The organism is Clavibacter sp. VKM Ac-2872 (assembly GCF_015351105.1).
Classification (GTDB): domain Bacteria; phylum Actinomycetota; class Actinomycetes; order Actinomycetales; family Microbacteriaceae; genus Clavibacter.
In genome coordinates this window covers 449,019-504,756 of the sequence record NZ_JADKRR010000001.1, presented here as the reverse complement: position 1 = coordinate 504,756, position 55,738 = coordinate 449,019, and the positions used below count along the sequence as shown (strand labels likewise).

Sequence of the window (55,738 nt, the reverse complement as noted above, 5' to 3'; positions counted from 1 at the left end):
ACCTCCGCGCGGTGCGGCAGCCGCCGGTCGCGCAGCACGTCGTAGAGGGATCCGGCCGCGCCCGCCTTCTCGTCCCACGCGCCGAAGACGACGCGGGGCACGCGCGCCGCGAGGATCGCGCCCGCGCACATGACGCACGGCTCGAGCGTGACCACGAGCGTCGTCCCCACGAGGTGGCGGTCGCCGGTCGTCGCAGCGGCCGCGCGGAGCGCCTCGACCTCGGCGTGGGCGGTGGGGTCCTGTCGCGCCTCCCGGAGGTTCCGCCCGCGCCCGATGACGACCCCGTCCGCGTCCACCACGACCGCGCCCACGGGGACGTCGCCGGTGGCCGCGCAGGCCCGGGCCTCGTCGAGCGCCACGGCCATCCAGCGATCGACGTCGCCGGGCACGTGGAGGTCCAATCGCGTTCCCCCTTGCTGATTGAATGGAGCCTATGCGAGTCCACGTAGCCGACCACCCGCTCATCACGCACAAGCTGACGGCGCTGCGGGACCGCACCACCCCCTCCCCCGTCTTCCGCAGCCTGGCCGACGAGCTGGTCACCCTGCTCGCCTACGAGGCCACGCGCGACGTCCGCGTCGAGACCATCACGGTGCAGACCCCGGTCGCGCCGGCCGAGGGCCTCACGCTCAGCGACCCGAAGCCGCTCGTGGTCCCCATCCTCCGCGCGGGCCTCGGCATGCTCGACGGCCTCATGCGCCTCATGCCCAGCGCCGAGGTCGGCTTCCTCGGCATGGTGCGCAACGAGGAGACGCTGCAGCCCGACATCTACGCCGAGCGCCTCCCCACCGACCTCTCGAACCGCCAGTGCTTCGTCGTCGACCCGATGCTCGCGACGGGCGGATCCCTCATCGCCGCCATCGAGTACCTCTTCGACCGCGGGGCCGTCGACGTCACGTGCATCTGCCTCATCGCCGCGCCCGAGGGCCTGAAGGCCGTCGAGGAGGCGACCGCCGGTCGCGAGGTCACCATCGTGCTGGGCGCGCTCGACGAGAAGCTCGACGAGGTCGGCTACATCATCCCGGGCCTCGGCGACGCGGGCGACCGCCTGTACGGCACCGCCGCGCACTGACCCGCATCCCGCACGCTCCGGCGTCCGCTCCCCTCGGGGACGGGCGCCGCTGCTGTCCGCGCACGCACGATTCCTGCGCGTCCCGCACGATTCCCGCCGCCGCTGTTGACAGGGGCGCACGGATCCGTGCATGCTCTCCCCATGACTCTGAACGCGCACGTCCTGACCTCCTTCGAGGCCTCGGGAGTCGCCGGCATGATGATGCCCGGCCGTGTCGCGATGTGCTGTCGAATGTCGGCCTGACCCGCCGCCTTCGCCCGAGCGGTCCAGCGACGCGTCCGTCGTCGACCCTCCCCGCCGTATTCGGCGCATCCGCCCCCTGAGGCGTCTCGCACTCCCCTGAGGTCCCGCGCACTCCAGCTGCGCCGCACCCGCATCATCACAAGGACTCCCGCCATGTCTCTCGCGACCATCGACTCCGCCCGCACCTCGCTCCGATCCGCTCCCGCCGCCCCCGTGCTCCGCGCGGCGGCGCCGCTCGCCCCGCCGCTCCGCCGCCCGCAGGCCGTCCCCGCGCGCACCACGACATCCGCTCCGGCTGCTCCGGCCGCCGCGCCCACCCGCCCGGCCCGCCTCCGCGCCGTCCCCGAGGGGACCGAGGCGCGCGGCTTCGCCATCTACGTCGGGCTCGACGAGCTCAAGGCGGCCACGGCCGGCACCGACCTCGGCACCGTCGTCGCGGCGCTCAAGCGCTTGGCGGCCGAGCTGGCCCCCGGCGTCGAGACCCATGCCGCCGTGGCCCTCGCCCCGGAGGGCGCCGGAGGCCGCGACATCGACGTGGTCCGCCTCGCCCTGCAGGATCCCGCCGCCGTCGCCCAGCACCGCGAGCAGCCCGAGGACGAGGGCCGCGTCGCCGGGGGAGTGACGGTCGACCTGTCCCGCAAGCGCGTCGTGCTCGACGGCGAGACCGCCCCGCTCACCTACAAGGAGTTCGAGCTCCTGCAGTACCTGGTGCTCCGCGAGGGACGCACCATCGAGCGATCCGAGCTCATCGCCTCGCTGTGGTCCGCCGCCGACGGGGACGACGTGCCGAACGAGCGGACCATCGACGTGCACGTCCGCCGCCTGCGCGCCAAGCTCGGCCGCTACGAGGAGATCGTCCGCACGGTGCGCGGCGCGGGCTACCGGTTCGACCGCCACGCGGACGTCGCCGTCCACCACGCGAGCACGCAATCGCCCGACCTGTTCTGAGCCGTCCGCGGGCGCTCAGCCCGCCCTTGCGGAGCTGTAGGCGATCTCCCAGCACATGAGGCCCGTTCCGGGTAGCGGGGCGTTACGGGATCGTTATACAGTCTTCTCGTCCCCACCGTTTGCTGTGGCGGTGGAGACGGAATGTGATTGCAGGACACTCCTGGTGCAAGGGAGAGGGCCGGCCCCATGCCTCTGGGGTCGGCCCTCAGTCATGTCCGGCGCCGATCCGCTGCGGGCTCTCCCCGGGGCACCGCTCAGTAGACTCGCCCTCGACAGCGTGCGCCCGATCCTCATCGCGATGCGCACCGGACGAGGAGGCCTGGTGGGCGAGACAGCGGACGCCGTGCGGGCCTGGGAGTCGCTGTTCCGCGCGCAGGTCAGCGTCATGCGCCGCCTCACCGCCGAGTTCCCCAGCCGCGAGCTCTCGTTCAACGAGTACGACGTGCTGTTCAACATCTCGCGGCAGCCCGAGGGGCGTCTGCGCCTGCGGGACCTCAACCAGCACGTGCTGCTCACCCAGCCCAGCGTGAGCCGTCTCATCGATCGCCTCGTGTCGCGGGGCCTGGTCGTGAAGTGCGGCGACGAAAGCGACGGGAGGGCCACCATCGTGCGGCTGACCGACGACGGCGACGCGGCCTTCCGCGCGGTGGCGCGCGTCCACATGGAGTCCATCGCCTCGACCGTGGGCGGGGCCCTCACGCAGGACGAGCTGAACACGCTGCGCGAGCTCACCGACAAGCTGCGCGGGAGCGTCGCCGAGGCCTAGGCCGCGGATCCACCCGATGCGCCCGGGCGGGCGAACGGCCCGCCGTGGGCGACCAGCAGGCGCAGGAACGCCATGACGAGGTCGGCGGCGGTGACGATGCACGCCGCCCAGCCGACCGCCGTGGTGAGGGCGACCGATGCGGGACCACCGGCCTCGGCCGCGGCGAGGACGACGCCGACGGCCAGGGCCACGACCACGACCGCGACCGAATCGACCCGGGAGAAGGGCGGCACCGTCTCGGCCGCGGCGGGCCCGCGACGCCCGCGGTGCGCCAGGCGGTGCAGGGCGTCCCGGATCCGGGAGACTCCGTACGCCGCCTCGGCCGCCTCGAGGGGGAGGAACGTCGCCCCGAAGATCACGTCGGCGGCGCTGCGCTCGCGGATCCGGCGGAGGGTGCGGATGTGCAGCGGCAGCCGCGCCACGACGGGGACGGCCCACCACCACGCGGGCTCCAGCATCCCCTGGATCCAGGCGGCGGCGAGGTAGAGCGCCACCAGCGCATAGGCCGCGAACCGGAGGACGGGGCCGACGCCGATCCGCAGGGACGCCAGGCGGGCGCGACGCCGGTCGCCGACGTCGGCGGCCGATCCGCCGCGCGCCAGCCGGGCCACGTGGGCACCCCACCGGTCGCGCCGCTCGCGCATCATCCCCCAGGTGACGGAGGTGTCGACGCGGGCGCGGGCGCCGGGGACGAGGGCGGAGCGGTCGTCCCCGGCGAGGAGGTCGGTGAGGATCCCCTCCGAGGTCGCGGCCGACGGCGAGAGGGGGTCGCGCTCGGGGAGCCGGAGGAGGGACGCCGGGGCGAGCGGCACCGGTCCGGTGAGGCCGAGGTCGGCGCCGGTCTCGACGGCGCCCATCGCCCAGTGGCGCTGGAGGAGCCGGAGCGCGCCCGCGAGGGGGCCGTGCGATCCGGTCGGCCGCGGGTCGAGGGAGGCGGAGACCGAGACGGCGCCCGGATCCCGGTCGAGGGCCGCGGCGAGGAGCTCGAGCACGTCGGGCTCCAGCTCGGCGTCCGGCGAGACGAGCAGCACGCGCTCCGCGTCGCCGACCAGGCGGAGGGCGAAGCCGTAGGCCGAGCGGAGCGAGCCCTCGCGCGGGCCGCGGTCGATGACCGTGACCGTCGTCGACGCGCGCACCCCACCGGGCAGGGTGCGCTCGTGGCGGCCGTTGAAGGTCCGCGCCACGGCGAAGGTGTCGTCGCGGCTGCCGGCGACGACGACGACCACGCGCTGCAGCGGGAGGGTCTGCCCGAGGACGGACGTCAGCGTGGCCGCGATCGTGGATCCGGCGTCGCCGGCCACCACGACCGCCGAGACGGCGTCGCGTGCGGGCTGCCCGGGGCGCTCGGGCGGGGGCAGGGGCGTGCTTCGGTTGTCCATGGGCCTCTCGACGACGGCGGGTCTCGGGTGGGCGGTCGGCCCCGGACGGACGCGCACTGCCATGTGCGATATTACGTGCCGCCGGGCTCCCCGCGCGAAGCGGACCCGGGCCGGTCGCCTGCAGGGCCCCGTCCTAGGCTCGATGCATGAGCGACGACGACGCCCCCGACCGCGGATCCGCCGACCGGGACGGCGCCGATCCGGCGCACGGCCCGAGCGTCGTCTGGCTCCGCGACGACCTCCGCGTGGCCGACAACCCGGCGCTGCACGCGGCCGTCGAGCGCGGCGAGCCTGTCGTGGTGCTGTACGTGCTCGACGAGGAGAGCGACGGGATCCGTCCGCTCGGCGGCGCCGCCCGCTGGTGGCTGCACATGAGCCTGTCGCGCCTCGCGGAGTCGCTGCGGGAGCTCGGCTCGCCGCTCGTGCTGCGGCGCGGGGCGGCCGCCGAGGTCCTCGACGACGTCGTCGAGGAGGTCGGCGCCGGCGCGGTGCTCTGGAACCGGCGCTACGGCGGCGCGGAGATCGCGGTCGACACCGCCATCAAGAAGGACCTCGGCGACCGGGGGCTCGACGTCCGCAGCTTCCAGGGATCGCTGCTCGTCGAGCCGTGGACGGTCACGAACAAGCAGGGCGAGCCGTTCCGCGTGTACACGCCGTTCTGGAAGGCCGCGCAGGAGCGGGAGGAGCCGCGGAAGCCGCTCCCCGCGCCGCACGAGCTCGACCGACCCCGGAATGCGCCCCGCTCGGACGACCTCGACGACTGGGAGCTGCTGCCCACGAAGCCGGACTGGGCGGCAGGCCTCCGCGAGGCCTGCGATCCCGGCGAGGCCGCCGGCCTGCAGCGCCTCGAGGACTTCGTCCACCACGAGCTCGAGGACTACGCGGCCCAGCGCGACGAGCCCGCGGCGATGACGACCTCGCGGCTGTCGGCGTACCTGCGCTGGGGCGAGGTCAGCCCGTTCCAGGTGTGGCACCGGATCCAGCGCACGCGCGGGAAGAAGGTGGGCGGCGACGAGGTCAACGCCACCAAGTTCCTCTCCGAGCTCGGCTGGCGCGAGTTCAGCTACCACCTGCTCTACCACCAGCCGGATCTCGCGACCCGCAACTTCGTGCCGCGCTTCGACGCGTTCCCGTGGGCGGAGCCGAGCGACGCGACCCTCGGCGCCTGGCAGCGCGGGCGCACCGGCGTGCCGCTCGTCGACGCCGGGATGCGGGCGCTGTGGAAGGACGGCCACCTGCACAACCGCGTGCGGATGGTCGTGGCGTCGTTCCTCATCAAGAACCTGCTGATCGACTGGCGCCTCGGCGAGCAGTGGTTCTGGGACACGCTCGTCGACGCGGATGCGGCCAACAACGCGGCGAGCTGGCAGTGGGTCGCGGGATCCGGCGCCGACGCGGCGCCGTACTTCCGCGTGTTCAACCCCGTGCTGCAGGGGCAGAAGTTCGACCCGTCGGGCGAGTACATCCGCTCGTACGTGCCCGAGCTGGCGCACGCGCCCCGGGATGTCGTGCACGAGCCCTGGAAGGCGATGGGCGACCTCGTCGCGAGCGCCGAGGACGGCGCGGACGACCAGGCCGAGGGCGGGCTCGCGGCCTACCCGACGCCCATCGTCGACCTGAAGGAGTCCCGGCAGCGGGCCCTGGCGGCGTACGACGAGATCAAGGACCGGTGACGCGGCCGGCTCGCGCGCTCCCCGGGCGGGCTCGCCGGACGGATCATGCGCCGTCGCCCGCGTCGCCCCCGCCGAGGCGCTCGGCGCGGTCGTGGCGTTCGCGGATCGCCCGGCCGCGCTTCACGTCCTCGCGCTCGGCGGCGGCCTTCTTGTCGCTGACGACGGTGGCACGGGGCGGCAGCTGCAGCGTCTCCTCGGCGGCGATCCCGGCCTGCAGCTGGCGCCCGCGCTCGAGCTCCGCGTCGAACTCGGCGCCGAACAGCAGCGCGAGGTTCGCGATCCAGAGCCAGAGGAGGAAGACGACGACGCCGGCGAGCGCGCCGTAGCTCTTCGCGTAGCTGGCGAAGTTCGTGACGTAGAACGCGAAGCCGACGCTCGCGAGCACCAGGACGACGAGCGCGATCGCCGCGCCCATGCTCATCCAGCGGAACCTCGGCTGCTTCGCGTTCGGGGTGGCGTAGTAGAGGATCGCGATGAGCAGCACGATCGCGAACGCGAGCACCGGCCACTTGGCGATGGACCACACGATCTGCACGGTCGTGCCGAGGCCGAGCGCGTCGCCGATGGCCTCGGTGACGGGCCCGGAGATCGCGATGATGAGCGCGCAGACCAGCAGGATCACGATGCCGATGACCGTCACGGCGAGCTGCGTGGGCTTGAGCTTCAGGAACGGCCGGCCCTCGGGGATCTCGTAGATGCGGTTCATGGCCCGGCTGAAGGCGCCGACGTAGCCGGACGCCGACCAGATGGCGAGCACGATGCCGGAGACGAGGGCGAAGCCGGCGGCCGGGGACTCGACGAAGCCCTCCAGAACCGGCGTGATGAGCCCGATGGCGTCCTTCGGAGCAAAGCCCTCCAGCAGGTCCACGACGGCGTCGACCGTCGAACGCCCCTGCCCGAACACCCCGAGCAGCGAGATGATCGCGATGAGCGCCGGGAACAGCGACAGCACCGCGTAGTAGGTCAGCGACGCCGCGATGTCGGTGCACTGGTCGGATCCGAACTCGCGCATGGTCTTGCGGAGCACGTACTTCCAGGACGGCTTCTCGATGTCCGTCGGGGAGTCGGGCTTGCGCGCGTCATCCTCGCCGGGACGATCCTCCATGGTGTCGGCCGTGTCTCGTCGTGCCACTGGTGCCTCCATGCGCTCTGCGGGTCGGGTCCCCTCCCCAGAGTGGCCCGCCCGGGCGGGCGCGCATAGCCCGGCGCCGTCTCGTACACTCGCCGGGGGCCGCGCGCGGACCGGATCCGGCACCCGCCGGAACATCCGCGTGCTCGCGCGCGTTGCCCACGTGATCGCCCGTGCGATCACCGTGCTCCGCCTCCGCGCGCACGGACACCGCCCGCCGAGGAGCACGCATGCTGCGCACCATGATGACCGCGAAGATCCACCGCGCCACGGTGACGCACGCCGACCTGCACTACGTGGGCTCCGTCACGGTCGACCGCGACCTGCTCGACGCCGCCGACATCCTCGTGGGCGAGCGCGTCAGCATCGTCGACGTCACCAACGGCGCCCGGCTCGACACCTACACGATCGCGGGCGAGCGCGGCAGCGGCGTGCTCGGCATCAACGGCGCGGCCGCGCACCTCGTGGGCGTCGGCGACGTGGTGATCCTCATCGCGTACGGCCAGATGAGCACCGAGGAGGCGCGCGCGCTCGAGCCCCGCGTGGTGCACGTGGACGCGGGCAACCGGATCCGCGCCGTGGACGCCGACCCCACCGCCCCGCCGGCGCCCGGCCTCGAGCGATCCCCGCTGGCCGAGCCGGTCTGAGCCGGTCTGAGCCGCGGCGTCGAGGGACGCGCGACTGTACTGGGTCCCCCAAAAGACGGACACACCCGCTTCCCCCCAATACGGGGTACATTCCCGCGCAGTCCGGGGGATCGTCAGCATGCGCGGCTACCGTGGAGGCATCCGGTACAGCTCTTCGGGTGAGCGGTACCGCACCAGCCGGTTCGTCTGCGGGTAACAGACGTTCACGTGCGCAGATCGGCCCGGGCCTCGAAGGCCCGGGCCGATCTCATCTCCCCCTCTGCGCGGGTCAGCGCTCCTCGGCGCGACGCCTCCTGCGCTCGTCGCGCTCCGCGTCGGCGGCCGCCGCCTCCGCCGGTGTCGGCGCCGTGCCGCCCCGGTGCCGCGGCTGCCACCATGCATCGTGGCCGTCCACCGGGTAGGAGGACTGCAGGTCGTCGACCAGCCGCTGCAGCTCGTCGCGGAGGGCGTCGGTCACCTCGCGCGGATCCGCGTCCGGCGCCACGGGGATCCGCTCCCCCACGCGCAGGTGCACGGGAACGCCGATGCGATCGCGCATGCGGATGCGGCGGTTCTTGGTGAGCAGACGGTGCCCGCCCCACACGGCGACGGGCACGATCGGCACGCCGGCCTCGGCGGCCAGCCGCGCGGCACCGGTCTTGAGCTCCCGCACCCGGAAGGAGGCGCTCACGCCCGCCTCCGGGAAGACGCCGATGAGCTCGCCCGCCCGCAGGGCCGCGACGGCGTCCGCGTAGGCGGCGGCACCCGCGGTCATGTCGACCTCGATGTGGCGCATCCGGCGCAGGACCCAGCCCACGCCGGGCGTGTCGAACGCGCCCTTCTTCGCCATGAAGCGGATCCGGCGGCGATTGTGCAACCAGGTCGCCCACTCCACGAGGGCGAACTCGAGGTAGCCGAAGTGGGTCATCGCGATGACCGCGCCGCCGGTGTCCGGGATGCGGTCCCGGCCGTCGGCGACGAGCCGGAGACGGAGCGATCCGAAGAGCGCGCGGCCCAGGACGACGGCGGTCCCGTACACGGGCTCCCGGGTGCGGCGGCTCATGCACCGACCCTACGGGGAGCGGATCGGCGCCGACCGGGAGCGGGCGCTCCGCGGATCGGCGACCGCCCGCATCCCGCGCCCCGGCCGGGTCAGCGGCGGCGGCGGGCGGGATCCAGCCAGTAGTTCGCGAACCCCGTGTCGGCCGGGTTCACGTTGAGGCCGGGCGGCACGATCTCGTCGATGCGGTCGAGCGTGGCGGCGTCGAGCTCCAGGGTGGCCGCGTCGAGCTGGGACTCGAGCTGCTCCATGGTGCGCGGGCCGATGATCGCGCTGGACACCGCCGGGTGGCGCAGCACGAAGGCGAGCGCGAGGTGCACGAGCGGCACGCCGAGCTCGTCGGCGAGGGCGCCCAGCTGGTCGGCGGCCGCGAACTTCGGGTCGGACGGGTCGTAGCGCGACGGGTCGCGGTCGTTGCGGTGCGTCTTCGGGATCTCCTGGCCCTTCCGGTACTTGCCGGAGAGCCAGCCTCCCGCGAGCGGGCTCCAGACGAGCGCGCCCATGCCGTGGCGCTGGGTCGTGGGGAGGAGGTCGGCCTCGATGCCGCGGGTGAGGAGCGAGTACGGCGGCTGCTCGGTGACGAAGCGCGCGGTGCCGCGCTCGCGGGCGGCCCACTGCGCCTCGACGACCTGGCTCGGTTGGAACGTGGACGAGCCGATGTAGCGCACCTTGCCCTGCGTGACCAGGTCGGTGAGCGCGCCGAGGGTCTCCTCGATGTCCGTGTGCTCGTCGGGCCGGTGCATCTGGTACAGGTCGATGTGGTCGGTGCCGAGGCGGCGCAGCGAGTCCTCGACGGCCCGCATGATCCAGCGGCGCGAGCCTCCGCGGAAGTTCGCCTCGGGCTTCATCCCGTTGAAGAACTTGGTGGCGAGGACGAGGTCGTCGCGTCGGCCGGACTGCGCGATGGCTTTGCCGACGATCTCCTCCGACTCGCCGTACGCGTAGATGTCGGCGGTGTCGATGAAGGTGATGCCCGCATCGATGGCGCGGTGGATCACGCGGATGGACTTCTCGTGGTCGGTCTCGCCCCAGGCGCCGAACATCATGGTGCCGAGGCAGAGGCGCGAGACCTCCACGCCGGTGCGGCCGAGGTACGTGGTGGGCTGATCGGTGGACTGCTCTGTCATGAGCGCCACGCTACGCGCTAGGCGGAGGGGCGGCCGTCCGCGGCGTCGGCGGTCGCGACGTCGGACGCGGCGGTGTCGGCCGGCGCCTCGTCGTCCATGCTCTCCAGCGTGATCTCGGCCTCCGGGGCCTCCTGGCCGTCGGCATCGAGCGGCACGATGTAGTCGCCGAGGCGACGGCGGGCCGCCTCCTCGCGCTGCACGCGGATCCGCTCGAGCTTCTCCTCGCGCAGGCGCAGACGCTCGGTGTCGACCTCGACGCGACGCACGGTGACGCCGCGCGTGGGGCCGGCCGCCTTGGCCGGGGTGGTCTTGCGGCTGGGCTCGCGCTTCGCGGCCTCGCTCGCGGGCTTCCGCGACGGGGCGGTGCCCGACTTCGCGGCCGCCGAGGCGGGCTTGGTCGAGACGGCCGGCGGCTTGCCGGATCCCGGGCAGCGCTCGTGGTTGCGGCCGTGGTCGAGGATGTTGCCCGTGGCCATGCCGACGGGGTTCGCCTTGCCGCAGACCGAGCACTTCGTCGCGGGGGTTGCTGCCACGTTCGATACCACTTTCCATCGCCGCGCCGTCGCCGGACCGAGGATGCCGGTCGGCCGGACGGCGCCTGACCACGCTACCCGACGCGGGAGGTGCGGGGATACCGGAGTCCCCCGACCAGGGGTGTCATGCCGGGACGCAGGTGGTGCGCATCCGCACCACGACGGCGCCGTCGGCCTCCTCGACCTCGAGGTCGACCGTGATGGACGCGAGCTCGTCGAGGCCCGCCAGGTGCGTGCCGCCGCAGGGGATCCGCGCGGTGCCGCCCGGCAGCTCGCACACCCAGGAGCGGCGCGAGGTGAGCAGGTCGCCCTCGCGCTCGATCCGCGCGGCGGCACCCGAGGCGACCCACCCGGCGAGCGTGGCGTCGACCGCGTCGCGCACCTCGTCGAGGTGCTCGAGGAGCGTCGCGGGGACGAAGCCCTTCTTCCGCAGCGACTTCCCGAGGCGGTAGGCGTCGACGGACGACCACGGGCCGATGCGGGACGTGTCGATGGCGAGCGCGTCGAAGCCGGGGGCGCCCAGCGCGTCCGTCGCCACGTCCTTGGTCCATGCGTCGGCGAGCGCGCGGTCGAGGGCGAGGGAGGCGAGGTGGCAGCCCGTGTGGCCGGCGCTCAGGGCGCGGCGGTGCTCGGGATCCACCGCGACCTCGGCGACGTCGCCCACGCGGACGTCGGCGTCGCCCGGCACGACGTGCACGGCGACGAACGACCAGCCCTCGGCGCCCTTCTTGACCGGGACTTCGGCGCCCACGTGGAGCGCCGCGTCCTCCGCGGGATCCGTGGCCGCCGCGCCGACGACGCAGTCGAGGACCTCGAACCCGGCGCCGCGCACCCGGAGGACCGCGCGGTCGGCGGGCTGGTCGGGCCAGGCCGCGTCGACGGGGTGGCACGCGGTGGCGTCGAGCACGACGGCACGCGTGCCGTCGGCGAGGTCGTCGACGCGGAGGACCGTGCCCTCGGAGGCGACGGATCCCGCCGGGTAGGTCACGCGCGTGGGCGGCAGGGCGACGGCGCCCGCGGGGGTGGAGGTCATGGCGGCTCCCGGCTCGGTGTGCCTCGATCCTCGCAGACGGGATGCGCCGCCCCGGGCCGGTGGATCACGCGGGCGCCGTCCCACGGGAGGGCGGACGGCCGAGCAGCCGCCGCAGCGCGACGCGCTCGAGGAGCGTCCACGCGGCGCTCGACAGCAGGTAGAGGGCCGCGGCGAGCGGGGCGATCCCGGCGAAGACGACCGTGACGAACGGCAGCACCCGCATCGTCGCGGTCATGCCGGCCGTGCCGGGCAGCGCCGGATCGAGGGGCACGGGCGGCCCCGGGAACCGCAGGTCGGCGCGGCGGCGGACCTCGATCACGATCGCGAGCAGCCCGAGCACGACGACCGCGACGACGAGCGGCTCGACGCCCAGCCCTGCCGAGGCGAGCGCGCTCGTGCCGAGCGGGATCCCCGCGAACGGCGTCGCGAGCAGCGCGTTCGCCTCGCCGCCGATCCGCGCGTGCGCGAACAGGGCGTAGACGGCGGCGAGCACGGGCGCCTGCGCGAGCGTCGGCAGGCAGCCGGCGAGCGGCGACGCGCCCTCGCGCGTACAGCTCCTGCGTCGCGCGGGACAGCTGCTCGGGCTTGCCGGCGTGACGGCGCCGGAGCTCGGCGAGCGCGGGGGCGATCCGGCGGCGCTGGATCTCGGCACGCACCTGCGCGACGCCCACGGGCACGAGCAGGGCCCGCACGCCGAGGGTCAGGAGGATGACGGCCACCCCGGTCGCCGAGGCGCCGGCGAGCGGCTGGATCAGGTCGGCGAGGCCGACGACGAGCTGGGACAGTCCGTCGAGCACGGCTCGGACGGGGGCGATCGATGTGGGGTCCACGGGGTTCCTTGCGACGAGAGCGGAGGGGGTCCGTCTGGTCGTCGCATGCGGGCGCGCGCCGGGTCCGCGCCGCGCGGCGGCGGCGGACCCCTGCTGGCCGCGGTCAGGCGGCCGGGAGCGGCGCAGGCACGACGACCTGCATCCGGCGGCCCGGTGCCCGGGAGCGCTCGTGCCCGTCCGCGTCCGGGTCGCTCGAGGAGACGAGCACCGGGAGGTCGACGTCCTCGTCCGGGCCGAGCGGCGGCGCGGCGGATCCGATGAGCCCGCGCGCGGCGGCGATGCGCACGAGCGCTGTCGCGGCGGCCACGGAGGCGGCGCCGAGGAGGGCCGCGAGGAGGATCGCGGGCGTGACGCCCGCGCCGCTCAGCATGACGTCGCCCACGAGGGCGAGCACGCGGCCGAGGGCCTCCAGGACGATGGGCATGCCCGACGGTAGCACCGGGTCCGGCGCGAGCACGAGGGTCGGCGCGCCCGCTCAACGCCTTCATCGCGGCGCACCGCCCTGCGCGGCACTCCGCGGTACCGCGCACTGCGTGATACTGTGCGACGCATGAGAGAGATCGCCTGATGGACACCACGCAGCTGCTCAAGGGCGCGCTCGACACCGCGGTGCTCGCCGTGGTGCAGCACGACGACGGGTACGGCTACGACATCGTCCGGCGCCTGCGGGACGCGGGACTCGGCGACGTGGGCGACGCCTCCGTCTACGGGACGCTCCGCCGCCTCTACGCGGCCGGCGCGCTCTCGAGCTACGTGGTGCCGTCCGAGGGCGGACCGCATCGCAAGTACTACGCGATCAACCCCGAGGGCCGCGAGCTGCTCGCCGGGCAGCGCGCGACCTGGGCCGCGTTCGCCACGGCCATGAGCGGGCTCCTCGGCGAGCCGGCCCCCGCGCCGACCCACCGCACCCGGAAGGCCGGCGGCACCGGCGAGGGCCCCGTGCCCGCATCCGCGAACGTCCGCACGATCGGAGAGAAGCCGTGAACACCGCAGATCCCAACCTCGACACCCGCATCCGGGCCTTCGCCGCCGCCGTGCGCGCCCGGCTCGCGGACCTCGACCCGGAGGACGTCGACGACCTCACGGGCGGCCTCGAGGCCGACCTGCAGGAGGAGGCCGCGGATCACGACGGCGCCCTCGAGCTCGGCGACCCCGCGCGCTACGCCGACGAGCTGCGGAGCTCGGCGGGGCTGCCGGAGCGGGCGGTCGAGACGGCCGCCACCTCGCCGCTGCACCAGCTGCGGGACGGCATCCGCTCGCGGGCCGGCGAGCTGCACGCGCGGATCCGCGCCAACCGCGAGCTCTCCGCGATCCTCGACCTGCTGATCGTCTTCCGCCCGGTGTGGTGGCTGCTGCGGGCGTGGGCGGGGTACCAGGTGGTGCTGGTGGTGCTCGCAGCCTTCCTCGGCATCTACAGCCGTTTCCTGGTGCTCCCGTACGGATCCATGCGCTGGCTGCTCCTACTCCTGCTCCTCGTGGTCAGCGTCCAATGGGGTCGTGATCGGTGGGTCCCGACGCGGCCTCTCCGGAGCCTCCGCACGGCCGTGAGCGTTGTCACCGCCCTCGCGCTCGTCGTGCTCATCCCGGTCTCGATCGACCGCTCCGGCGAGAGCGCGCGCGTCGAGTACGCGCCCTCGTCGAGCAGCTCCTCCGTCCCACCGGAGCTCACGCTCGACGGCAAGCGCATCAGCAACGTCTTCGCCTACGACGCCGAGGGCAACCTCCTCGACCGGGTGCAGCTCTTCGACCAGGACGGCGAACCGCTGAGCGTCGTGCCGCCCGCGCTCGCGGAGGTGGACCCCACCACGGGCGAGCCCCTCGAGCCGAGCACCGGGGCGTGGAACGCCTTCCCGCTCTCGCTCCGCGACGCCGGGCGGATGGGGCACCTCAGCGTCGAGGACATGGGCTCCGGCAGGCCTCCGTTCGCGAAGGCCCTTCCGCTGCCCGCGACGAAGGGCTCGACCTCCACGCCGACCCCCACCCCGTCCACGACCGCCAACCCCGGATCCACACAGGAGGAGGGGACGCCGACGCCGTCACCCGCCCCGGAGCCCACCCCGTGAGCGCCCTCGTCGACCACGGCCGCGCGGCCCGCCGCATCGGCACGGACGCGGGGCTCGCGCGCCTGACCGCCCGCGAGCGGGAGATCCTCGTGCTCGTCGCCCGCGGCCTGTCGAACGCGGAGATCGCCGGCCGGCTGTTCCTCGCGCCGACCACCGTGAAGACCCACGTGAGCCGCACGCTCGACAAGCTCGGCGTGCGCGACCGGCTGCACGCCACGATCTGGGCGTACGAGAACCGCGTGGTGGAGCCGCTCGCGACGACGCGCTGACCGGGGATACGCGAACGGCCCGCCAGGGGCGGGCCGTTCGGCATTCTGTCTCAACCAGAGAGATGCACCCGGAGGTGCTGTGCGCCCGGAGGGATTCGAACCCCCAACCTTCTGATCCGTAGTCAGAGCCGGAGCCTCCACGGTCGTCCATCGAGGCCGCTGGAGCCCGCGCCTTGCATCCCGCGAGGCCGCCGAGACGGCCACGCATGTGGACACGTTGCTGTCAGCGTTGCTGTCCGTGGTGGGGTGGTGATCCGATGACGACCGCCGACTGGCACGACCTGTTCGTCCCGACGCTCATGCCCGATGCGCCGGCCGGTCACGTGCGCGTGCGCGCCGACGTGCTCCCCTCCAAGGTCTTCGGCTCGAACGTGCGCAGCATCGCGCGGTGGTCGAAGTGGGAACGCATTCGACTCAGCGTCGCGGCTCGCGCGGGGAACCTCTGCCAGATCTGCGGCGGCGAATCGCACGGCCCCTACGGCAAGGTCCAGCGCCCCGACTGCCACGAGATCTGGCGCTTCGAGGAGCGCGAGCACGGTCTGACCCAAGTCCTCGCCGGCCTCATCGCCCTGTGCAAGGCGTGCCACAACACCCAGCACGTGGGCAGAGCCCCCGACCTCGACGAGGTGATAAAGGTCCTGATGAGCATCAACGGTTGGACGAGGGAAGACGCCCGAGACGATCTCCGACGTGCGTTCGCTCGACTCAAGCTGATCGACGACGCCGAGATCGGCCTCGACCTGTCATTGCTCGTTGGGCAGATCGACGTGCCGAGCGCCCCCACCCTCCTTTTCACCGCAGCGGATCGTGCAGCCTTGGGCCCCTCGTGGAAGCCTTCGGGCCCAACCACACGGAGCCCAACCCCGATCTAGCGCTTCTGAACCAGCGACGTGCCTCCCCACAGCGGCGGCACGCGGACCCGCCCTACACACGTGGACAGGCGGGTCTTGCTGGTTAAAGAGGAACCGGCCTCATCGCGGCGGCCCGCCGAGGAGCGCCCGGACCGCAGCGGAGCGAGGACTGGACGCACCGCAGGTGGGGCACGCCGGGCGAAGCCCGGCGCTTGAACGAGTAGAGAAAGTTCTCACCACATGCGGTGGCCTGTCAGCCGTGTGAAGTACGGTGTGAAGCATGACTCCCACTGGCGCTGCGGCCGACCACTCGACCAAACGAGGCTTCAGGCTGTCCAAGGCCCCGCTCGTCCGGGTCCTCGCACAGATTCGGTGGCACCAGCTCGCTGGCTACGACGTAGACACAGTTGCCAAAGCGCTGTCAGCCCGCCTCGCGAAGGAGTACCCGCTCGTCACGCGTAATCACGAGGCAGAGCTTACTATTACGCCTGAGGGCATTCAGCAACAGGCGGGGACGCCCGTACATAGACTGTCGTCACTCAATGAGGAGTGGATTGTAAATCTTGGTGAGACATTTCTTTCACTCGAAACAACTGCATACAAATCGCATGAAGACTTTGTTGCCCGACTGTCAGTCATAACAACAGCCCTCAACGAAGTATATTACATTCCCTTTTGGACGCGATTTGGATACCGGTACACAAATCGGATAGACCAAGAGTTCGATCTCGATCGAATCAACGAATATTTCAACGCGTCGGTATTGGGTGGCCTCGCACTAGACCAAGGAGGCGAACTCGTGCACAGCATCAGCGAGTCCGTATACAAGCAGGGAGACGTATTCCTCCTCGTGCGCTCGGCTCGTCTGCCTAAAAATGCAAGCATTGACCCGTCGCTGCCCGCAGTTAACACCCCTAGTTGGTCTTTAGACTTAGACGCTTATGAGGAAAACAAGTCTCCAGAATTCACAACGGAGTCCATAGCCGCCAAGGCGACCGAATTGGCCCGCGTCGGCTACTATCATTTCCGAGCGGTCATTACCGATGAGTTCGTGGCGCGGTTCCAGTGACTCTCACCATGACCCGCAGTGAGCAGACGCAAATGACGCCTGCTGCTACTGGCCAAGCCGGAGTGGCAACAACAGGACTTTTTCTTCTTGCAGTCTTGGGAACGTCAAGTGGGATCACCGCTCCGACACCTGATCAGTATGTTGCCATCAGCACAGGCTGGCAGGGTGTAACGCCATCCCTTCCAGCGAACCATCTCATTGCCCTGTCGGTTAGCGTGCATTCCGCAGTGACCGAGACCCTTAGTACCGAAGAAAACGGGAGGCCAGAGACTACAAGCCCCGCGACTGAAGTACGCCGACTGCATGAGCAATCAGGGCTTACTTGGGACCAGATCTCTAAGATGTTTGGCGTCTCTAGGCGCTCTGTTCACTTTTGGGTAGCCGGTGGCCGCATGAGCGCTTCAAACGAGGAGACGCTGACCCGCCTTACCTCGATCATCGACGGCCTCGAAAGCACCACGCCCAGTGGTCGACGCCACGAACTTCTCAAGGCTGGTAACGACGGCTATAGCGTCGTGGATTCGGCGCGCCGCGTACACGCATCAAGCGAGAACGACATCAATGGCGCTTTAGAGCCGACCGTGGAAGGCCGGTCTGCATCCTGATGACAAGCGAGGCGCCAACCGAAAATGTCAGCTTCGAGGACATGGGGCGATACTTTGCCGACATACGACAAGGTGACATCTTCGAGCTGAACGCCTCTCTCAGGGACGATTTCGGCGCCGAAGCCGTTGCTATTTCCCAAACGTGTGACATCGTTCTCAACAACCGCCCTACTGTTCTCTTAGCCGGACTTTGCACTCTTACAGGGTCGCAGGCCGCCCAAGCTCGCCGTCGAGATTCGCCTCGGTATATTCACCTTGAAGATGAGACTTTCGTCGACCTGTGCCACGTCAGGTCCGTGGAGAAGGCGCAGCTCTTTGGAGCGACTACACGCCATGGTGTGGATCAAGATGTCGATAAAAACGTCCGGGTATTTTCGCAAGCGGTGGGAAGGTGGTTTAGTCGATTTGCAGTGCCGGACCCGATTGTGCCATGGCTGAAACCGCTACAAGAGAACATTCGCAGCAAGTACGATAAGCCAAATTCGCCTTTGGGCCAAGTACTGCACAATGTCATCGAGATTCGACTGGAGTCTCCCGACTGGAGCCTTAAGCCTACATCCATAATTATGCACGTTATAGTTAAGGCAGGCGAAATACCCACACCGGACGAATCAGAAGAAGTCGATGAAGCGTTCGTTGGCACGATCTTCGATTCGGCCGGTTACCCCAAAAGTCCGGCGGAGATAGCGCAGACCATTCAAGGGGAACTGACAGCGGGGCAAAAGGCGTTCGCCTGGGAAGCATTCGCCTCTGCACTTGCACGGTCGTGCTCGCCGAAGGCGGGCGAATTACTTATCCCGGAAATAAGCGGCGCAATCTCGAGCATTACAGGTCAGCTCTGGTCGGATGACGAGTTCCCACTGTCGCGAGTAAGACAGAGCGAACTTCTCGATCTTGACCACCTCTCGAGCCCCACCCCCCTAACCGAGTGATCCACAGCAGGCAGATCTGGAAGGCGACCAAGATGCCCGAGACACACAACTTGTAATCTGACACGCGGAGTCGATGATCTCGCGCTTCCTAGGTCAGCCGCCCTCCGCGGCTCGTAGCTGCCACTCCCCCGCCGTCAGAACCCAGTCCTTGCGAGCGGCCTCGCCCACCGGCCCACTGAAGTGCCTCAGATCATCCAGGCTCAGCGACGGGAAGCCCTTCAGGATCTTCGTGACGTCCGGGTCGCTGCTGAGCATCTGTTCGAGCGCGATGACGCTCGCCTCGCTGTACCGCCGCGTGATGCCTTGCGGAGACGCCTGCTGCGCTCGGGCGAGGTCCGCCATCACAGGCCGCGGCTGATGGAACTGATGCGCGTACGCCGTGACCAGCGCGCGCAGGTCGGTGGCCGCCTTCGTGACCTTGTGCGCGTCCGACACGGACATGCGGAGGAGGTCCTGGACGTCACGCGGCTTCTTGGGCCACACCATGCGGTCGAGGTGCTGGCCGTTCTGCAAGATCTTGCCGTTGAGAGCACGCACCGCCTCGACGACTGGGACAGGTACTAGCCCCCACCCCTCTAGCTCGTGGGACTCCTCCGGCTCCGTCATGCCCCCAGTCTCCCGCATGGCCAGTCGCCCCGCGTAGACGAAGTTCACTCTTGCGCGGTATGTAAACAAATGTGTATGGTCGAGGCATCGGAGATCCCGGTGGACGACGCGGGACTCCCTCGCGTGACCGCGTCGTCGGGAGCTCCGGCCACGACCTCCTTAAGCAAGGGGTCAATCAAGGGTGCTGAGCATCTCCGAAACCGGATCGGGCGAGATTTTCGTCCACCCGTCGTCAATCAAGAGATCAATCAAGGGTCCCTGAGGATCGTCGATCCGGAACCCGGAGCGTGCGCACCCCGTGCACCGAGACCAGGAGGAACAAACATGCCCGTCAAGAAGTCCGGACTGCCCGTCAACAGCGAGAACTACTTCGGAGGCCCCGCCTACGCCGTCGGCGAGGTCGAGCCCCTCATGGAGTTCGAGAATGGCAAGCCCGTCAGCCAGCAGCATGACCGCGACACCAACAGGCCGATGTGGACCGTGCGCGTCTTCGACGCCGATCCCGACGCGCCGAAGGGCCAGGGCGAGGTGACCGTGAAGATCGTGTCACCCACCCATCCGACGCTCCCGCCCGAGCTGCCGGGGCTCCCCTTCCGCCCCGTCATCTTCGATGACCTCGTGGTCGTCCCGTACGTGAAGGAGGGAACCGGCCGCCCTCGCGTCGCCTACTCGCTCCGAGCGGGCGGGATCCGGCCCGCCATCGTGAAGAAGGCCGGCGACTCGTGATCGTCGCCGAGCTGCGCAACTACGCCGCGGCTCTCTGGGCACTGGTGCGGCGGCACAAGCGCATCACGCTGCTGCTCTCGGTCCTCGGGCTTCTGCTCGGACAGTGGCGACCGGTCCAGGGCCTCTACGCGATCGTGGCCATCGCCCTCGTGAGTGCGGGACTCGTGTGGCGCTACCGAGACGGGAGGTCGCTCGAAGCCCACGAGTTCGGCAAGTGGCAGCGGAGGAACCGTGCTTTCATCCGCTCCGCCTGGCCCGAACTCATGATCCGCCTCGGACTCTCGGTCCGGTCGGCAGCAGCGACCTCGGAGATCCCCGCCATCAGCGCGACCAAGTGGAACGGATACTCCGTATCACTGCTGGTGCGTTTCCCGCTTGGCATGACGAGGGAGAACATCACCGCTGCGGCACCCGCCATCGCAGAGTCCTTCGGCGCCGTGTCCGTCACCGTCGATGCTGCGCCTGGTGGAGCACTCGTCGTCGTGAACTACGCGGACCCCCTTCGGGAGCCGATCCCGCTCGGAGATCCTGGGGACCACGTCGACCTCCGCGCCGTGCCTATGGGCGTGCAAGCGTCCGGCGCTCCGTGGGCCTTCCGTGTTGGCCCTCACACACTCGTGGCGGGATCCTCGGGCTCGGGCAAGGGCTCGATGCTGTGGAGCCTCCTCATCGGACTGGGGCCGGCGATCCGTGAGGGGCTCGTGGAGGTCCGTGGCATCGACCTCAAGGGCGGCATGGAGCTGGCGATGGGCGAGGGCCTCCTCACCCAGTACGCGACCGAGCCGGAGGCCGCGGTGATCCTGCTCGAGCGCGCCTGCTCGGACATGCGGGAGCGCGCCGCCCTCCTGGCGGGCAACGTTCGCGAACACACCGTGAGCATCGAGAGCCCGCACGTCCTCGTCGTCATCGACGAGCTGGCAGCGCTGACGGCGTACCAAACGGACCGCGATCTCCAACGTCGAGCGAATGCGGCACTCGCGCTTCTGTGCTCGCAGGGTCGCGCTCCCGGCTTCACGGTCTTCGCCTGCCTGCAGGACCCCCGCAAGGAGACGTTGCCCGTCCGCGGGCTCTTCACCCAGACCATCGGCCTCCGTCTCCGCGACGCGTTGGAGACCTCGATGGTCCTCGGCGAGGGCATTCGAGAGAAGGGCGCGCTCTGCCATCAGATACCGGCGACGCTGCCCGGCGTGGCCTTCGTCGCGCCCGAGGACGGCGGGGACCCCATTCGCGTCCGCGCTGCGTACGCCTCCGACGACGTCATCCGATACGCCGCCGCCACGTACGAGGCACCGTGGCATGAACTCATTCGGACCGCCGCCCCGGCGACCGCCGAGACGGACAACATGCCGCCGCGCTCGACCCGAGCGCGACGCAACCGCAAGACAGGAGAGGAATCATGAAGATCTCGACCCGAACTCGTCTCACCGTTGGCATCGTCGGCGGAGTAGTCGCAGTCGCCGCCGCAGGAGCGGTCGGCTTCGAGGTAGCAAGCACGACAGGTGAACCGTTCTCGCGTGGATACGAGGCGGGCATCACCACGACCCGGTTGGACTTCTGCAACCTCCAGTTCAGAGGAAAAGCCGGGAAGCCAAGCGCAGACGATCCGCGCACCTATAGCGGCCTGCCCGCGAACCTCATCGTCGCGGATCGCGCATGCTCCCCGGAAGTCGTGAGCGCCTGGAACCAAGGGCAGGAGGACGCCGGGTCAGACAAGCGCGCATGCACGCTCGATGACCAGCTCACCGCACTAGTCGGTGCCTACGTGTGCACCGTGACGACGACCACGAGCTACTGATGCCGACCCTCGCCGACACCGTCACCGACCGCGTGCGGCGCCCCGACTTCGAGGAATGGATGAAGGGTGCAGCCGCCACGGGCTACTGCGCCAACCCCGTCCGCCTCGTCGGGTCGTCTCACGTCGTCGATGCGGTGTCCGGCGAGGTCGTCTCGTCGTACGAATCCGCGCGGCAGCCGGATGGCATCACCTACGTCCGTTGCGGCAACCGCCGCGCCGTCCGGTGCCCCTCGTGCAGCCACGAGTACAAGGGCGACATGTGGCATCTCGTGGTCGCCGGGGCTGCGGGCGGATCCAAGGACGTTCCCGAGTCGGTGGGCACCCACCCGCTCGTGTTCTTGACCCTCACGGCTCCGTCCTTCGGAGCGGTCCATGCGGCGAAGAAGGCACGGGGATCCGGCTCGACGCGTTGCCGCCCCCGGTCGAAGAAGGAGCTGTGCCCGCACGGCCGACAGGTCGGATGCATGAGCGTGCACGATGCGGACTCGCCTCTCGTCGGAGAGCCGATCTGCCGTGAGTGCTACGACTACGTCGGGCACATCGTCTGGCAGTGGCATGCGCCCGAGCTGTGGCGGCGATTCACCATCGCGCTCCGCCGTCGAATTGCCCAGTCGCTCGGTCTCAGCGAGTCGGCGACGCGGAAGCTCGTGCGGGTGCAGTTCGCGAAGGTGGCGGAGTTCCAGAAGCGCGGTCTCGTGCACTTCCACGCGCTGATCCGTCTCGACGGTGATGCTCGCCCGGATGATCTGTATCCGGCTCCGTCGGTGCCCATCTCCTCGTCCGAGCTGTCCCGCATGTCCATCGAGAGCGCGGCGGCGGTCCAGGTGACGGCCGCACCTGTGGTCCCGGGCGAATCCCCTCGCTCCCTCCGGTTCGGTCGCCAAGTCGATGCGCGCGCCGTCGTTCGCCACCACGCGGAGAACGATGGTGAGCTCACGGATCGAGCGGTCGCGGCCTACATCGCGAAGTACGCGACGAAGGCGACCGAGGAGGTGGATCCCTCGGCAGTCGCAAACGGCCCTCGCCCGCATGTCGCGCAGCTCAAGCAGACCATCGAGGACCTCGCGCGGATCGCACGTCTCGGCCCCGAGGACGACTACGCGCTCCTCGGCAAGTGGGTCGGGATGCTCGGCTTCCGCGGCCACTTCGCGACCAAGTCCCGCCGCTACTCGACGACGCTCGGGAAGCTCCGCTCCGCCCGCCGTCTCTGGCAAAAGCGCATCTCCGCCAAGAGAGATGCGTCTCACGGTGTGGAAAACGACGAGGAAGACGACGAACTCGACGACGAGACGACCCTCGTCGTGGCCCAGTGGAGCTTCGCCGGGATGGGCTGGCTCACCAACGGCGACGCCGCTCTCGCAGCAGAGGCAGCCGCTCACGCGCGCGAATGGAACGACCAGCGCCGCGAACAGATGAAGACCAACCAGAACAAGGAGAGGTGAATGTCATGGAGAAGCTCATGCTCACTCCGGAGGAAGTCGCGGACGCGCTCGGTGTGGGCCGTTCGACCGTCTACGACCTGATGCGACTCAAGATCCTGCCGAGCGTCCGCATCGGCCGTTCGCGTCGAGTCCGAGTCGAGGATCTACGCGCCTATGTGGGCACGCTCACGGAAGCCCCGGTGCCGCAGTGAGCAAGCGCGCCAACGGCGAGGGCTCGGTCTACCAGCGGAAGGACGGTCGGTGGAGTGGGGCGACGTACGTCCTGCAACCCGATGGAGGCCGCCGCCGGCGACAGGTCTACGGCGCCACTCGCACCGAGGTCTCCAAGCAGCTCGCGGAGTTGAAGGCCAAGACCGACCGGGGCATCCCGGCCTCGATCAGCACGTGGACGGTCGAGAGCTACTCCGCGCACTGGCTCGCGAACACCGCGCACGGCTCGTTGAAGCCCGCGACAGTGGCGAACTACTCGTGGATGATGCGGAAGCACATCGTGCCCGCGCTCGGTCGTGTGCGCCTCGACAGCCTCACCCCGGCTCACGTCCGCGAGTTGCACACGAAGGTCGGCGCAGCCGGCGTCTCCTCCCGCACCGTCCAGCTCGCCCATGCGGTGCTCCGCACGATGCTCTCCGAGGCCATGCGTGAACAGGTCGTGGCTCGGAACGTGGCGTCGCTGGTCCGGACCCCACGTGTTGAGAGGGCCGACGTGACACCGTGGACGCCCGATGAGGCCGGGGCCTTCCTCGATGCGAATCGCGGGGATCAGTATGTTCATCTGTACTCGACCGCCCTGGCGCTCGGGATGCGGAAGGGCGAGCTGCTGGCGCTCCGCTGGGCCGACGTGGATCTCGGCGCTCGGGAACTTCGTGTGCGCCAGACCGTGCAGCGTCTCGGAGCCGGTCAGGGCATGGTCATCGGCACCCCCAAGACCGCCCGCTCACGCCGGACGATCCCGCTCCCCCAGCTCGCGATCGACTCGCTCATGGCTCGTCGACGAGCGCAGCTCGTCGATCAACAGCTCGCCGGTGACCGATGGACCGACAACGGCCTCGTGTTCACGACCAGCATCGGCACCATCATCGAGCCGACCAACCTCCGACGGAGTTTCGATGCGGCCATCGCACGAGCCGGCGTCCGCCGCATCCGCTTCCACGATCTGCGGCATACCTGCGCGTCGCTCCTGCTCGCCGAGGGTGTGCCCATGCGCGTCGTGATGGAGATCCTCGGGCACTCGGCGATGGCGATCACCTCCGACATCTACTCGCACGTGATGCCCTCCGCGCTGACGAACGCCGCGGCCGCCATCGACAAGGCGTTCACGCGGGCCGACTCATGACGGGGCCCGGTCCCTACGAAGCAGCGGAGAGCTACCGATGCGGCGAGATCAGCCGCGACGAACTCGTGCAGATCCTGACCACCTGGCGCTACGTCCCGGGCGAGCAGCGCACCGCCGGGCTCCACGACGACCTGCTCAACTTCGTCCCGGGCTCCTTCGACGAGGTCGCGGCGGCCTTCGACGGCGAACTCATCGACGGAGAGCTCTACGACATCGCGCTCGAAGCGCTGCGCACGCAAATCGCGCCACCGTGAACCGAGAGCCGGTCGCGTTGCTGTCGCGGTTGCTGTCAGTGCCCTCGCCGCGACCGTGATCGGCAAGCCGACGCCATCAGGTCAGCACTCCCAGATCCACCCACCAAGAGAAGAAAACCCCAGATGAAGCACCAGAAAAACGAAAACGGCCCGCTTTCGCGGACCGTTTCATTCTGTCTCAACCAGAGTGCGCCCGGAGGGATTCGAACCCCCAACCTTCTGATCCGTAGTCAGATGCTCTATCCGTTGAGCTACGGGCGCAGTCGTGCGGCGATGATCCCCGCGAGCGGCGATCAGGCCGGGAGACAGACTACATGCTCGAGGGTCCCCCCGCGAATCCGCGCCGCCAACCGCCCGCCGCGCCCCTCCCGCTGTCCGACGGAGCCCGTCCGCCGGTCGCGCCGACCCCCGCTGATTAGGCTGGATCGACCCGAACCGCGAGGAGCGACCCTTGGCATCCTGGACCGACCACGTCGTCTGGTGGCACGTCTACCCGCTCGGCTTCACGGGCGCGCCGCAGACCCGCGACGACCTCGCCGGGCCCGACGGCTCCTCCCCCGCGCACCGCGACGCGCCGCCGGCGCACCGCATCGACCGCATCCGCGCGTGGCTCCCGTACCTCGTCGACCTCGGCGCCAACGGCCTGCTGCTCGGCCCGGTCTTCGACTCCGAGACGCACGGCTACGACACCCGCGACCACCTGGCCGTGGACCCGCGGCTCGGCGACGACGCCGACCTCGACGCCCTCCTCGCCGACGCCTCCGCGCGCGGCGTGCGCGTGCTCCTCGACGGCGTCTTCAACCACGTCGGCCGCAGCCACCCGCGCTTCGTGCAGGCGCTGGCCGACGGGTCCGGATCCGAGGCGGCGTCCTGGTTCCGCTGGGACGACGGCGGCGAGCCCGTCGGCTTCGAGGGCCACGGCGCGCTCGTCACGCTCGACCACGACTCCGAGGCCGTGCGCGCGCACGTCGCCGAGGTGATGATCCACTGGCTCGACCGCGGCATCTCCGGCTGGCGGCTCGACGCCGCCTACGCCGTGCCCGCGTCGTTCTGGGCGGCGGTGCTGCCGCGTGTCCGCGAGCGCCACCCGGACGCGTGGTTCGTCGGCGAGATGATCCACGGCGACTACGCGGGCTACGCCGCCGAGTCGACCATCGACTCCATCACCGCCTACGAGCTGTGGAAGTCGATCCGCAACTCCATCGCCGAGGCCAACCTGTTCGAGCTCGACTGGACCCTCACCCGCCACGGCGAGCTGCTGCCGTCCTTCACGCCGCAGACCTTCGTCGGCAACCACGACGTGACCAGCATCGCCTCGGCGGTGGATCCCCGCCACCTCGGCCACGCGATCGCCCTCCTGCTGCTCCTCCCCGGCATCCCCTCGATCTACGCGGGAGACGAGCGCGGACTCACCGGCGTGAAGGAGGACCGCGCGGGCGGCGACGACGCCGTGCGCCCCGCGTACCCGGCCGCGCCCGAGGACCTCCACGACGACGAGCGCGCCGCCGGGATCCGCAGCATGCACCAGGAGCTCGTCGGCCTCCGTCGGCGGCACGCCTGGCTGGTCGACGCGCGGATGGAGACGTCCGGCCTGACGAATACCGCGCTCACCGTCACCCTGCGGCCGTCGGGCACGGGCGCGGCCGGAGGTGTGGCGCCCGGCTCGCCGGACGCGCTGCGCCTCGTGCTCAACCTGGCGGACGAGCCCGTGCAGGTCGCCGGCGCGCCCGGCAGCCGCGAGGCGGGCGACGTCACCGACGACGGACGCGTTCCCGGGCACTCCTGGGCGGTGCTGGCCGGCGCGTAGGCACCGCGACCGGACGCGCCGAGGCGACCCGCGCGAGGCGTCGTCCGCGTCAGATGGCGCGGTGCGGCCAGCCGTAGACCTCGGCGAGGAGCGCGGCACGGGCGGCGTGGGCCGCGGCCTCCTCCTGCGCCTCCCCGTCCGGATCCTCGTCCGCGGGCGCGAAGTGCCCGTCCGCTATCTCCGGCTCGTCGTCATCGTCGAACGGCCGGTGCGTGAGCGGCCATTCGACGACGGTGAGCGGGGGCCACACCGAGGGGTCGGTGACGTCCGCCACCCGTTCCCGGGGCTCGTCGTCCGCATCCGCCTCGCACGCCTCGGCACCGAGGAGCTGCTCGTCGCACGCGTCCGCCTCCACCGCGCGCAGCCCATGCCCGTCGCCGTACGGCGCGAAGAGGAACTGCGAGAAGTGGCGGGTCACGGCGTCAGGCTAGTCCGCCGGGGCTCCCAGGAACGGGCGTCGAGCGGGGCTGTGGAAGGCTGCCCACTACCTGTTCGCGGACGACATCCGATCAGTCCCCCGAGCGCCCCGGCTGCCCCAGCGGCACGGCCTCCGGACGCCCCACCGTGCTGCGGATCCCGCCCGTCGAGGCGGGGTCGAGGATCGCGTCCATGACCTCGAGCACGTGGAACGCCAGCTCCCCGGACGCGCGGTGGGGGACGCCGCGGCGGATCGCATCGGCCATCTCGGCGAGACCGCAGCCGCGGCCGGCGTCGACGAAGCCGGCGCTCGGTTCGACGTCCGTCCACTCGCGGTCGGCGGACGTCGCGACCTGCACGGGCCCGGAGAAGTGGTTCGGGTCCGGCACCGAGAGCGTGCCCGCGGTGCCGTAGACCTCGATGTTCGGGATCCGCGTCGCCCAGACGTCGAAGCTCATCGTGACCGTGGAGACGGCGCCCGACGCGTGCGTGAGCACGGCGCTCACGTGCGTGTCGACGGTGACGGGGATCTCGCGCGACTCGGGGTCGGACGCGGCGGAGCGCACGCGGTCGGAGCGCAGCGACGCGCCCTGCACGCGCGTGACGGGGCCGAGCAGCGTCACGAGCGCCGTGAGGTAGTACGGCCCCATGTCGAACATCGGGCCGGCGCCCGGCTGGTAGTAGAACGCCGGGGCGGGGTGCCAGAGCTCGTGGCCGGGCGCGCCCCAGAAGGCGTTCGCGGCGACGGGCTTCCCGATCGTGCCCGCGTCGAGCACGGCACGCGCGGTCTGGATGCCGGTGCCGAGGACGGTGTCCGGCGCGGATCCGACGCGCAGCCCCTTCTCCTCGGCGAGCCGCAGGATCGGCTCGGCCTCGGCGGGGCTGAGCGCGAGCGGCTTCTCGCCGTAGACGTGCTTGCCGGCCTCCAGGACGCGGAGGTCGACCTCGGCGTGCGCGGCGGGGATCGTGAGGTTCAGCACGGTGTCGATGCGCGGGTCGGCGATCAGGTCGTCGACGCTCAGCGCGTCCACGCCCTGGGCCTCGGCGACCGTGCGCGCGCGGTCGAGATCGAGATCGGCCACGGCGACGAGCCGCACGCCGGGCAGGTTCTCGAAGGCGGCGAAGTACTGCTCGCTGATCTTCCCGACGCCGATGATCCCGAGGGTCATCGCGTCGTCGTCGTGGTTCAGCGTGCCGCCCACAGGAGGCCCCTCTCGATGATGGTGCGGACGTTCGGGTCCTCGACGACCTCGATGCGGTGGCCGGGCGCGGAGACGAAGATGCGGCCCTCGCCCCACTGGCGGGTCCAGATCGCGGGCGCGGTGACCGGCCGGTGCCACGGATCCCACGGCCGCACGGTCTGCGTCGTGGTCGCGAGCACGTCGTTGTACTCGTCGCTGAGCACCCAGTACTGCTCGGTCACGAGGTCGAAGTCGGCGATCCCCCGGGTGATCTCGTGCGTGCGCCCGAGCTCGGTCATCTCGACCGTGTACGGGATGTAGTTGTCGGACTGCTCGCCCGTGCGCTCGGCCGGGTCCTTGCCCGCGTGGTGGGCGAACTGGCCGCCGATCATGTGGAGGTAGTCGGCCGTGTTCCGGTACGAGTCGGCGATGCCGCCGTGCCAGCCGGCCATGCCGGTGCCCGCGACGACGGCGGCGTACAGGCCGGCCATCTCCTCGGGCTCGATCGTGGTCATGGTGTTGGCCTGCACGATCAGGTCGGTGGCGGCCATGACGTCGGCGTCGGCGTAGACGGCCGAGCCCTCCTCGACGCGGACCTCGAATCCGTTCTCCTCGAGGAACGGGATGAACAGGCCCGTGGTCTCCACGGGCATGTGGCCGTCCCAGCCTCCGCGGACGATGAGCGCCTTCCGGGCGGCGGTCACGAGAGCGCCGTCCGGATCGGGCGACCGCGGGGCGGGCGGGCATGCGTGCGGGGGATCTGCATCACTGGCGACTCCTTCGTCGGGCGCGACCGTGCGGCTGCCGCGCGCCTCGAACGCTACGCACCGGCGGTGAGGCGGGGCAAGGAGAACGCCGTCGATCCGAAACGTTTCACTCGGGCGATGACAGCGCGCCCGTCGGAGCCGGCGCCGCCGTGCTCGCGCGCACCACGAGCGCGGTCGCGAGGTCGAGCCGCGTCGGCTCGTCGCTCCGGCCGTCGCGGATCCGCAGCACCATGCGCGCCGCGGCCTCCGCCATCTCCCGCACGGGCTGCCGCACCGTGCTGAGGGCGGGCGAGACGATGCGCGCGAACGGGAGGTCGTCGTAGCCGAGCACGGAGAGGTCGTCGGGGATGCGGATCCCTCGCTCGCGCGCCGCCTCGTAGAGTCCGAGCGCCTGCTCGTCGTTGCCCGCGAAGATCGCGGTGGGTCGATCGGCGGCGTCGAGCAGCTCCCCGCCCGCGCGGTGCCCGGCGGCCCGCCCGAAGTCGCCCTCGACCTCGACGAGCGACACCGCGGATCCGGCCGCCTCGAGCGCGCTGCGGAATCCCGACATGCGGGCGCGCGAATAGAGCCGGTGCGGGGGGCCGCTGATCGCGCCGATCCGCCGGTGCCCGAGCCCCAGCAGGTGCTCCCCCGCGGCGTGGCCGCCCTCCCAGTTGGTGGATCCGACGGCCGGCACGTCCGCGGCCGGCGATCCCGCGGGATCCACCACCACGAACGGGATGCCGCGGCTGCGCAGCTGCCGCTTCTGCGCGGGCACGAGGTCGGAGAAGACGAGGACGAGGCCCATCGGCCGGCGCTGCATGACGCCCGCCATCCAGTCGCTGCCGAGCGCCGTGTCGCGCCCCTGCTCGGTGACGATGACGCTCAGGGCGTGCTCGCGCGCGACCGCGGAGACGCCGCGCAGCAGGTCGACGGAGAAGCCCGTGTCGACCACCTCGAGCACGATCTCGATCAGCGCGCCGTGCGGGCGCTCGGCGCCGCGCCTGCTGTAGCCGTGCAGCTCCATGAGCTCCTCGACGCGCGCGCGGGTCGCCGGCGAGATGCCCTTGCGTCCGTTGAGGACCTTGCTGACGGTGCCGATGGACACGTTCGCCTCGCGCGCGATGAGGCCGAGGGTGGTGCCGGAGCCGTGCTCGGGATCCGACGGCCGCAGCGCATCGGGAAAGGTGTCGCTCATGGGGGCGATGCTAGGCCGACGCGGACGCGGCGACCGCGGCGAGGACCGCGGCCCCGACGGGTCGGTCCGTCCGACCGAGCGGCCGACGGTCAGCGCCGCGTCGCGCGCCGGATCCGGCCGACGACGAGCACAACGACGGCGGCCGCCGCAGGGAGGACGACGAGCACGGCCAGCCCCCACCCGAGGTGGACGCCGATCCGGCCACCGGCGCGGAAGCCGACGAAGAGCGGGAGACCGAGGATGCCGCGGGCCGCGGTCGTCCCGTCGGGTGCCGCACGCACCGCCTCGGTCGCGGTGACGAGGCAGGCGATGGCTGCGGCCACGCAGACCACCGCGACGATGGAGCCTATGGCGACCCATCGCGGCGGGACGCGGCGACGAGCTCCCGCCATGGCCGGGGTACGGCGTGGGTGACGCATGATGCCTCCTCGAGGGAACGCCCGTGACCCGGGGATCAGGCCGCAGAGCGACGACGACCGGGCGTCGATCGCCGGCTCACCTCGCATGATGCGCCGACGCCGCGATTGAGGAGCGCCCACTGAACAGGCTCCGACGCACGGGACGGACGAGATCTCGACGCGAGGACCGCCGAGGAGGCGGGATGGCGGAGACGGTGGGATTTGAACCCACGGTACCCATACGGGTACTCCACCTTAGCAGGGTGGTGCACTAGGCCGAACTATGCGACGTCTCCAGACGTACCCGTCCACTGTACCGGACGCGGCGGCCTGGTCACATCCCCGCCCACCGGCACTCGGGCCCGAACGGGGGGCGCGATCCGCTTGTCCCCCATTCGACGGACACGTAGTGTCTGTGACGACGCGTGTGCCGGACCCGACCGGCTCACCCCGCGCGTGTCGATGTGTCAGCCCAGAGACGTCACGCTCGCCCACGTGGCCGCGGCCCCGGATCCCCCGAACCGGCGCCGCTCACCCTCACGCACGCGACGACGTCGCGAGCCCCCCCGTGGGCGAGAGCACGAGATTCTCGTCCGGCGGAGGATTCGGGTCGAAAGCTGAACGAGATAGACGGGTCCTCGCTGCATAGGGTGTGCGGCGGGGTCCCGTCGCCCTCCCCGCGCACGAGATCCCCGATACGACCGCGAGCGCGAGCGCGCTGAGGCCAGAGCGCTCGGCGCCGTCGATCACTCGCGGAGAGCCACCGCGGGCTCGACGCGCGCGGCCCGCCACGCGGGGAACGCGGAGCTGACCACCGCCGTGAGCACCGAGACGACCAGAGCCCAGACCGCCGCGGACAGCGGATACGCGGGGACGGTCACGGGCGAGTCCGGTGGCAGGAATCGAGGCACGAGGGCGACGAGCAGGACGCTCACAGCGATGCTGACGGTAGCGACCATGACCGCGAGGAGGACGGACGACGACATGACGAGCCGGAACACCTGGCCGCGCGTCGCGCCGATCGCCCGCCGGATCACCAGCTCGCGCGCACGCTCGCGGATGCTCGAGAGCCCGACGTTCACGATCCCCAGCGCCGCGACGAAGAGCGCGAGCGCCGCCGCGACGCCGAACATGGCCTGCACGGCGGCTATGGGCTCCAGGTACGTCCGCACCGTGTCGACCCGGCGTGCGCTCTCCGGTGCGTCCAGTCCCGCATCCGACGCCATGTCGGCCACGGCCGAGTCGATGTCGGCTTCCGCGTCGCCTGGTGCGTGCCAGAGGAGCTGGATCCCCGTGACGCTGACGAGTTGAGGCGCGTGGGCGAGGAGCGGTGCGGCCTTCACGTACGCGTTCGCCTGCGAGTCCTCCCCGTCGTTGACGACGCCGACGACGAGTCCCGTCGACGCGACGCCGTCCCGGGCGCCGGACAGGCTGACGCCGGAGCCCTCGACGCCGAGGACACGTGCCGCCTCCTCGTTCACGACCACCTCGAAGGGCGCCGTCACGTCGTCCGCCGACAGCCAGCGCCCCGACACCAGAGGGAGGCGCCGGACACCCGGCAGGTCGCCCGCGACCACCACGGCCTGCACGCCGCTGCGTGACACCGGCTGCCCGGTGGAGGGGATCGGGGCCACGTCCAGCGGTGAGGCCAGGTCCACGCGCGCCGAGACCGCCCGCGCGGATGACTGCGGGAGGTGGTCGATGAAGCGCGCGACGCCGCTCGGGTCCGTCGTCGGCTCGACGCCGACGCTGATCGCCTCGGTGGGGGCCCGGCCGTCCCGCTGCTCCGCGACGGCGAGCAGGTAGTCACGGGCGACGGCCCCGCCGGCGACGATCACGACGATCGACAGGATCCCGACGAAGAGGCTCAGCGCCGTGAGCGACGACCGGAGGGGATTGAGCCGCAGGTCCTTCCAGGCGGCCCTCATCGGATCTCCCCCGCCACCTGCTCGAGGCGACCGCCGCTCATCGAGAAGCGTCGCTCGCAGCGCGCCGCGATGAGCGGATCATGCGTCACGATCACCAGAGCGGAGCCCGCGCGCCGAGCGCGATCGATCAGGAGCGACATGATCTGCTCCCCGGTCGACTCGTCCAACGCCCCGGTGGGCTCGTCGGCGAGGATCAACTGCGGTTCGTTGACGAGGGCGCGCGCGATCGCGACGCGCTGCTGCTCGCCGCCCGAGAGCTGCCGCGGGAAGGCGGCGGCCTTGTCCGACAACCCCACCTGGTCGAGGGCCCGGCGGGACGCGTCGGTGCGAGCCCTCACTCCTCCGCGGCGCGACCTCGGCCCGTACTCCGTGGCCAGGAGCACGTTCTGCACGGCGGTGAGCTGGGGCATGAGGGAGTACGACTGGAAGACGAAGCCGATCCCCTCGTTGCGGAGTCGTGCTCGTGCCGCGTCGGACAGGCTCCGGACGTCCGTGCCGCCGACGCGGAGCTCCCCCGTGAACCGCGCGTCGAGCAGGCCGAGGACGGAGAGCAGGCTCGTCTTCCCCGACCCGGACCGCCCCACGATGGCATGGGCCGCCCCGGCCAGGACCACGAGGTCCACCCCGTCGACGGTCCTCAGGGACTGCTTCCGCGTGAGATGAACGTCGACCGTGAGGCCCCGCGCGACCAGGACCTCCGTCACGGGACCCGCTTGTCGCTCAGGTTCGGCGCCGTCGCATCCACGACCTGCCCCGGCACCACGCCGGAGAGGATCTGGATGTACTGCCCGTCGCTCGACCCGAGCGCCACCGAGGTCGGCCGGCGCTCGTCCCCCTCGAGCACCGTCACCTCCCCGGAGCCGGAGCGCCCGGCGACCGCGGAGAGCGGGAGCACCGTGGCAGCGGGTACGGTCGTGGCAGTGAGGACGGTGATCGCCTGGGCCCCCGCGGCCGCGTCCACCTCCTTCGGGACGAGGCAGAGCATGCTGGCCGGGTCGGCCGCGCCGGACGATCCGCTCGAGTCACCCGCCCCTCCCGCGGGTGCGCTCGCGGACGTGACGACGGCGGCGCAGTCGAAGGGCCCGGGGCCTGCGGATATCTGTCCACGACCGGTCACGGGGGCCGAGAGCAGGAGCCACGAGAGATCCGGGTCGATGGCCCCCGCGACCGCGAAGCCCGAGTAGGACAGGGAAGCGAGCGGGTAGCGGTTCGGCACGGATGCCCCCGGCGCCGCGCGGGATTCGCCGACGACCGCCTCCACGGGCGTGCGCACCTCGGCGCCTCCCACCGTCGCGAGGAGATCCCCGGCTGCGAGCCGCGCTCCGGTCTTCACCCCGGACGCGAACTGCACGTCACCGCTCCGCGGCGCCAGGACCGAGAACGTGGCGCTCGCCGTGACGGATCCGGTCAACGAGATGACCGGTGCCAGGTCCCTCGTCGTGACCTCCACGGTGGAGGGGCTGGACGACGCGGGCTGGTCCTCCGGCACGGCGGACGGCGCGCAGCCGGCCAGGAGCATCGCGAGGCCCGCCGCACCCGGAGCCCCCCACCGCACACGCGACCGCGCCCGGTGCGTCATGAGCAGTTCACGTCCACGTCCTCCTGCATGGCGCTCGGATCGCCGAGCTTCGCCTTGTCGAGGTTCTCCCGGAAGATCCGCCTCGTGGCGTCATCCGTCCGCTGCGGGTCCGCGAGATAGGGCATGTCCAGCGCTGTGGCCAGCTGCTCCAGGGCTGCAGCGGCAGCAGCCGGGTCCGCCGCCCGCTTGGCGAGCCACTCCTTCTCCCACGCACACTGCCACACGTAGTGGGCTCGGGTGTCGCCGTAGGTCTTCTGGTACGACGTACCGGCTGCATCCGCGTCGATGCCGGGGACGGCCGTGGGGGGTGTGATGCCCGGCGGGAACTGCAGCTCGGAGACGCTGCCTCGGAACGACTCGTTGATCTCGTCGCGCGAGGTGAACCCGCCTCCGCCGGCGTCACCGGACGAGCATCCGGTGAATGTCGCGCACGCGACGACGATGACCAGTCCGGATATCGTGGCTCTCATTTTCCTTCATTCCTCCGTGGTCGGTGGGACGATTCCGGGCGCGACGGGCCTGAGGGTCTCGGACCCGCCGCGCCCGTCGGTCTCAGTAGTCCAGGGTCCCCTCCCAATGGACGCCGCAGAAGAGGCCGCACGATCCCATCCGACCCTGGAACGCGAAGCGCGTCGATCGCAGGATCTCCGTCGTCCCGCCCGAGGTGAATTCCTTGGTCGCGTTCTCCGTCCACTGCAGGGAATCCGTGAACTGCGGCCCACCCGAGGCGTTCATGTTCCGCAGACCGAGGCGGAGCAGGTTGGAGCCCGGCATCTGGGTGATGCCGAGGGTGATCGGACCGTTGAAGGTGTGGGTGCGCGTGTAGTCGTACTGCACGAGGGACCCGCTCTTGTTCAGGTCGCCCCCGACGGTGGTGGTGTCCGCCATCGCGGGCGTGGCCGTCAACGCCAAGGCCGCGACCGCGGTCGCTCCGATGACCGCCAGCGCACTCCGACGTGCACGAGATCGTTTGATGGTATTCCTCAATTGAATGAATGCGAAAGGGCGGCCCGATCCGGACCAGCCGATGCACATCCAACCAGCGAAGTCCTTTTCTCAGAAGGTCATTGACGAGATCGATTCCATTCGCTATGGCATGGAGGCTTCGCCGGTATTGCGCATATCAGGAAATACGCCGACCGCTTTCCGCGTGGTGACGCGTCACTTGAACGCCTTGGAGCACGTGACCGTTCCCGCGTCGGTGCCCGTGATCGCCTCGGGCAGCACCGTGGGCGCGGACGTGGCCGGCTGGGATCCGCCGCCCGCCGCGGGAGCGCTCGCCGACGGCGCGGGGGTCGACGCCGCGGGCTGCTCCGTGACCGCGCCCAGACCGGTGTTGCCGGCCTTCACCTCGAACGGCGCGTCCGTCTTGAGCAGCTGCATGAGCTGGTCCCCGTCGGTCTTCAGCGGCTGGACCTTGCCGGCGTAGACGCCGGTGCCCGCCGTCGTGCCCGGGTACTGCAGGAAGCGCACCTGGTCGAGCGGGATGTCCTTGAGGGCCAGCGCCATCGACGCCATGGTCTGGTAGTCGAGCGAGGTGGAGCGCTGCATGTTGTCGACCGCCGCCTTCGCGAGGCCGTAGACGCGCGTCGGATCCGAGAGCGTGCTCGACTGCTTCATCGTGCGCACGAGGGCGGACAGGAAGACCTGCTGGTTGCTGATGCGGGCCAGGTCGCTGCCGTCGCCCACCGCGTGGCGCGTGCGGAGGAACTGGAGCGCCTCCTTGCCCTGCAGGGTGTTCTCGCCTGCGGGCAGGTCGAGGTCCGTCCGCTTGTCCTTGAGCGGGCTCGCGAGGCAGACGGGCACGCCGCCGACCGCGTTGGACATCTCGATGACGCCGTTGAACTCGATGAGCGCCGCGTAGGGGATGTCGAGGCCGGTGAACTGCGCGACGGTCTTCGCGACGCACGGCAGGCCGCCGTCGGAGAGCGCCGTGTTGAGCGGCGCGGCCGACTGGGCGGGCGCGGTGCCGGATCCGTCGCTGCGCGCGCACGCCGGGATGGGCACGACCATGTCGCGCGGCAGGCTGACCACCGTGGCCTGGGTGTGGTCGGCGGAGACGTGCAGCACCATGTTCACGTCGTTGAGCGCACCGTCGGTCTTGCCGTAGCCGTCGCCCTGGCCCTGGCGGGTGTCGGATCCCGCGAGCAGCACGTTGAAGCCGCCGTCGAGCGCCCCGACGCCGACCGTGGTCTGCTCCGTGCCGTCGCTGATGTCGACGGTGTTCGCCTGGACGGACTTGTTCAGGTCCCACAGCGCGATCGTGCCGACGGAGAGCCCGCTGACGAGCAGGACCGCGACGCCCATGGCGACGCCCTTGACCAGGGTGCGCGCGGCGCTCGGACGTCCGAGCCGGCCGTGGCGGGCGATGACGGGGGCCGTAGCGGTTCGCCGGGGGCGCAGGGGCGCGTCGCTCATGCGGATCCTCTCCGGGCGGAGGGCGTGGGATTCGAACCCACGAGACATCTCTGCCCACCAGTTTTCAAGACTGGCTCCATCGGCCGCTCGGACAGCCCTCCCGATGCGCGCCCTCCCGCAGGGCGGGTGGGGCGATCGTCAAGGATCCTACCGGTGGCCGGTCGGCCCGCGGTGGTGCGGCCGGGTGACCGCGCGGGATGGGCCACTCTCGCACGCCGAGCATCCGAGGCGGCTGAACTCTCCCCAGCTGGGGAATCGGACGCCGACGGGCCTCAGAGCCGGGCGAGGACCGTGGCCGCGCCGTTCTCGGTGATGGGACCCGTGACCTCGGTGGCGACGGCGATGACCTCGGCGGGCGCTTGGCCCATCGCGATCGCGCGGCCGTGCGCCCCCGCCCACTCCAGCATCTCGATGTCGTTGCGGCCGTCGCCCATGGCGATCACGTGCGTGCGGGCGATGCCGTGCAGCTCGCGCACGCGCTCCATGGCGGTGGCCTTGTTCACGCCGTCGGGCGCGATGTCGAGCCACGCGGTCCAGCCGATGGAGTAGCTCACGCGGTGCAGGCCCATGCGCTCGACGACGTCCTGGAAGTCCTCCAGGTCGTGGCCGGGCGAGATGACGACGACGCGCGTCGCGGGCACGTGCAGCAGCTCCTCGAACTCGACGTGGCGGCCGTTGGCCTCGAGGGCGCCGTCCGGGAAGTCGCCGCCGGAGTAGAGGTAGACGCCCTCCTCGTCCTCGACGGCGTAGCGGCCGCTCGCGAGGTGGGGGCGGATCCGCTGCAGCACGTCGGCGGGGTCGAAGGTCTCGACGAAGCGGCGACTGTACCCGGTGGGGGCGTCCGCGTCGCGCTCGAGCACGATGGCGCCGTTCGAGCACACCATGTAGCGCGGGTGGATCCCCAGGCGGTCGACGATCGGCAGGGTGTCGGCGACGGAGCGGCCGGTGGAGGGCATGACCAGGTGGCCGATCTCCTCCATCCGCCGCACCTCGCGGATGACGGACTCGTCGAGCGAGCCGTCCTCGCCGAGGAGGGTGCCGTCGATGTCGAGGGCGATGAGGAGCCGGTCGGAGTCGGGCACCCGCGGGGTCATCGGGCCGCCTTCGCCGTGGCGGGCTCGAGCACCTTGAGGCCGCCGAGGTAGGGCCGCAGCGCCTCGGGGACGCGCACCGAGCCGTCGGCCTGCTGGTGGGTCTCGAGGATCGCGACGATCCAACGCGTGGTCGCCAGCGTGCCGTTGAGCGTGGCGACGGGCGAGGTGCGGCCGTCCTCGCCGCGGAAGCGCGTGCCGAGGCGCCGGGCCTGGAACGTGGTGCAGTTCGAGGTGGAGGTGAGCTCGCGGTAGGCGCCCTGCGTGGGGACCCACGCCTCGACGTCGTACTTGCGGGCGGCGCTGGATCCGAGGTCGCCGGCTGCCGTGTCGATGACGCGGTAGGAGAGGCCGAGGTCCTGCATCATGCGCTCCTGCATGGCGAGGAGGCGCTCGTGCTCGGCCTCGGCGTCGGCGGGGTCGACGTAGGAGAACATCTCGAGCTTCTGGAACTGGTGCACGCGGATTATGCCGCGGGTGTCCTTGCCGTAGGAGCCCGCCTCCTTGCGGTAGCAGGTCGACCAGCCGGCGTAGCGGACGGGACCGGCGGCCAGGTCGAGGATCTCGTCGGCGTGGTAGCCGGCGAGCGCCACCTCGCTCGTGCCCGTGAGGTAGAGGTCGTCGTCGTCCAGGTGGTAGACCTCGTCCGCGTGCGCACCGAGGAAGCCGGTGCCGGCCATGATCTCGGGCTTCACGAGCGTGGGCGTGATGAGCGGCACGAGCCCGGCCTCGAGCGCGCGGGCGAGGCCGAAGTTCATCAGCGCGATCTCGAGCCGCGCGCCGATCCCCTTGAGGTAGTGGAAGCGGGCGCCCGACACCTTGGCGCCGCGGCCCATGTCGATGGCGTCGAGGATCTCGCCGATCTCCAGGTGGTCCCGGGGGTCGAAGTCGAACGACGGCTTCTCGCCGACCTCGCGCACGAGCGCCCAGTCGTCCTCGCCGCCGGCGGGGACGCCCTCGATGACGATGTTCGGGATCCGCCGCATGGCCTCGTCGAGCGCGGCCTCGGCCGCCTGCGCGCGCTCCTGCGCGGCGGTGACGCGGGCCTTCAGCTCCTGGACCTCGGCGATGAGGCGCGGCTTGTCGGCCTTGTCGGCCTTCGCGACGAGCTTGCCGTGCGCGTTCTGCTCCGCGCGGAGGCCCTCGAACTCGGTGATGGCCTGCCGGCGCTCGGAGTCGGCGGCGACCGCCTGGTCGACCACCTCCACGGAGGCTCCGCGCAGCTCCTGCGAGGCGATGACGAGGTCAGGATGGTCGCGGAGGGTCTGCGGATCGATCACCCCGTCACTCTAACGAAGCGGGTCGGACGCGTCCGGGCGTCCGCCGCCGCGTCAGGCGCCTGCGCCCGGCTCGGCCGAGACGATGCCGCGCAGCCAGTCGCGCGCCTCGAGGAAGACGTCGTCCTCGTAGCGGGCGCGGTAGGTGCTCGGCGTGCCGTCGGCCCGGGGGTACGAGCCGAGGAAGGTCACGCGCGGACTGAAGCGGCGGATCCCGAGCAGGGCGTCGGCCACGCGCTCGTCGTGCACGTGCCCCTCCGCGTCGATGACGAACCGGTAGCGGCCGAGCGCGTCGCCGATGGGCCGCGACTGGATGAGCGTGAGGTTCACCCCGCGGGTCGCGAACTGCTCGAGGAGGTCGAGCAGGGATCCGGCGCGGTCGTCCGGGAGCTCGACGATGAGGCTCGTCTTGTCGGCGCCCGTGCGCGCGGGCAGCGTGGTGGCGCGCCCGACGAGGACGAAGCGCGTGACGGCGTTCGGGTTGTCGCCGATGCCCCGGGCGACCGCCTCGAGCGGCTGGCTCTCCGTGATCTGCGGGGGCGCGATGGCAGCGTCCGCGATGCCGTCCTCCAGCAGCGACAGGGCGGCGGCCACGTTCGAGGACGCGGGCACGTGGCCGTGCGACGGCAGCTGGCGCTCGAGGAAGCGGCGGCACTGGCCGTAGGCCACCGGATGCGCCGCGACCGTGCGCACGTCGGCGAGCGCCGTGCCCGGCCGCACCACGAGGTCGAAGGCCACCGGCACGAGGTGCTCGCTGAGGATCCGCAGGCCCGGGATGTTGGCGAGCGCGTCCTGCGTGGCCGTCACGCCGCCCTCGACGGAGTTCTCGATGGCGATCATGGCCGCGACCGAGGTGCCGGAGACGACGTCGGCGAGCGCCTCCGAGGCGTTGTTGACCGCGCGCCACGTGCGACCGCGAGCGGCCTCCACCTGCTTGAGCGCGGCCTCCGTGAAGGTGCCCGACGGCCCGAGGTAGCTGTACGTCTCGTCGGGTCGCGGGGTCTCGGCCATGCCTGCACCCTAGATGGGAATCGGATCGGCCCGGTGCCAGGATGGATCCATGCATGACCGCGCAGGCACCGCCGCCCTCCCGTCCGACCTCATCGACATCGACGAGCTGATCCGGGCGTACCACGCGCTCCACCCCGACGTGGAGGATCCGGAGCAGAAGGTGGCGTTCGGCACGAGCGGCCACCGCGGCAGCTCGCTGAAGACGGCGTTCAATGAGGACCACATCCTCGCGATCACGCAGGCGATCGTGGAGTACCGCGCCGAGCAGGGCATCACCGGCCCGCTGTTCATCGGACGCGACACCCACGGCCTGTCCAAGCCCGCCGAGGACACCGCGCTCGAGGTGCTCGTCGCCAACGGGGTGCGCGTGCTCGCCGACTCCCGCGACTCCTGGTGCCCGACCCCCGCGCTCTCGCACGCGATCCTCCGCTGGAACCGCGACGAGCAGCACGGCGACGACGACGTGGCCGACGGCATCGTCGTGACCCCCAGCCACAACCCGCCCGCGGACGGCGGCTTCAAGTACAACCCGCCGCACGGCGGCCCCGCCGACTCCGACGCCACCGGCTGGATCGCCGCGCGGGCCAACGCGATCATCGCGGGCGGCCTGGTCGACGTGAAGCGGGTGAGCCTCGAGGAGGCGCGCGGGCAGGTCGAGGGCTACGACTTCCTCGGCCACTACGTGGACGACCTCGGCTCCATCATCGACATGGAGGCCATCCGGAAGGCGGGCGTGCGCATCGGCGCGGACCCCCTCGGCGGCGCATCGGTCGAGTACTGGGCCGCCATCGGCGAGCGCTACGGCCTCGACCTCGAGGTCGTGAACCCCGAGGTGGATCCCGCGTGGGCGTTCATGACGCTGGACTGGGACGGCAAGATCCGCATGGACCCGTCCTCGTCCTCCGCCATGGCGAGCGTGCTCGCGCGCAAGGACGACTTCGACATCCTCACGGGCAACGACGCCGACGCCGACCGCCACGGCATCGTCACGCCCGACGCCGGGCTGATGAACCCGAACCACTACCTGGCCGTCGCCATCGACTACCTCTACGCGCACCGCCCGCAGTGGCGCGCGGACGCCGCGATCGGCAAGACGCTCGTCTCCTCCAGCGTGATCGACCGGGTCGCCGAGTCGCTCGGCCGCCGCCTCTGGGAGGTGCCGGTCGGCTTCAAGTGGTTCGTGCCCGGCCTCATCGACGGATCCGTGGGCTTCGGCGGCGAGGAGTCCGCCGGCGCGAGCTTCCTGCGCATGGACGGCACGGTCTGGACCACCGACAAGGACGGGATCCTGCTGGCGCTGCTCGCGTCGGAGATCCTCGCCGTCACCGGCAAGACCCCGAGCGTCCTCTACCGCGAGCTCACCGAGCGCTTCGGGGATCCCGTGTACGAGCGCGTGGACGCGGCCGCGACCAAGGCGCAGAAGGCCACGCTCGGCAGGCTCGACGGCGACGCGATCACGGCCACCGAGGTCGCCGGGGATCCGATCACCGCCAAGCTCAGCAGCGCGCCCGGCAACGGCGCTGCCGTCGGCGGCGTCAAGGTCGTCACCGCGAACGCGTGGTTCGCCGCGCGTCCGAGCGGCACCGAGGACGTCTACAAGATCTACGCCGAGTCGTTCGTGGGCCTCGACCACCTGCACGCGGTGCAGGCGGAGGCCAAGCGGATCGTCGACGCGGCGCTCGACGCGTAACAGGAGGTCGCGGATGCGACGCCGCCCCGGGCGCGTTCGCATCCGAGGTGCTTACGCTGGGGGCATGCGCCATTCCGGGGATGTGGACGCGTTCGTCTGGGACGAGCCGTCGATGCACCCCGCCGACGGTCCCGCGGGCGCCGCGCCGGTCGTCGACCGGCAGGTGCGCCTCCCCGACGGTCTCGCCAGGCGCCGGATCGTGTCGCTCACCGCGCTGCTCGCCGTGGTCATCGCCGGCATGGCCGTCACGCACTCCGACGGCCGCGGGCTGTGGCCGGACGTGCTCTACGCCGCTGCGATCCACCTCGCGCTCATCGCGGTGATGCCCAGGGTCGACTCGGTCGTCCACGGGGCCGCCGTGCTCGTCTGGTGCACGGGGGTCGAGCTGCTCCAGATCACCGGCTGGCCCGCGATCTGGGCCCTGCACGTGCCGCTGTGCCGCCTGCTGATCGGCACGGGGTTCGATCCGGTCGACCTCGCGGCCTACGCGGCCGGCGTGCTCCTCGTGCTCCTCGCGGACCGGCTCCTGCGGGGCGGCCGGGGCGTCGGCGACGTGGGCTAGGCCACGCTCCAGAAGTGGACCTCGGCGCCCGGGTGCTCCGTGGTGATGGTCGCGTCGAGGTCGCGGTAGTCGTTGTCGAGGTTGTGGCCCACCATCTTCACGACGTTGCCGCCGTCCTTCGGCTCGATGGCCGAGACGATCTGCGTGTGGTCGGGCGAGGAGTTGCGGTTCCAGTCGAAGATGACGATGTCGCCGACCTTCAGCTGGTCGCGGTCGGCGAGCTCGAGGCGCGTCACGCCGAGCGTGGACGCGTTCGCCGCGAGCCACTTGTCGAACGTGGGCACGTGGATCCACGCGTAGGTCCAGTCGGATCCGCCGCCGCGGTTGTGCCACTCGTTCGTCATCTGCCAGCCGCGCTGGATGAGGGTCTGGCTCACGAAGTTGACGCAGTCGCCGCCGGAGGGGTTGAAGTTCCCGTACTCCTGCAGGTTGTAGGCGTCCCAGTGGGCGAGCGCGTACTGGAGCTGCTTGTCGACCGGCGTCTGGGCCGCGTAGGCGGCGGTCGCGGCGGTGAGCGGAGCGTCGCCGGCCATGACCTGGATGTCGGCGGAGCGGTCCTCGTAGTCGGTGGAGCGGGGCGCCACGACCGTGACGGACCCGTCGCCCGCGACCTGCAGGTCGGTGCCCGCGGTGCCCGCGAACATGACCGCGGTGGCACCGGAGAGGCCGGCGCCCGTGAGCGTGACGGTCTCGCCGCCCGACACCGAGAGGGTCGCGGGCTCGACGGAGGAGACGGCGGGCGAGGACCCGGACGCGGGCTGCCCGTCGGCGCCGGCGCCGAGGGTCGCGCGCGGTGCCGGCTCCTGGCGGGTGCAGGCGGCGAGGGCGGCGGTCACGGGGACCGCGAGCGCGGCGGCGAGGATGCTGCGGCGGCGGATGTCGGCGGTCACGTGGTGCTCCGGGGGATAGGCGATGCCCGGGACCCGGGCCTCGTCAGGATACCTCCCGTCCCCGTGCGCGCCCCGGATGCCGCGGCCGGTCCCCGCTCGGGACGGTGCCGTGTCCTCCACGCGGAGGATACCGGGCGTTAACCAGACGCTCGTCTGACGAGATCTCCCGAGGCCGCGCTCGATGCTGCATCCTCGACGCCGTGACGCCCGACGTCACCAGCAGCACCCCCACCATCACCACCATCGAGGAGACATCAATGCCCCGCTTCATCGCCGCAGCATCTCCACGGAGGACGGACGAGCGGCCGCGCCGCAGCGCACGCCAGCAGCTCGCCGTCCTCGCCATCGCCATCACCGCGGCGCTCACCACGGTGATCGGCCACTCCATCCCGGCGGATGCCGCCGAGCACCCTGCCAGCGTCGCCACCGCCGTGCACGCGGAGGCCGCTGCCGCCGCGTCGACGAACGCGGACACGGCGTCCGCCTCCGGCACCTCGACCACCTCCGCGCCTTCGGGACCCGACGTGAAGGACCCGCACCAGATCGGCGCGAGCGCGAGGTCGTGGGGCTGGAACTGGCACGGCGGCCTCTGGGTCGACGTCCCCGCGAGCGCGTGGCCGATCCTCGTCGCGTTCACGGGCAGCGCCGCCACGGCGAACTTCTGCCGGATCCCGGAGGTCGGCTGGCTCCTCTGCGCGATCGGCGGCGCCGCGACCGCAGCCGTGGTCGAGTGGGTCAAGCACCACCCGCCGTGCCCGAACAACGGCACGTTCCGGTTCTACACCGGCGACCGGGAGAGCTACTGCCACTGATCCCGGCACCCCGCGATGCGCGCCCCTCCCGTGGAGGGGCGCGCATCCGCGCATAGGCTGGCGGGATGAGCGTCGACGTGACCCACGACCCCGACGGCTCGCGCTACACGCTGTGGCTCGACGGCGAGCGCGCGGGCTTCGCGGACTACCTGATCCAGGGCGATCGCATCGTCTTCACCCACACGGAGGTCGACCCCGCGAAGCGGCGCGGCGGCCTCGGCGGCGAGCTGGTGCGGGCGGCGCTCGACGACGTGCGCGGCGGAACCCGCACGGTCGTGGCGGCGTGCCCGTTCGTCGCGGAGTGGATCGACGAGCATCCCGACTACCGGGAGCTGCTCGAGCGGGGCTGAGCGGGTTCGCTCGCGAGGCGCACGCATGCGCCTCGCGAGTCCGCTCCCCCCGACGGGTCTCCCCGTCGCCCGCGGCCGCGAGCGGAGCCTCCGGGGAGGTTCGATCGGACCGCAGTCGCCGCTCGGCTCCGCGGGGCCGGAAGGACGACGAGGTGACTCTAGGCGGGCGGATCCGGGCGGGAGCTGCGCCCGTCGCCGGGCGGACAGATCCGACACGGAGCGGACATCCGGGCTTCGCCAGGCGGACAGTCCCCCGTTCAGGGGACGCGCGTGAGCCACTCCGGGGTCGAGAACTTGTCCTGCACCAGCTGGCGCGTCTTCGCCCACTCCTCCGGCGTCACGCGCCCCGGCTTGCCGCCGTAGAGGCCCGTGAACGTGTCCTTCATCCGGTCGATGATGTCAGCGCGGCTCATGCCCGTCTGGCTGCGGAGCGGATCGACGCGCTTGGCGGCGCTCGTGATGCCCTTGTCGCTGATCTTCTCGCGGCCGATGCGGAGCACCTGCACCATCTTCTCGCCGTCCATGTCGTAGCTCATGGTGACGTGGTGCAGCACGGCTCCCGCACCCAGGCGCTTCTGCGCGGCCCCGCCGATCTTGCCGGTGGGGCTCGTGATGTCGTTGAGCGGCTGGTACGAGGCGTCGATGCCGAGCGAGCGGAGCGCGGTGATGACCCACTCGTCGAGGTAGGCGTAGGAGTCCGCGAACGTCATGCCCTGCACGAGGTCGACGGGGGCGTAGATCGAGTAGGTGATGACCGCGCCCGCCTCCATGTACATCGCCCCGCCGCCGGAGACGCGACGCACGACGTCGAAGCCGTGGGCCGCCGCCTGCTCCGCGTCGACCTCGTTGCGCAGCGACTGGAAGCTGCCGATGACGACGGCCGGCTGCTCCCACTCCCAGATGCGCAGGGTGGGGTTGCGGCGGCCGGCGCCGACCTCCTCGGCGAGCACCTGGTCCAGCGCCATCTGCTCGACGGGCCGGTAGGCGCGGTCGTGGATGACCTCCCACTCGTAGTCGCCCCAGTTCGTGGCGCGGGCCAGCGAGCGGCGGATCGCGACGGCGACGGCCTCGGGCGAGAACCCGAGGAGCGTGGCCTCCGGCGGGAGCGCGCGGCGGATGGCGGCGGCGATCGCGGCGGCGTCGCTGTCCTCCGGGAGCCCGTTGACGGCGCCGTCGATGGCCTCGAGCGCGTCGTCCGGCTCGAGGAAGAAGTCGCCCGCGAGGCGGAAGTCGGAGATGCGGCCGTCGGTCACGTCCAGGTCGACCACGACGAGCTTGCCGCCGGGGACCTTGTACTCACCATGCATCCACCCAGCCTAGGCCGCGGCGCCGGCCGCGAGCGGGTCCCGCATCGTCGCGACCCCGGCGATGCGGGACGGTCGTGATCCGGGTCGTCATGATCGCCGCGCTGATCTGCGGGCGGACGCCGCTGACCGCCGGGCCAGGCACCGCGCGTCCCCGAGCGGGCCGCCTGATCGGGCTCTCCACGGCTCGCCGCCGTTCGAACATGCGTTCGAACATCCGGGCTATGCTCGCGCCATGAGCATCGCATTCCAGGCCTCCCTCTTCGACGACCTCCAGGCGGAGCCGGGCCTCGGTGGGCTCGGCGCGGAGGTCGAGCGGCTCGACCTGGGGCAGGGCGCCTGGCTCGACATCCGGCCCGGCTGGGTCAGCGACTCGGACGCGCTGTTCGAGCGCCTCGTGGAGGACGTCGAGTGGACGGCCGACACGCGGCTGATGCACGGCCGCGTCGTCGAGGTGCCGCGCCTGCTCTCGTGGTTCGGCCCGCGCGCGACCCTGCCCGCACCCGTGCTCGTCGAGGCGCGCGACGCGCTCAACGACCACTACGGTCGCCCGCCCGGTCAGGTGCTCGAGACCGCGGGTCTGTGCTTCTACCGCACCGGCGACGACAGCGTCGCGTGGCACGGCGACCGCGTGGGGCGCGCCATCGACCGCGACACCATGGTCGCCATCGTCTCGGTGGGTGCGGCGCGCACGCTGTCGCTGCGGCCGAAGGGCGGCGGCGACGTGCGGCGGTTCCCGCTCGGCCACGGCGACCTCGTCGTCATGGGCGGCAGCGCGCAGCGCACGCACGAGCACGCCATCCTCAAGACCCAGAAGGCCGTGGGACCGCGCATCAGCATCCAGTTCCGGCCGGTTTGGCCGGCCTGACGAAGAGGGCCACCCGGCGGCCCACCCCCCCCGTTCAGGGGGTGTTCGGCGGGCGATCACCGGAGGTGACGCGCCGTTCCCCCTGGGCGCGCATACTCGCCGACGACAGCGACGTCTCGTCGTCGACCGCGACGTCTCGCCGCTGTCGGCGTCGTCGACGACCCGGGCGCGATCCGCATCGGGCGCCCCTCCGCGCCGCTTCCCCGCACCGCCCTCTCCGCAGCATCCCTCCCCGTCACGTGCCCGCGACGCGTCGCCCGCACCGTGATCCCGTCCGCGCGCCCGCCGTCGCGCGACCGCGCTTGGAAGAAGGACATCGCCCGTGACCACCTCCCCCCTCGACCCGCGCCCCGACGACCGCACCGGGAGCGCCGACATCGACGCCGCCCCGCCCCTGGATCCCTCGCACCCGTACCGCGGCGGGATCCGCCCCGGCGTGAGCCGCCGGACCCTCCTGATGAGCGGAGCCGCCGCGATCATGGCCGGCGTCGCCGCCGGATCCGCGACAGGCACCGCGAGCGCCAGCGCCGCGACCGCCGCGGCACGCCGGAACCTCACCCGCTCGATCACGGACGTCGAGCACGTCGTGATCCTCATGCAGGAGAACCGCTCCTTCGACCACTACTACGGCACCTTCCCCGGCGTCCGCGGCTTCAGCGACAAGCAGGCCGTCGAGTACCCCGGAGGGGGATCGGTCTTCGCCCAGCCCGACGCCACCCGCACGGACGGCGGCCACCTGCTCCCGTTCCCCCTCGACTCCGCGAACCACAACGCGCAGGGCGCCGGCAGCCTCAACCACTCGTGGAAGGGCGGGCACGCGGCCTGGAACAAGGGGGCGTGGGACAACTGGGTCGTCGCCAAGACGCAGCAGACGATGGGGTACTTCACGAAGGACGACGTGCCCTTCCACCACGCCCTCGCCTCCGCGTTCACCATCGCGGACCACTACCACTGCTCCCTCATCGGCCCGACGACCCCGAACCGGCTCTACCAGTGGACCGGCACGATCGACCCGGAGGGGAAGGCGGGCGGCCCGATCATCAGCAACCCGGAGCCGTACGAGCCGGTCTTCCGCTGGACCACCTACCAGGAGCGCCTCACCCAGGCGGGCATCACCTGGCGGACCTACGCGAACGACGAGGTGGGCGACCCGGACGCGGCGCCCTACGTCGGCGACTACGGCTGCAACCCGCTGTGGCAGTTCCAGCAGTACCACGACGCGTTCGCCTCCTCGGATCCCGCGGTGCGCCAGCTCGCCATCGACGGCGGCCTGCACGACGGCTGGAAGCCGGACTCGGGCCGGGGCCTCGACGTGTCCTACCTCCTGCAGCAGTTCGGTGCCGACGCGGCCGCGAACACGCTGCCCCAGGTCTCGTACGTGGTGTCGCCCTACGGCTGGAGCGAGCACCCCGAGGCGAGCCCCGACTACGGCGCGCACTACACGAACGCCGTGATCCAGGCGCTCATGAGCAACCCGGACACGTGGGCCAGCACGGTCCTGCTGCTGAACTACGACGAGAACGACGGCTACTTCGACCACCAGCTGCCGCCGCTCGCCGAGCCCGGCACGCCGGACGAGTACGTGGGCGGGCTGCCGATCGGCTACGGCACGCGCGTGCCGCTCACGGTCGTCTCCCCCTGGAGCCGGGGCGGCTGGGTCGACTCCGAGGTGTTCGACCACACCTCGATCATCCGGTTCCTCGAGACGTGGACCGGCGTGCACGAGCCCAACATCTCCGACTGGCGCCGCACGATCTCCGGCGACCTCACCTCGTGCTTCGACTTCGCGCACCCCGACTTCTCGATCCCCACCGCCGACCAGGTCCTGCCGCTCAGCGAGACCCGCATGCTCCTCGCGGCGGCGGACGCGGATCTCGCGAAGCCGCCCGTGCAGGAGCCGGCCGCGGGCGCGCAGGTGATGCCGTCCCAGGATCCGGGCACCATGCGCCGCCGCCCGCTCGGCTACCGCCAGGACGCCGACGTGACGGTCGACCGCGGCACCGGGGCGGTCACCCTGACGATGCGCAACCCGGGGTCGCAGGGGGTGTCGCACCAGGTGTTCCCGAACATCGCCCTGCCGTTCGCCAGCACCCCGTTCACCCTGGCGCCGGGCGGATCGGCGACGTACGCGTGGGACAGCACGGCGCACGCGGGCGCGTACGACTTCAGCGTCTACGGGCCCGACCGGTTCCTCCGCCGCTTCGCCGGCACCGTGATCCCGGCGACGACCGGCGACGTGCCCGTGCCCGTGGTCACGGCCGAGGCCGTCGCGGACGGGAAGCCGCACCTGCGGCTGACCCTCGGCAACGAGGGCTCGCCCTCGGTGGACTACACGATGACGTCGAACGACTTCATCGAGCGGGTGCGGCACGAGACCGTGAAGCCCGGCCGGCGCACGACCGTGACGTGGCCGCTCGACCGGTGGGGCTACTACGACGTGATCGTCGAGGCGCCGGGCGGGTTCCGCCACCGCTTCGCCGGCCGCGTCGAGTAGCCGCGTCGCCCGCGCTCCGGGGAGCGCGGGCGACGCCCCTGCCTGTTCAGGGATCGTTCCCACCCGCGTCACGCCAGGTGACGCGCTGTTCCGACGGCAGCCGAATACTCGCGCCTGGCACGGCGTCGTCCCCGCGCGATCCGCACCCGGACGTCATCCCCGGTCGTGCCGGCGCCCGGGCGGCATCCCCGTCCCCGACGCCCGGGATCCGCACCGCCCCGCTCCATCGAACCCGCATCCCCCGCCGCGCCCGGGCCCTCCCCGAGCGCCGGGTCCCCGCCTGCGCGCGACGCCAGGCACGACAGGAAGAAGGACAGCCACCGTGAGCACCTCCAAGCCCGAAGAGCACGCCCCGGACGTCGACCTCGCGGCCGGCGTCGACGCCGCGCCCCCGCTCGACCCCTCCCGCCAGTACCGCGGCGCCGTCCGCCCCGGCGTCAGCCGCCGCACGGTCCTGATGGGCGGCGCGGCCGCGATCATGGCCGGCGTCGCCGCCGGATCCGCGACGGGCACCGCGAGCGCCAGCGCCGCGACCGCCGCGGCACGCCGGAACCTCACCCGCTCGATCAAGGACGTCGAGCACGTCGTGATCCTCATGCAGGAGAACCGCTCCTTCGACCACTACTACGGCACCTTCCCCGGTGTCCGCGGCTTCAGCGACAAGCAGGCCGTCGAGCTCCCCGGCGGCGGCACGGTGTTCGCGCAGCCCGACGCGAGCCGTCCCGACGGCGGCCGGATGCTCCCCTTCCCGCTCGACTCGTCCCGCTTCAACGCGCAGGGCGCCGGCGGCCTCGACCACTCCTGGAAGGGCGGGCACCAGGCCTGGAACAAGGGCGCCTGGGACAACTGGGTCGTCGCGAAGAGCGAGCAGACCATGGGCTACTTCACGCAGGACGACCTCCCGTTCCACCACGCCCTCGCCTCCGCGTTCACCATCGCGGACCACTACCACTGCTCCCTCATCGGCCCGACGACCCCGAACCGCCTCTTCCAGTGGACGGGCACGATCGACCCGCGCGGGAAGGCCGGCGGCCCCGCCATCGACAACCCCGACGACTACGCGCCCGTCTTCGCCTGGAAGACGTACCCCGAGCGCCTCCGGGAGGCCGGGGTCACGTGGAAGACCTACGCGAACGACGAGGTCGGCGACGACGGCACGCACCCCTACGTCGGCGACTACGGCGACAACCCGCTGTGGCTGTTCCACCAGTACCACGAGGCGCTCGCCTCCTCGGATCCCCAGACGCGTCAGCTCGCGCTCGACGGCGGCCTCCACGACGGGTGGAAGCCGGACTCGGGCAAGGGCCTCGACGTCACGCACCTGCTCGAGGAGTTCGGGAAGGACGCCGCGGCGAACACGCTGCCGGCCGTCTCGTACGTCGTGGCGCCCTACGGGTGGAGCGAGCACCCCAAGGCCAGCCCGGACTACGGCGCGCACTACACGAACGCCGTGATCCAGGCGCTCATGAGCAACCCGGACACGTGGGCCAGCACGGTCCTGCTGCTGAACTACGACGAGAACGACGGCTACTTCGACCACCAGCTGCCGCCGCTCGCCGAGCCCGGCACGCCGGACGAGTACGTGGGCGGGCTGCCGATCGGCTACGGCACGCGCGTGCCGCTCACGGTCGTCTCCCCCTGGAGCCGGGGCGGCTGGGTCGACTCGCAGGTGTTCGACCACACCTCGGTGATCCGGTTCCTCGAGACGTGGACCGGCGTGCACGAGCCCAACATCTCCGACTGGCGCCGCACGATCTCCGGCGACCTCACCTCGTGCTTCGACTTCGCGCACCCCGACTTCTCGATCCCCACCGCCGACCAGGTCCTGCCGATGAGCGCGACCCAGGCGCTCGTCGCGGCCGCCGACGCCGACATGGCGAAGCCGCCCGTGCGGGAGCCCGCCGTGGGCGCCCAGCGGATGCCCGCGCAGGAGGCAGGCACCATGCGCCACCGCCCGCTCCCCTACCGGCAGGACGCGGACGTGGCGGTGGACCGCGCGAGCGGCCGGGTCACGCTGACCATGCGGAACGCCGGCCGGCAGGGCGTCTCGCACCAGGTGTTCCCCAACATCGCGCTGCCGTTCGCGTCGACGCCCTTCACCGTGGCGCCGCGCGGGACGGCCGCCTACACGTGGGAGAGCTCGGCGCACGCGGGGGCGTACGACTTCAGCGTCTACGGTCCCGACCGGTTCCTCCGCCGCTTCGCGGGCACCGTGATCGCGGCGGGGACGAGCGACGTGCCCGTCCCGCGGGTCACGGCCGAGACGATCGCCGGCGGCAAGGGCGTTCTGCGGCTCACGCTCGCGAACGACGGCACGCCCTCGGTGCACTACACGCTCACGGCCAACGACTTCATCACGCGCGAGCGCCACGAGACCGTGAAGCCCGGACGCAGCACGACGGTGAACTGGCCGGTGGACGAGTGGGGCTACTACGACGTGGTGGTCACCGACGGCGCCGGCTTCCGCTACCGCTACGCGGGTCGCGTGGAGTAGCGCCGCACGTGGCACGACGACGCCGGCCGGATCCGCGAGGGTCCGGCCGGCGTCGTCGTGCGCGGGGCGCGTCAGGCGCGGGCGCGGTCCTCGTCCTCGTCCTCACCCGCGGCGGCGGGCTTCGCGCCGCCCGCCGAGCCGATGTGCGCCTCGGACGCGTCCGGGCCCCCCTCCTCCACGAGCCCCGGGTCGAGCGGCCTTGCGGCGCGCACGACGGCGTCCGCGTCGTCGATCCCGAGGCCGACGAGGATCGGGATCCAGAGGCTCCGCAGGCGCTCCGCGGAGTCCCACTCGACCAGCCGCGGCGAGCGGTAGGAGAGCACGCCGAAGGTGGCGCTGAGCAGGATGTCGACGACGGCGTCGAGGTCGTCGGCGCGGATGCCCCGGACCGCGAGCTCCGCCTCCAGGTGCTGCCGGGTGAACCTCCACACGTCGAAGCGGCGCTCGACCGCGAGGCCGAGCCGGGGCATGTCCTGCAGCAACCGGATGGCACCCGCGGCGACGGGGCAGACCTCGACGGTGCTGGCGCCCGTGAGGAGGAAGACGATGAGCTCGTGCAGCGCGCCCGGCCGGTCGAGCGCCGCCTCGATGCGGAGCCAGCGCTCCTCCTGGTCCTCGACCACCGCGCCCGCGAGGCTCTCCTTGGACGCGAAGAGGTGGTACCCAATGGCGGACTTGGGCTTGCCCATCGCCTCGGCCACCCGCGAGAACGACGTGCCCTCGTAGCCGTGGGCCGCGAACTGGGCGCCCGCCGCCTCCATGATCTCGCGCCGTGCTCGGGACACCGCCGCCTGCCGCTGGTTCATCTCGCTCCTGTCCGTCGCCCGTCGGGATCGGGAGATGCTACCGGCCCCGATCGACGGGACGCCGACCGCGGGGTGAACGGGGGAACGGCGGACCTGTGGAGGGCGGGCAGACGGTCGACTGACGAATACCTAACATCGCGATACCGCTACTCCTCACGGCCCTCGGACCCGTCGCCACCCGGCGCAGTCGAATGCCGGCAAGCCACCCCCCTCATCACCCACGCGAACAGAATGGAATCACCCATGCATGACTCGAGCTCACGCTCCCTGCCCCCCGTCCACATCCCCGCCAGCATCCCGGAGCGCCCCCCGTGTCGTCGGCGGCTCCCGTCGTGGCCCCGCGGAGCGCGGATGGTCGTCATGGCTGCGGCCGTGGCGGTCGCCATGACCGCGACCACCCTGACCCCGGCCTCCTCCGCCCAGGCGAGCGAGCACCACTCCGTCGCGGCGATCACGGAGTCGTTCCGCGCCGGCACGATCACGCAGGACATCGCGTCGGGCAGGATCACGGTCGATGACCTGGTGGACGCCGACATCGCCGCCCGCACGAGCGGCCCCGACGCCTCGGCGCGCCCCGACCGCGCGGAGATCACCCGCGAGGTCACCGCCGAGGTGCGGCAGATCCAGGATCCCACGGCCTCCCCCCGCGCATCGACGCCGATCGAGGTGGGGGTCGACGCGACCGGGAAGCTGACCGCGACCCCCGACCCGCTGGCGGCCAACCTCAGCTGGAAGTCCTTCTGGCACCACGTCACGCACTGGTCGGACATCTACCTGAGCGCGACGGCGCTCAAGATCATCGTCGCCGGGGCGGCCGGAGTGGGAGCGGCGTTCTTCTGCGCGATCCCCGGCGTCAACGCGCTCTCGTGCGGTCTCTTCTACGCGCTGATCGGTGTGCTGGTCGCGATATTCAGCGGCTACCCCCCGTGCCGCCAGAACGGCGCCTGGGTCACGATCCCGGACGTGAAGAACAGCCACTGCGCCTGACCCCCGCCTCACGCCGCCCTCCGTCCCGCACCCCGCGGGCCGGAGGGCGGCGTGCGTCACCCGGGCCGCAGTGCACAGGTGGTGAGAACGCTTCTCAATGGGGGGATAGCCTCCGCACGCGCCCTCGCGCACTCCCCCGAAGTCGAAGCTGGATCCCGCATGTCCTCGAGCCCCTCGTCCCTCCCACCCGTCGAGGCCCGCGGGCCCGGCGAGCACCCGCCGACGGAAGGCCGGATCCGCGCCCTCGTCCGCCGCGCTCCGCTGGCCGCGCGCGGCCGGTCCGTCGCCGTCGGCACGGGCGTGGTCGCCCTCGCGGCGGTCGCGGCGCTCGTCGCGAGCGCGCTGGCGGGCACCGGATCCGCCTCCGCCCTCGCCGACCCGACCGCCGCGCGCGCCGCGTCCGGCCTCCGCGCGCTCGACGGGTCGGCGCCCGCGTTCCCCGATGCCGCCTCCGCCGTCCGTCTCGGCGATGTCCCCGCGGACACGACGGCATCGTTCACGGTGCTGCTGGACCCGGCGCGATCCGATGCCGCGCCCGCCGTCGCCGCCTGGCTCCGGGATCGCGGCCTCGACGTGGGCGCGGAGCGCGGCGAGGTCGCCGCACTGCCCGTCTCCGGGTCGCTCGCGCGCGCGTCCCGGGCCTTCGACACCACGTTCGCCCGGTTCCGCATCGGCGGCCGCGAGGTCGTCGCCCCGGAGCGGACGCTCGCCGTGCCTGCCGCCCTCGACGCCGTGCGCGGCGTCGCCGGCACCGTGCAGGGCGACGTGCTGATGCCGTCGGACGCCGAGTCCGACGCCGCACGGGCCGCCGACGCCGCGGCGGCGCCCGCGGCAGCCGACCCCGTCCCCGCGCCGATCCCCGGCCAGGCGACCGGCGGATCCCCCGCCTCCTCCGCCGACGACGGCACGTGCGCCGCCTGGTGGGGCCAGCGCCTCACGGACGCGTGGCCCGCGTCCGTCGACGTGGCCCACCGCTCGAACTCGCTGTGCGGCTACGGCCCGGCCCAGCTGCGGCGCGTCGACGACGTGCCCGCGGAGGATCGCGGAGCAGGCGCCACCATCGCGATCGTCGCGGCCTACGACGACCCCGACACCGCGGCCGACACCGACACCTACTCCCGCGCGGTCGGCGAGCCCGCCTTCACGGCCGGCCAGTACCGCGACCACCCGTCCGCCGCACCGCGCACGGGCATCTGCGGCGGTCCCACCGCGTGGACGGACGAGCAGCACCTCGACGTGCAGGCGGTCCACGCGATGGCGCCCGACGCGGCCGTCTCCTACTGGGGTGCCGACGACTGCACGAGCACGAGCCTCTACACGCGGATCCTCGACGCGGCGGAGGACGGACCCGACGTGATCAGCCTGTCCTTCGGCGCGATGGAGGGCCTCGACACCGCGGACGACCGCGAGCTCCTCAACCGCGTCCTCGTGGAGGCGGCGGCGCGCGACGTCTCGGTCTTCGCGTCCACCGGCAACGACGGCGACTACAGCGGCGTCGGCGACCACGGCGGCACCGCCACGGTGGCGTCGCCCGCCTCGAGCCCGTACGTCACGGCGGTCGGCGCGACGAGCACCGGGCTCGCCGAGGACGGGTCCATCGCCGTCGAGGCGGGCTGGGAGACCGAGACGCGCTTCGCCCGCAACGGCGCCCTGATCCCGCCGGGCTTCGCGTTCGGCGCGGGCGGCGGCCAGTCGGCCGAGTACGCGCGGCCGACCTGGCAGGCCGACCGGCTCGCCGTCGCGGGCACCGGGCGGCTGCTGCCGGACGTGGCCTCGCTGGGAGACCCGAACACGAGCTTCATCACCTACGGACCGCACAAGGGCCGCACGCAGTACGCGGCGCACGGCGGCACGAGCCTCGCGACGCCGATGGTCGCCTCCATGGTCGCGATCTCCAAGGCCGTCACCGGCCGGCGCTTCGGGCTCGCGAGCCCCTGGCTCTACGCGCTGATGGGCACGGGCGCGCTGCGCGACGTGCAGCCCGCCTCCGCCGCCACGTGGTCCCCGACGGGGCCGTCGGCGGGAGCGCTGTGGCCCGAGACGCTCTTCCTGTGGGACACCGGGAGGCAGGGGCTGCGCTCCGCGCCCGGCTGGGACGACGTGACCGGGGCCGGCGTGCCCGCGGGTCGCGCGTTCGTCGAGGGCCTCGGCGCGGAGGCGGGACGATGAGCCGGGCGATGCGCGGATCCACCTCGCGCTCGCCCCTCGGCATCCTCGGCGCGACCGGTGCGATCGGTGCGGCCGGCGCTGCCGCCCTCGCGGCGCTCCTCGCCCTCGGCGGCCTCGCGCCCCTGGCGGCGCACGCGTCCGACGCCGTGCTCGCGCACGCCTCGGGCGTGGAGATCGTCGACATCGACGGCGACACGCTCCTGGCGCCGACGCCGCTGGCCGAGTGGTCGGCGGGAGCCGCGGTCGCGCGCACCGCCGCATCCACCGGCGACGTGCTGAAGGAGAACACGACACGGACGACCGGCCTCACCGCGACGGCCGGCCCGACGGGCGCGACGAGCGCCATCACGAGCGGGCAGCTCCAGCTCCGCGACCGGCCCGCGATCGTCTTCTCCGGCCTCACCGTGTCGTGCACGCCCGGCGGCGCGCCCGCCGCGCACCTCGACCGGCTCACGGTCGGCGGCGCGGACGTGACGGCCGACGCCAACGCGACGCCCGGCTGGTCGCGCGACCTGCCGGAGTCGGTCTACGGCGCGACCCGCGTCATCGTGGGCGCGACGACCGCGGGCGACGACGGATCCGCCACCACCGTCGGCATCGACGTGGAGGCGGAGGCGGGCGCCTCGGAGATCTGGCGCGTGCGCGCCGGATCCGTGACGTGCGCCGCGGCCTCGGCCGCCCCGATCCCGACGCCGTCGGCCTCGCCGACGCCGGCGCCCACCCCCGCGCCCGACCCGGATCCGACGCCCGCGCCGGATCCGACCCCGGGGCCCGATCCCGCGCCCGCCCCGGCGTCCGGCCGCGTCGCCACCGGCGTCACCGTGACGGCCCCCGACGGCACGCGGGTCATCGACGGGCAGCCGCGCGTCGAGGGCCTGGACCGCCGGGCCACGGCCG

At 71.9% G+C, this 55,738-nt stretch carries 56 protein-coding genes, 4 tRNA genes and 1 pseudogene (2 of these 61 only partly in view); 30 read left to right on the top strand and 31 right to left on the bottom strand.

The window, feature by feature from the left end; genetic code table 11:
- Positions 1-365, bottom strand: the 5' portion of a protein-coding gene (gene tadA, locus ITJ40_RS02435) for a tRNA adenosine(34) deaminase TadA (protein WP_194666916.1). It extends 76 nt beyond the left edge of the window; 365 of the gene's 441 nt are visible here — the first part of the coding sequence; it begins with the start codon at positions 363-365; the stop codon falls past the left edge of the window.
- Positions 366-433: 68 nt separating this feature from the next.
- Here tadA and upp point away from each other — a divergent pair, with 68 nt between their 5' ends.
- From upp to ITJ40_RS02420, 3 genes are all read left to right on the top strand, one after another.
- Positions 434-1,072: a uracil phosphoribosyltransferase gene (gene upp, locus ITJ40_RS02430; RefSeq protein WP_041464689.1), complete on the top strand. Its 639-nt coding sequence runs from the start codon at positions 434-436 to the stop codon at positions 1,070-1,072.
- Between the two features lie 396 nt (positions 1,073-1,468).
- Entirely contained in the window at positions 1,469-2,263 is a 795-nt protein-coding gene (locus tag ITJ40_RS02425; protein ID WP_194665580.1) for a winged helix-turn-helix domain-containing protein, read from the top strand.
- A 298-nt stretch (positions 2,264-2,561) separates the two neighbouring features.
- Positions 2,562-3,029, top strand: coding sequence for a MarR family winged helix-turn-helix transcriptional regulator (locus tag ITJ40_RS02420; protein WP_194666915.1), 468 nt, complete (start codon positions 2,562-2,564; stop codon positions 3,027-3,029).
- On the opposite strand, the gene ITJ40_RS02415 is transcribed toward ITJ40_RS02420, so the two are convergent.
- The gene (locus ITJ40_RS02415; RefSeq protein WP_194665579.1) at positions 3,026-4,408 is read right to left on the bottom strand and encodes a glycosyltransferase family A protein; all 1,383 of its coding nucleotides are present in this window, start codon (positions 4,406-4,408) and stop codon (positions 3,026-3,028) included. The genes ITJ40_RS02420 and ITJ40_RS02415 overlap by 4 nt on opposite strands.
- Before the next feature lie 146 nt (positions 4,409-4,554).
- On the opposite strand from ITJ40_RS02415, the gene ITJ40_RS02410 reads away from it, so the two are divergent.
- Positions 4,555-6,081, top strand: a complete 1,527-nt coding sequence (locus tag ITJ40_RS02410; RefSeq protein ID WP_194665578.1) for a deoxyribodipyrimidine photo-lyase — start codon at positions 4,555-4,557, stop codon at positions 6,079-6,081.
- 43 nt (positions 6,082-6,124) lie between these two features.
- Here the strand turns inward: ITJ40_RS02410 and ITJ40_RS02405 are convergent, their stop codons facing one another.
- Entirely contained in the window at positions 6,125-7,213 is a 1,089-nt protein-coding gene (locus ITJ40_RS02405) for a YihY/virulence factor BrkB family protein (RefSeq protein ID WP_194665577.1), read from the bottom strand.
- Between the two features lie 227 nt (positions 7,214-7,440).
- Between ITJ40_RS02405 and panD the strand changes: the two genes are divergently transcribed.
- Positions 7,441-7,857 carry an aspartate 1-decarboxylase gene (gene panD / locus ITJ40_RS02400; RefSeq protein ID WP_194665576.1) on the top strand — a complete coding sequence of 139 codons (417 nt, stop codon included), beginning with the start codon at positions 7,441-7,443 and terminating at the stop codon, positions 7,855-7,857.
- A 268-nt stretch (positions 7,858-8,125) separates the two neighbouring features.
- Here panD and ITJ40_RS02395 read toward each other — a convergent pair whose 3' ends face one another.
- The 6 genes and pseudogenes from ITJ40_RS02395 to ITJ40_RS02370 all read right to left on the bottom strand — a co-directional run bounded on the left by ITJ40_RS02395 (position 8,126) and on the right by ITJ40_RS02370 (position 12,843).
- The gene (locus tag ITJ40_RS02395) at positions 8,126-8,899 is read right to left on the bottom strand and encodes a 1-acyl-sn-glycerol-3-phosphate acyltransferase (RefSeq protein WP_194665575.1); all 774 of its coding nucleotides are present in this window, start codon (positions 8,897-8,899) and stop codon (positions 8,126-8,128) included.
- An 89-nt stretch (positions 8,900-8,988) separates the two neighbouring features.
- A complete protein-coding gene (locus tag ITJ40_RS02390; RefSeq protein WP_194665574.1) occupies positions 8,989-10,023 on the bottom strand; it encodes an aldo/keto reductase in 1,035 nt (344 codons plus the stop codon).
- A gap of 17 nt (positions 10,024-10,040) precedes the next feature.
- On the bottom strand, positions 10,041-10,556 hold the full coding sequence (locus tag ITJ40_RS02385) for a hydophilic protein (RefSeq protein ID WP_370531970.1): 516 nt from the start codon (positions 10,554-10,556) through the stop codon (positions 10,041-10,043).
- 124 nt (positions 10,557-10,680) lie between these two features.
- On the bottom strand, positions 10,681-11,589 hold the full coding sequence (locus ITJ40_RS02380) for a metal-dependent hydrolase (RefSeq protein ID WP_194665572.1): 909 nt from the start codon (positions 11,587-11,589) through the stop codon (positions 10,681-10,683).
- Between the two features lie 64 nt (positions 11,590-11,653).
- Positions 11,654-12,260, bottom strand: a pseudogene (locus tag ITJ40_RS02375) (YidC/Oxa1 family membrane protein insertase).
- Between the two features lie 262 nt (positions 12,261-12,522).
- Positions 12,523-12,843: a DUF6412 domain-containing protein gene (locus ITJ40_RS02370; protein ID WP_228511741.1), complete on the bottom strand. Its 321-nt coding sequence runs from the start codon at positions 12,841-12,843 to the stop codon at positions 12,523-12,525.
- A 143-nt stretch (positions 12,844-12,986) separates the two neighbouring features.
- Between ITJ40_RS02370 and ITJ40_RS02365 the strand changes: the two genes are divergently transcribed.
- The 3 genes from ITJ40_RS02365 to ITJ40_RS02355 are packed head-to-tail and all read left to right on the top strand — an operon-like array spanning position 12,987 to position 14,751.
- Positions 12,987-13,403: a PadR family transcriptional regulator gene (locus ITJ40_RS02365; RefSeq protein WP_194665571.1), complete on the top strand. Its 417-nt coding sequence runs from the start codon at positions 12,987-12,989 to the stop codon at positions 13,401-13,403.
- Complete coding sequence (locus tag ITJ40_RS02360) at positions 13,400-14,482, top strand: hypothetical protein (RefSeq protein ID WP_194665570.1); 1,083 nt, start codon at positions 13,400-13,402, stop codon at positions 14,480-14,482. The genes ITJ40_RS02365 and ITJ40_RS02360 overlap by 4 nt, the downstream gene beginning before the upstream one ends.
- Positions 14,479-14,751, top strand: a complete 273-nt coding sequence (locus ITJ40_RS02355; RefSeq protein WP_370531969.1) for a response regulator transcription factor — start codon at positions 14,479-14,481, stop codon at positions 14,749-14,751. Before ITJ40_RS02360 ends, ITJ40_RS02355 begins: the two co-directional genes overlap by 4 nt.
- 80 nt (positions 14,752-14,831) lie before the next feature.
- Here ITJ40_RS02355 and ITJ40_RS02350 read toward each other — a convergent pair.
- Positions 14,832-14,921, bottom strand: a tRNA-Arg gene (locus ITJ40_RS02350).
- Positions 14,922-15,008: 87 nt separating this feature from the next.
- On the opposite strand from ITJ40_RS02350, the gene ITJ40_RS02345 reads away from it, so the two are divergent.
- The 4 genes from ITJ40_RS02345 to ITJ40_RS02330 all read left to right on the top strand — a co-directional run bounded on the left by ITJ40_RS02345 (position 15,009) and on the right by ITJ40_RS02330 (position 18,208).
- On the top strand, positions 15,009-15,623 hold the full coding sequence (locus ITJ40_RS02345; protein WP_194665569.1) for a hypothetical protein: 615 nt from the start codon (positions 15,009-15,011) through the stop codon (positions 15,621-15,623).
- 259 nt (positions 15,624-15,882) lie between these two features.
- A complete protein-coding gene (locus ITJ40_RS02340) occupies positions 15,883-16,671 on the top strand; it encodes a TIGR04255 family protein (RefSeq protein ID WP_194665568.1) in 789 nt (262 codons plus the stop codon).
- A gap of 392 nt (positions 16,672-17,063) precedes the next feature.
- Positions 17,064-17,276 (top strand): hypothetical protein, encoded by a 213-nt coding sequence (locus tag ITJ40_RS02335; RefSeq protein WP_194665567.1) that lies wholly within the window; start codon positions 17,064-17,066, stop codon positions 17,274-17,276.
- Complete coding sequence (locus tag ITJ40_RS02330) at positions 17,276-18,208, top strand: hypothetical protein (protein WP_194665566.1); 933 nt, start codon at positions 17,276-17,278, stop codon at positions 18,206-18,208. Before ITJ40_RS02335 ends, ITJ40_RS02330 begins: the two co-directional genes overlap by 1 nt.
- Before the next feature lie 93 nt (positions 18,209-18,301).
- Here the strand turns inward: ITJ40_RS02330 and ITJ40_RS02325 are convergent, their stop codons facing one another.
- On the bottom strand, positions 18,302-18,814 hold the full coding sequence (locus tag ITJ40_RS02325; RefSeq protein ID WP_194665565.1) for a hypothetical protein: 513 nt from the start codon (positions 18,812-18,814) through the stop codon (positions 18,302-18,304).
- Between the two features lie 324 nt (positions 18,815-19,138).
- Between ITJ40_RS02325 and ITJ40_RS02320 the strand changes: the two genes are divergently transcribed.
- From ITJ40_RS02320 to ITJ40_RS02290, 7 genes are read left to right on the top strand one after another with little or no spacing between them, the layout of a single operon-like run.
- Positions 19,139-19,540, top strand: coding sequence for a hypothetical protein (locus ITJ40_RS02320; protein WP_086526876.1), 402 nt, complete (start codon positions 19,139-19,141; stop codon positions 19,538-19,540).
- Complete coding sequence (locus tag ITJ40_RS17365; RefSeq protein ID WP_194665564.1) at positions 19,537-20,940, top strand: FtsK/SpoIIIE domain-containing protein; 1,404 nt, start codon at positions 19,537-19,539, stop codon at positions 20,938-20,940. Before ITJ40_RS02320 ends, ITJ40_RS17365 begins: the two co-directional genes overlap by 4 nt.
- A complete protein-coding gene (locus ITJ40_RS02310) occupies positions 20,937-21,335 on the top strand; it encodes a hypothetical protein (RefSeq protein ID WP_194665563.1) in 399 nt (132 codons plus the stop codon). The genes ITJ40_RS17365 and ITJ40_RS02310 overlap by 4 nt, the downstream gene beginning before the upstream one ends.
- Positions 21,335-22,777: a replication initiator gene (locus tag ITJ40_RS02305; RefSeq protein WP_194665562.1), complete on the top strand. Its 1,443-nt coding sequence runs from the start codon at positions 21,335-21,337 to the stop codon at positions 22,775-22,777. Before ITJ40_RS02310 ends, ITJ40_RS02305 begins: the two co-directional genes overlap by 1 nt.
- 5 nt (positions 22,778-22,782) lie before the next feature.
- Positions 22,783-22,968, top strand: coding sequence for a helix-turn-helix domain-containing protein (locus ITJ40_RS02300; protein ID WP_194665561.1), 186 nt, complete (start codon positions 22,783-22,785; stop codon positions 22,966-22,968).
- Positions 22,965-24,110 (top strand): site-specific integrase, encoded by a 1,146-nt coding sequence (locus tag ITJ40_RS02295; RefSeq protein WP_194665560.1) that lies wholly within the window; start codon positions 22,965-22,967, stop codon positions 24,108-24,110. Before ITJ40_RS02300 ends, ITJ40_RS02295 begins: the two co-directional genes overlap by 4 nt.
- On the top strand, positions 24,107-24,364 hold the full coding sequence (locus ITJ40_RS02290; protein WP_194665559.1) for a hypothetical protein: 258 nt from the start codon (positions 24,107-24,109) through the stop codon (positions 24,362-24,364). The genes ITJ40_RS02295 and ITJ40_RS02290 overlap by 4 nt, the downstream gene beginning before the upstream one ends.
- A 188-nt stretch (positions 24,365-24,552) precedes the next feature.
- Here the strand turns inward: ITJ40_RS02290 and ITJ40_RS02285 are convergent.
- Positions 24,553-24,625 (bottom strand) — tRNA-Arg (locus ITJ40_RS02285).
- Positions 24,626-24,815: 190 nt separating this feature from the next.
- Here ITJ40_RS02285 and ITJ40_RS02280 point away from each other — a divergent pair.
- The gene (locus ITJ40_RS02280) at positions 24,816-26,171 is read left to right on the top strand and encodes an alpha-amylase family protein (RefSeq protein WP_194665558.1); all 1,356 of its coding nucleotides are present in this window, start codon (positions 24,816-24,818) and stop codon (positions 26,169-26,171) included.
- 49 nt (positions 26,172-26,220) lie between these two features.
- Here ITJ40_RS02280 and ITJ40_RS02275 read toward each other — a convergent pair whose 3' ends face one another.
- From ITJ40_RS02275 to pheA, 16 genes are all read right to left on the bottom strand, one after another.
- Positions 26,221-26,589, bottom strand: a complete 369-nt coding sequence (locus ITJ40_RS02275) for a hypothetical protein (RefSeq protein WP_194665557.1) — start codon at positions 26,587-26,589, stop codon at positions 26,221-26,223.
- 91 nt (positions 26,590-26,680) lie between these two features.
- Complete coding sequence (locus tag ITJ40_RS02270; protein WP_194666912.1) at positions 26,681-27,757, bottom strand: Gfo/Idh/MocA family protein; 1,077 nt, start codon at positions 27,755-27,757, stop codon at positions 26,681-26,683.
- A gap of 17 nt (positions 27,758-27,774) precedes the next feature.
- On the bottom strand, positions 27,775-28,473 hold the full coding sequence (locus ITJ40_RS02265) for a ThuA domain-containing protein (RefSeq protein ID WP_194665556.1): 699 nt from the start codon (positions 28,471-28,473) through the stop codon (positions 27,775-27,777).
- A 169-nt stretch (positions 28,474-28,642) separates the two neighbouring features.
- A complete protein-coding gene (locus ITJ40_RS02260) occupies positions 28,643-29,713 on the bottom strand; it encodes a LacI family DNA-binding transcriptional regulator (protein WP_194665555.1) in 1,071 nt (356 codons plus the stop codon).
- An 89-nt stretch (positions 29,714-29,802) separates the two neighbouring features.
- Positions 29,803-30,036, bottom strand: coding sequence for a hypothetical protein (locus ITJ40_RS02255; RefSeq protein ID WP_194665554.1), 234 nt, complete (start codon positions 30,034-30,036; stop codon positions 29,803-29,805).
- A gap of 279 nt (positions 30,037-30,315) precedes the next feature.
- Positions 30,316-30,407: transfer RNA gene (locus ITJ40_RS02250), tRNA-Ser, on the bottom strand.
- A 450-nt stretch (positions 30,408-30,857) separates the two neighbouring features.
- Positions 30,858-32,039 (bottom strand): ABC transporter permease, encoded by a 1,182-nt coding sequence (locus tag ITJ40_RS02245; protein ID WP_194665553.1) that lies wholly within the window; start codon positions 32,037-32,039, stop codon positions 30,858-30,860.
- The gene (locus ITJ40_RS02240) at positions 32,036-32,743 is read right to left on the bottom strand and encodes an ABC transporter ATP-binding protein (protein WP_370531968.1); all 708 of its coding nucleotides are present in this window, start codon (positions 32,741-32,743) and stop codon (positions 32,036-32,038) included. Before ITJ40_RS02240 ends, ITJ40_RS02245 begins: the two co-directional genes overlap by 4 nt.
- Positions 32,740-33,558: a hypothetical protein gene (locus ITJ40_RS02235; RefSeq protein ID WP_194665552.1), complete on the bottom strand. Its 819-nt coding sequence runs from the start codon at positions 33,556-33,558 to the stop codon at positions 32,740-32,742. Before ITJ40_RS02235 ends, ITJ40_RS02240 begins: the two co-directional genes overlap by 4 nt.
- Positions 33,559-33,614: 56 nt before the next feature.
- A complete protein-coding gene (locus ITJ40_RS02230; RefSeq protein WP_194665551.1) occupies positions 33,615-34,088 on the bottom strand; it encodes a hypothetical protein in 474 nt (157 codons plus the stop codon).
- Between the two features lie 82 nt (positions 34,089-34,170).
- Positions 34,171-34,506: a hypothetical protein gene (locus tag ITJ40_RS02225; RefSeq protein ID WP_194665550.1), complete on the bottom strand. Its 336-nt coding sequence runs from the start codon at positions 34,504-34,506 to the stop codon at positions 34,171-34,173.
- A gap of 273 nt (positions 34,507-34,779) precedes the next feature.
- Positions 34,780-36,036 carry an LCP family protein gene (locus ITJ40_RS02220; protein ID WP_194665549.1) on the bottom strand — a complete coding sequence of 419 codons (1,257 nt, stop codon included), beginning with the start codon at positions 36,034-36,036 and terminating at the stop codon, positions 34,780-34,782.
- A gap of 16 nt (positions 36,037-36,052) precedes the next feature.
- Positions 36,053-36,137 (bottom strand) — tRNA-Ser (locus ITJ40_RS02215).
- Between the two features lie 171 nt (positions 36,138-36,308).
- Positions 36,309-37,130 carry an HAD family hydrolase gene (locus ITJ40_RS02210; RefSeq protein ID WP_194665548.1) on the bottom strand — a complete coding sequence of 274 codons (822 nt, stop codon included), beginning with the start codon at positions 37,128-37,130 and terminating at the stop codon, positions 36,309-36,311.
- Entirely contained in the window at positions 37,127-38,407 is a 1,281-nt protein-coding gene (gene serS / locus ITJ40_RS02205) for a serine--tRNA ligase (RefSeq protein ID WP_194665547.1), read from the bottom strand. Before serS ends, ITJ40_RS02210 begins: the two co-directional genes overlap by 4 nt.
- Positions 38,408-38,458: 51 nt before the next feature.
- A complete protein-coding gene (gene pheA, locus ITJ40_RS02200; RefSeq protein WP_194665546.1) occupies positions 38,459-39,415 on the bottom strand; it encodes a prephenate dehydratase in 957 nt (318 codons plus the stop codon).
- Between the two features lie 49 nt (positions 39,416-39,464).
- On the opposite strand from pheA, the gene pgm reads away from it, so the two are divergent.
- Both pgm and ITJ40_RS02190 read left to right on the top strand, forming a co-directional pair.
- Positions 39,465-41,105, top strand: coding sequence for a phosphoglucomutase (alpha-D-glucose-1,6-bisphosphate-dependent) (gene pgm / locus ITJ40_RS02195; RefSeq protein ID WP_194665545.1), 1,641 nt, complete (start codon positions 39,465-39,467; stop codon positions 41,103-41,105).
- A 64-nt stretch (positions 41,106-41,169) separates the two neighbouring features.
- Positions 41,170-41,667, top strand: coding sequence for a DUF2809 domain-containing protein (locus ITJ40_RS02190; RefSeq protein ID WP_228511739.1), 498 nt, complete (start codon positions 41,170-41,172; stop codon positions 41,665-41,667).
- On the opposite strand, the gene ITJ40_RS17360 is transcribed toward ITJ40_RS02190, so the two are convergent.
- A complete protein-coding gene (locus tag ITJ40_RS17360) occupies positions 41,664-42,557 on the bottom strand; it encodes an amidase domain-containing protein (protein ID WP_194665544.1) in 894 nt (297 codons plus the stop codon). The two genes, ITJ40_RS02190 and ITJ40_RS17360, sit on opposite strands and share 4 nt — an antisense overlap.
- Before the next feature lie 200 nt (positions 42,558-42,757).
- Between ITJ40_RS17360 and ITJ40_RS02180 the strand changes: the two genes are divergently transcribed.
- Both ITJ40_RS02180 and ITJ40_RS02175 read left to right on the top strand, forming a co-directional pair.
- Complete coding sequence (locus ITJ40_RS02180) at positions 42,758-43,369, top strand: hypothetical protein (protein ID WP_194665543.1); 612 nt, start codon at positions 42,758-42,760, stop codon at positions 43,367-43,369.
- 65 nt (positions 43,370-43,434) lie between these two features.
- The gene (locus ITJ40_RS02175; RefSeq protein ID WP_119401254.1) at positions 43,435-43,719 is read left to right on the top strand and encodes a GNAT family N-acetyltransferase; all 285 of its coding nucleotides are present in this window, start codon (positions 43,435-43,437) and stop codon (positions 43,717-43,719) included.
- A 257-nt stretch (positions 43,720-43,976) separates the two neighbouring features.
- Here the strand turns inward: ITJ40_RS02175 and ITJ40_RS02170 are convergent, their stop codons facing one another.
- A complete protein-coding gene (locus ITJ40_RS02170; protein WP_194665542.1) occupies positions 43,977-45,026 on the bottom strand; it encodes a biotin/lipoate A/B protein ligase family protein in 1,050 nt (349 codons plus the stop codon).
- Positions 45,027-45,258: 232 nt separating this feature from the next.
- Between ITJ40_RS02170 and ITJ40_RS02165 the strand changes: the two genes are divergently transcribed.
- The 3 genes from ITJ40_RS02165 (at position 45,259) to ITJ40_RS02155 (ending at position 50,879) form a co-directional block, all read left to right on the top strand.
- Positions 45,259-45,891, top strand: coding sequence for an alpha-ketoglutarate-dependent dioxygenase AlkB (locus ITJ40_RS02165; protein ID WP_194665541.1), 633 nt, complete (start codon positions 45,259-45,261; stop codon positions 45,889-45,891).
- 322 nt (positions 45,892-46,213) lie between these two features.
- Positions 46,214-48,385: a phosphocholine-specific phospholipase C gene (locus ITJ40_RS02160; protein WP_194665540.1), complete on the top strand. Its 2,172-nt coding sequence runs from the start codon at positions 46,214-46,216 to the stop codon at positions 48,383-48,385.
- Positions 48,386-48,707: 322 nt separating this feature from the next.
- A complete protein-coding gene (locus ITJ40_RS02155; protein WP_194665539.1) occupies positions 48,708-50,879 on the top strand; it encodes a phosphocholine-specific phospholipase C in 2,172 nt (723 codons plus the stop codon).
- A 71-nt stretch (positions 50,880-50,950) separates the two neighbouring features.
- Here ITJ40_RS02155 and ITJ40_RS02150 read toward each other — a convergent pair whose 3' ends face one another.
- Positions 50,951-51,685: a helix-turn-helix domain-containing protein gene (locus ITJ40_RS02150; protein ID WP_194665538.1), complete on the bottom strand. Its 735-nt coding sequence runs from the start codon at positions 51,683-51,685 to the stop codon at positions 50,951-50,953.
- A gap of 360 nt (positions 51,686-52,045) precedes the next feature.
- Here ITJ40_RS02150 and ITJ40_RS02145 point away from each other — a divergent pair, with 360 nt between their 5' ends.
- From ITJ40_RS02145 to ITJ40_RS02135, 3 genes are all read left to right on the top strand, one after another.
- Positions 52,046-52,672, top strand: a complete 627-nt coding sequence (locus ITJ40_RS02145; RefSeq protein ID WP_194665537.1) for a hypothetical protein — start codon at positions 52,046-52,048, stop codon at positions 52,670-52,672.
- 159 nt (positions 52,673-52,831) lie between these two features.
- Positions 52,832-54,841, top strand: coding sequence for a S8 family serine peptidase (locus ITJ40_RS02140; protein WP_228511737.1), 2,010 nt, complete (start codon positions 52,832-52,834; stop codon positions 54,839-54,841).
- A gap of 8 nt (positions 54,842-54,849) precedes the next feature.
- Positions 54,850-55,738, top strand: the beginning of a protein-coding gene (locus tag ITJ40_RS02135) for a hypothetical protein (protein ID WP_228511735.1). 1,982 nt of this gene lie beyond the right edge of the window; the window shows 889 of its 2,871 coding nt (coding positions 1-889); it begins with the start codon at positions 54,850-54,852; the stop codon falls past the right edge of the window.

Coding starts and splice junctions, on each gene's coding strand:
- upp (WP_041464689.1), top strand. CDS start 434: ATGCGAGTCCACGTAGCCGACCACCCGCTCATCACGCACAAGCTGACG.
- ITJ40_RS02425 (WP_194665580.1), top strand. CDS start 1,469: ATGTCTCTCGCGACCATCGACTCCGCCCGCACCTCGCTCCGATCCGCT.
- ITJ40_RS02420 (WP_194666915.1), top strand. CDS start 2,562: ATGCGCACCGGACGAGGAGGCCTGGTGGGCGAGACAGCGGACGCCGTG.
- ITJ40_RS02415 (WP_194665579.1), bottom strand. CDS start 4,408: ATGGACAACCGAAGCACGCCCCTGCCCCCGCCCGAGCGCCCCGGGCAG.
- ITJ40_RS02410 (WP_194665578.1), top strand. CDS start 4,555: ATGAGCGACGACGACGCCCCCGACCGCGGATCCGCCGACCGGGACGGC.
- panD (WP_194665576.1), top strand. CDS start 7,441: ATGCTGCGCACCATGATGACCGCGAAGATCCACCGCGCCACGGTGACG.
- ITJ40_RS02395 (WP_194665575.1), bottom strand. CDS start 8,899: ATGAGCCGCCGCACCCGGGAGCCCGTGTACGGGACCGCCGTCGTCCTG.
- ITJ40_RS02390 (WP_194665574.1), bottom strand. CDS start 10,023: ATGACAGAGCAGTCCACCGATCAGCCCACCACGTACCTCGGCCGCACC.
- ITJ40_RS02380 (WP_194665572.1), bottom strand. CDS start 11,589: ATGACCTCCACCCCCGCGGGCGCCGTCGCCCTGCCGCCCACGCGCGTG.
- ITJ40_RS02370 (WP_228511741.1), bottom strand. CDS start 12,843: ATGCCCATCGTCCTGGAGGCCCTCGGCCGCGTGCTCGCCCTCGTGGGC.
- ITJ40_RS02365 (WP_194665571.1), top strand. CDS start 12,987: ATGGACACCACGCAGCTGCTCAAGGGCGCGCTCGACACCGCGGTGCTC.
- ITJ40_RS02345 (WP_194665569.1), top strand. CDS start 15,009: ATGACGACCGCCGACTGGCACGACCTGTTCGTCCCGACGCTCATGCCC.
- ITJ40_RS02340 (WP_194665568.1), top strand. CDS start 15,883: ATGACTCCCACTGGCGCTGCGGCCGACCACTCGACCAAACGAGGCTTC.
- ITJ40_RS02335 (WP_194665567.1), top strand. CDS start 17,064: ATGAGCGCTTCAAACGAGGAGACGCTGACCCGCCTTACCTCGATCATC.
- ITJ40_RS02330 (WP_194665566.1), top strand. CDS start 17,276: ATGACAAGCGAGGCGCCAACCGAAAATGTCAGCTTCGAGGACATGGGG.
- ITJ40_RS02325 (WP_194665565.1), bottom strand. CDS start 18,814: ATGACGGAGCCGGAGGAGTCCCACGAGCTAGAGGGGTGGGGGCTAGTA.
- ITJ40_RS02320 (WP_086526876.1), top strand. CDS start 19,139: ATGCCCGTCAAGAAGTCCGGACTGCCCGTCAACAGCGAGAACTACTTC.
- ITJ40_RS02310 (WP_194665563.1), top strand. CDS start 20,937: ATGAAGATCTCGACCCGAACTCGTCTCACCGTTGGCATCGTCGGCGGA.
- ITJ40_RS02305 (WP_194665562.1), top strand. CDS start 21,335: ATGCCGACCCTCGCCGACACCGTCACCGACCGCGTGCGGCGCCCCGAC.
- ITJ40_RS02300 (WP_194665561.1), top strand. CDS start 22,783: ATGGAGAAGCTCATGCTCACTCCGGAGGAAGTCGCGGACGCGCTCGGT.
- ITJ40_RS02290 (WP_194665559.1), top strand. CDS start 24,107: ATGACGGGGCCCGGTCCCTACGAAGCAGCGGAGAGCTACCGATGCGGC.
- ITJ40_RS02270 (WP_194666912.1), bottom strand. CDS start 27,757: ATGACCCTCGGGATCATCGGCGTCGGGAAGATCAGCGAGCAGTACTTC.
- ITJ40_RS02260 (WP_194665555.1), bottom strand. CDS start 29,713: ATGAGCGACACCTTTCCCGATGCGCTGCGGCCGTCGGATCCCGAGCAC.
- ITJ40_RS02245 (WP_194665553.1), bottom strand. CDS start 32,039: ATGAGGGCCGCCTGGAAGGACCTGCGGCTCAATCCCCTCCGGTCGTCG.
- ITJ40_RS02235 (WP_194665552.1), bottom strand. CDS start 33,558: ATGCTCCTGGCCGGCTGCGCGCCGTCCGCCGTGCCGGAGGACCAGCCC.
- ITJ40_RS02230 (WP_194665551.1), bottom strand. CDS start 34,088: ATGAGAGCCACGATATCCGGACTGGTCATCGTCGTCGCGTGCGCGACA.
- ITJ40_RS02225 (WP_194665550.1), bottom strand. CDS start 34,506: ATGGCGGACACCACCACCGTCGGGGGCGACCTGAACAAGAGCGGGTCC.
- ITJ40_RS02220 (WP_194665549.1), bottom strand. CDS start 36,036: ATGAGCGACGCGCCCCTGCGCCCCCGGCGAACCGCTACGGCCCCCGTC.
- ITJ40_RS02210 (WP_194665548.1), bottom strand. CDS start 37,130: ATGACCCCGCGGGTGCCCGACTCCGACCGGCTCCTCATCGCCCTCGAC.
- pheA (WP_194665546.1), bottom strand. CDS start 39,415: ATGGCCGAGACCCCGCGACCCGACGAGACGTACAGCTACCTCGGGCCG.
- pgm (WP_194665545.1), top strand. CDS start 39,465: ATGCATGACCGCGCAGGCACCGCCGCCCTCCCGTCCGACCTCATCGAC.
- ITJ40_RS02190 (WP_228511739.1), top strand. CDS start 41,170: ATGCGCCATTCCGGGGATGTGGACGCGTTCGTCTGGGACGAGCCGTCG.
- ITJ40_RS02175 (WP_119401254.1), top strand. CDS start 43,435: ATGAGCGTCGACGTGACCCACGACCCCGACGGCTCGCGCTACACGCTG.
- ITJ40_RS02170 (WP_194665542.1), bottom strand. CDS start 45,026: ATGCATGGTGAGTACAAGGTCCCCGGCGGCAAGCTCGTCGTGGTCGAC.
- ITJ40_RS02165 (WP_194665541.1), top strand. CDS start 45,259: ATGAGCATCGCATTCCAGGCCTCCCTCTTCGACGACCTCCAGGCGGAG.
- ITJ40_RS02150 (WP_194665538.1), bottom strand. CDS start 51,685: ATGAACCAGCGGCAGGCGGCGGTGTCCCGAGCACGGCGCGAGATCATG.
- ITJ40_RS02145 (WP_194665537.1), top strand. CDS start 52,046: ATGGCTGCGGCCGTGGCGGTCGCCATGACCGCGACCACCCTGACCCCG.
- ITJ40_RS02140 (WP_228511737.1), top strand. CDS start 52,832: ATGTCCTCGAGCCCCTCGTCCCTCCCACCCGTCGAGGCCCGCGGGCCC.